Below are 55367 nucleotides of genomic sequence, written 5' to 3'. Positions count from 1 at the left end.
CAGCACCGCTTTCGGTTTGCGCCCTGCCCGCGAGCAGGCAGGATGTTCGCCATGGCCGACACGGACGAGACCGGGAACCCCCTCGGTGCCGCCGCGAGCTCAGCGGGCACCGTCGCACTGGAAGACCGGGACGGCACCGCCGTGCTCCGGGTCGAGGGAGCCCTCGACCTCGCGCTGGCCCCGAAGCTGCGGCAGCTGGCCGAACGCGCCGGCCGCCTGGAGCCCGCGGTCCTCGTCATCGACCTGACCGGCGTCACGTTCCTGGCCTCGGCCGGCATGGCCGAGCTCGTGCGGGCGCACCGCGGGCGGACGGTGTCCCCGCCGCTGCGGGTGGTGGCCACCGGCCGGATCACCTTGCGGCCACTCGAACTGACGCGGCTGACCGACGAGCTCGCCATCTACCCGTCGCTGGCCGAGGCGCTGGTCACCGGATGACCGCCCCGGGGTTCGACGAGCTGCTCGACGCCGTGCGCCGGGCGTTCGTCGACGGCTCCGGAACCCCCGCGGCCACCGAGGTCCGGCCCCTCGACCCGGCCGAGGCGCGCCGGGTGCTCGGCGACCACGTCGCGGTCGCCGTGACCGACCGCGCGGTGCTGGCGGACCTGGTGCCGGGCCGCGAGGTCACCGGCGCGATCGCCGTCACCGGCGACGTGCTGGTCTACACCACCGGCGAGGTCGGCGGGACGCCGTCGGTGGTCGCCGCCGCCGTCGAGGCCGCGACCGCGCACCTGGCGGGCACCGTGCGGCGGCTGCGGGGCGAAGCCGTCGTGCTCGACGCGCTGCACTCCACCGGCCGCGAGCTGACCGCGCAGCTCGACATCGACCGGATGGTGCAGGACGCGACCGACGCGGCCACCCAGGCGACCGGAGCCGAATTCGGCGCGTTCTTCTACAACCTGATCGACGAGCTCGGCGAGTCGTACACGCTGTACACGATCTCGGGGGTGCCGCGGGAGGCGTTCGCCCGGTTTCCCATGCCGCGCAACACCGAGGTGTTCGCGCCGACCTTCGACGGCACCGGCACCGTCCGCAGCCCCGACATCACCCGGGACCCGCGGTTCGGGAAGAACGCGCCCCACCACGGGATGCCGGCCGGGCACCTGCCGGTGTGCAGCTACCTGGCCGTGCCGGTGATCAGCCCGAACACGGCAGACGTGCTGGGCGGCTTCTTCTTCGGGCACTCGCGGCCGGACCGGTTCACCGCGCGGCACGAGTACCTCGCCGAAGGCATCGCCGCGTACTCGGCCATCGCGCTCGACAACGCCCGCCTGTACGAGCGCGAGCGCAACCTCGCTTCGGAGCTGTCGCGCAGCATGCTGCCGGTCGCGCCCTCGGCACCCGGCCTCGACGTGCTCACCCGCTACCTGCCCGCGGCGACCGGGAGCAAGGTGGGCGGCGACTGGTTCGACGTCATCCGGCTCCCGTCCGGCGCGACCGCGTTCGTCATCGGCGACGTCGTCGGCCACGGGGTCACCGCCGCGACCGTGATGGGCCAGGTCCGCACCGCCATCCGCTGCTACGCGCTGCTCGAACTGCCGCCGTCGGAGGTGCTGCGCCACGTCTCCGCGCTGACCGGCGGGCTGTTCGGCGAAAGCTTCGTCACCTGCTTCTACGCGGTCCACTCGCCCGGCGACGGTACGCTGACCTACGCCAACGCCGGCCACCTCCCGGGGATCCTGGTCCGCCCGGACACCGGGCTCGAAGAGATCGGCGAGGCCTTGGCGCAGCCGCTGGGCGTCGGCTCGGACTTCCCCCAGCGCCACACCGGGTTCCCGCCCGGGGCGGATCTGGTGCTCTACACGGACGGCTTGGTCGAAAGCCGCACCCGCGACCTCACCCAGGGTGTGGAATGGCTCCTGGCGGGCATCCCCGGGGTGCTGGCCTCGGCCGACCACGGTCCGGCGTGGGACAAGCTCGTCGACGAGCTCACCCACGGCCGGCACGACGACGACATCGCGCTGATCCACGTGCGTCACCGCGGAGAGGACGCGACATGACCGACCCCCTCCCCCCGGGCACCCCCGCGGCCCCGGCGACGTTCCACCGGCGCACGGCCGCCGACGCGGACCGGCTGCCGGAGCTGCGCGGGGCACTGGCGGACTGGCTGGGCACGCTCGGCCTGAGCGAAGAACGCCAGGAGGACGTCGTCCTCGCCGGCTACGAAGCGATGGCCAACTCCGCCGAGCACGCCTACCGCGACGGCGAAGCGGGCCAGGTCGACGTCCACGCCGAAGATCTGCACGGGCGCCTGACGGTGACGGTCACCGACTACGGCTCCTGGCGCGCGCCGGTCGCGACGAACGGGCTGCGCGGCCGCGGCCTGCTGCTGATCGACAGCCTCGCCGACCAGAGCGCGCAGGTGCACCGCGAAGACGGCACGACGGTCACGATGACCTGGCTCTCCCCCGGCTGAGCGCGCTCGCGTGCACGGCAGCGCCGAGCCCACCCGGGTAGGCTCGTCCGGGGTCGCTTCAACCAGGAGTGTGATGAGCGTCGGCGAGGATTCCGGCCAGCGCGCCGTCTTCCCCGGAGCCAGCCAAATGGCGGCCCGGATGCGGGAGTTCGACTGGGCGTCGTCGCCGCTGGGCGAGCCCGCGGACTGGCCGGCGAGCCTGACGACGGCCGTGCGGATCTGCCTCACCTCGCGCTTCCCGATGATCGTCTGGTGGGGACCGGATCTGCGGTTCCTCTACAACGACGCGTACCTGCCGCTGCTCGGCACCAAGCACCCGGCGCTCGACAAGCCGGGCGCGGACGTCTGGACCGAGATCTGGCACATCATCGGCCCGATGCTCGACAGCGTGCTGACCACCGGCGAGGCGACCTGGTCGGAGGACCTGCTGCTGCCGATGAACCGGCACGGCTACTGGGAAGAGACCTACTGGACCTACTCCTACAGCCCGGTCTACGACGACGAAGGCGCCGTGCGGGCCGTGTTCACCGCGGTCACCGAAACGACCGAGCGCGTGGTCGGCGAACGCCGGATGGCGGTCCTGCGCGAGCTCGGCGCCCAGGCCGGCAGCGCCCGCACCGTGGAAGAGGCCTGCGAGCTGGTCGCCGGCGTGCTCGGCCGCGCCGGTGCCGATGTCCCCTACGCGGCGATCCACGTCCGCGACGACGCCGGCGCGCTCGCTCTCGCGGCCGTCACTCCGGACGGTGCCGGGCACACCGCCGCCTGGCCGCTCGAAGAGGTGCTCGCCGGCGGCGTCCCGCGCACCGTGTCCGACCTGTCGCCCTTCGGCGCACTGCCGCCCGGCACCTGGTCCACCCCGCCCGCCGAGGCGATGGTGCTGCCGCTGCCCGGCCCCGCCGAGGCCGCCGGGGTGATCGTGCTCGCGGCGAGCGCCGGGCGCCCGCTCGACGAGTCCTACCGCACGTTCCTCGGGCTCGTCACCCAGCAGACCGCGGCGCTGGTCAACGGCGCGCTCGCCTACCGGGCCCAGCAGCGGCGCGCCGAGGAGCTGACCGCGCTGGACGCGGCCAAGACCACCTTCTTCGCCAACATCAGCCACGAGTTCCGGACCCCGCTCACGCTGATCCTGGGGCCGGTCGCCGAGCTGGAGCAGACGCTCGGCCGGGCGGACGAGCGCGTCCGCGAGGAGATCGCCGTCATCCACCGCAACGCGCTGCGGCTGGGCCGGCTGGTCAACAACCTGCTCGATTTCTCCCGGATCGAGGCGGGCCGGATGCAGGCCCGCTTCGAACCCGTGGACCTCGCCGCGTTCACCGCGGAGCTGGCGAGTGTGTTCCGCGCCGCCGTCGAACGGGCCGGGCTGCGGTTCGAGGTCGAGTGCCCGCCCCTGGGCCGGCCGGTGCACGTCGACCGCGGGATGTGGGAGAAGGTCGTCCTCAACCTGCTGTCCAACGCGGTCAAGTACACCTTCGACGGCGAGATCCGGGTGCACACCACTGTGGACGGTGCCGACGCCGTGATCACCGTGGCCGACACCGGGATCGGGATCGACGCCGGCGAGCTGCCGCGGCTGTTCGAGCGGTTCCACCGGATCCCGTCGGCGCGGGCGCGGTCGAACGAGGGCAGCGGGATCGGCCTGGCGCTGGTCCGCGAGCTGGTCGGCATGCACGGGGGCACGGTCGCCGCCGAGAGCACGCCCGGCGCCGGCACGACGTTCCGGATCCGGCTGCCACTGGGGACCGGCCACCTGCCGGCCGAACACGTCGTCACGGAGGCGTCGGCGGGCGGGATCGCCGCGGAGACCGCCGAGCCGTACCTGCAGGAGGCCCTGCGCTGGCTGCCGGACGACGCACCGGCGCCGGACAGCGCCCCCGGCCCGGTCACCGGGGCGCGCGTGCTGATCGCCGACGACAACGCCGACATGCGCGAGTACCTGGCCCGGCTGCTGCGCGAGGACTACGCGGTGACCGCGGTGCGCGACGGCGTCGAAGCGCTCGAGGCCGCGTCCGGCGAGCCGCCGGACCTGATCATCAGCGACGTGATGATGCCCCGGCTGGACGGTCTCGGCCTGCTCGCCGAGATGCGGCGCGACCCGCGCACCGCCGCCGTCCCCGTGCTGCTGCTGTCCGCCCGCGCCGGGCAGGAGGCCGCCGTCGACGGCCTGGCCGCCGGAGCCGACGAATACCTCGTGAAACCGTTCTCCGCGCTGGAACTGCTCGCCCGCGTGCGCACGATCATCCGGCTGGCGCGGCTGCGGACGCAGCACTCCCGCTGGCGCGCGGCGATGATCGACTCCCTGCAGGAGGGCTTCTTCGTCTGCGACGCCGACGGCCGGGTCGTGGAGATGAACGCCGCGTGCACCGAGCTGCTCGGCTTCGGCCCCGAGGAGCTCCCCTACGCACCGCCGTTCCCCTGGGTACCGGACCCGGACGACGACCCGATCGCCTTCCGCCAGGTCGCCGACGCGGTGGAACGGTCGCGGACCGAGCCGTCGGGCAGCTTCGTGCTGCCGCTGCGCCACCGCGCCGGGCACCGGGTGTGGGCCGCGGTCGCCTACAACGAGCTGCACGACGACGAGGGCAGCCGCCGGCTCGTCGGCACGATCCGCGACGTCACCGCGGAGCGCTACGCCGTCCAGCGGGAAAACGCGCTCGCCGCGATGAACCAGCGCCTCGCCGGGGTCAGCGGGGTGCCGGACGCGCTGCGCACCGCGCTCGACCTGCTGCGCGAGCTCTGGCAGGCCGAGCGGGTGCTCGCGGTGACCTGGCCGCAGGACGGCGAGCCGGAGCTCACCTCCACCGACCCCGGCGACCGGCTGTGGACGGGCCTCGCCGCGCCCTTGCGCGCGAAGCTCGCCGAGGTGCGTTCGCTCCCGGCGTTGCACGCGACCCCGGCGGGTGGCGGGGCCGGCGCGAACCTGGACCACCCCGGCGGGCAGCTGACGCTCTGGGTGGAGCCGGACCCGCGCCGCCCGCTCGGCACCGAGGACCGGACGCTGCTGGCGCTGCTCGCCGGGACGCTGGCCCACGCGCTGCGCCGCGCCCACCGGGACGACCGGCAGCGCGAGGTCGCCATCGCGCTGCAGCGCTCGATCCTCGGACCGGTCCTGCTGCCCGAGGGGTTCGCGGTGCGTTACGAGCCGGCGAACCCGCCCCTGGAGGTCGGCGGCGACTGGTACGACGTCGTCCCGCTGTCCGGCGACCGGTTCGGCATCGTCGTCGGCGACTGCGTCGGCCGGGGACTCGCCGCGGCCGCGGTGATGGGCCAGCTGCGCAGTGCCTGCCGCGCGCTGCTGCTGGAGGCCAACGGCCCGGCGCACACCTTGAGCACGCTCGACCGCTTCGCCGACCGGCTGCCGGGTGCCTTGTGCACCACCGTCTTCTGCGGTGTGCTCGACCCCGCCACCGGGTCCCTGACCTACAGCAGCGCCGGCCACCTGCCGGCCACGCTGGTGCACCGCGACGGCTCGTCGGAGTTCCTCGACGCGGGCGGCAGCGTGCCGCTCGCGGTCCGCGTCCCCGCCGCGCGCCCGGAGGCCACGGCGGTCGTCCCGGTCGGTTCGCTGCTGATGCTCTACACCGACGGACTCGTCGAGCGCCGCCGCGAGTCGCTGGACGACGGCATCGACCGGGCCACCTCGGCCGCCCACGACACGCGGGACGCCGACCTGGCCGACCTGGCGACGTCGCTGATGAGCGGGCTCCGGCCGGCGAGCGGGTACGAGGACGACGTCGCGCTGCTGCTCTACCGCCGGTCGGCGCCGCCGCTGGAGCTGGACTTCCCGGCGCACCCGGACAGCCTCGCCTCGACCCGTCACTGGCTGCGCGCGTGGCTGGGCACCGCTTCGCTCGGTGAAGAACGCTCGCAGGACATTCTCGTCGCCACCGGCGAGGCCTGCGCGAACGCCGTCGAGCACGCCTACCGCGAGGACGCGGGGAAGGCGCACCTGTCGGCCCGCTTCGCCGGACCGCGCCTGGTCGTCACGGTGACCGACCGCGGCCGCTGGAAGCAGCCGCCCCCGGACAACCACGTGCTGCGCGGTCGCGGGATGCCGATGATGGAAGCGCTGGCCGACGCGGTCACGGTCCGGCACGACACGGACGGCACCACCGTCACGCTGGAATGGAGAATCGGTTCGTGACGACGGCACTCACGCTGGTCGCCTCCGCGGGCGACGACGGAGACCGGATCTTGACCGTGACCGGCGAAGTCGACCTGAGCAACGTGGCCGAGTTCGGCGCGGCCCTGGACCGCGAGCTCGCGGCCGGGCCCGCACTGGTCGTCGACCTGACCGGGGTGACCTACATCGACAGCGCGGGCATCGCGGCGGTGTTCGACCGGGCCGTGTCCCACGACCTGAGCCTGACCGCGCCCCGCCTGCTCGACCGCGTCCTGCGCGTCTCGGGCCTCGCACAGGTCACGAAAGTGACGATTCGCTGAAGGGTTGACCCGCGCGTCACCGGGTAAGCACAGCGCAGCGACGGTTGTCGGGTGGGTTGTGCTGCCGGTCGTCGCCAGGTGGCCCCGGCGGCCAACCCACGACGTTCAGCAGCGAGCGCCGGGTCGGAGCCACCGCCCTCCTGGGTCACCGGGGCCGCGCCGGCCGCGGGTACTGTGCGCGCAGGAAACCGGGAGGGAGGCGAGCGCAGTGACCGGTGACCCGATCCCGTCCGAGCACCTCGACGAGCTGACCGCCGCGATGGCGGACCTCACGAGCGCGCTCGAGACCGAGCCCTCCGAAGAGCAGATCCTCGACGCCGTGTGCGCCGAAGCCGTCCGGGCCATCCCCGGGGCCGACCTGGCCAGCATCACCGCGATCCGCGACGGCGAGGCCGAAACCGCCGCGTCCACCGACGCACGCGCCGTCGAGATCGACCGCGTCCAGTACGCGGCGGGCGAAGGCCCGTGCCTGCGGGCGGCCGAGACCGGCGAGATCGTCCGGCTGCCGCTCGCCACGGCCGGGGCGCTGTGGCCCGAGTTCACCCAGCACGCCCGGAGCCTCGGCGTCGGCAGCTACCTGGCCGCGCCGCTGCGCGTGGACGGCACCCTCTCCGGCGCGCTCAACCTCTTCGGCTACGGCGACCACGGCTTCGCCGAGACCGACTCCCGGTTGCTGCAGCTGTACACCACGATCGTCTCGTTCGGGCTGCGCACCACGCGCCGCTACCACCGGGCCAGGCAGAGAGCCGCCGAGCTCGAGATGGCGATGAGCTCGCGAGCGGTGATCGAGCAGGCCAAGGGCATCCTCATGGCCGTGCACGGGATCACCGCCGACGAGGCCATGAAGCGCCTGATCACGGAGTCGCAGAACTCCAACGTGAAGCTGCGCGACGTCGCGACCCGGTTCGTCGAAAGCCTGACCGCGGGCTGACGCTCAGGCCGTCCGGCGGACCGGGAACGGCCAGGTCAGCGTGATCACCGTGCCGTCGTCGGTCGAGCGAAGGTCCAGGCCGTCGACCAGCGCCTGGATCAGCCGCAGGCCGCGGCCGCCGTCGGACCGGTCCGCGATCGTGGTCCAGCGCCCCTGGTCGGCGACGGTGACGATCAGGACGTCCTCGTCGATCCTGGCCCGGACGTCGATCAGCCCCGGCCGGCCGCGGTAGGCGTGGTCCAGCACGTTCGCCATCGCTTCCCAGCAGGCCAGGACGACGTCGTCGGCCTGCCTCCCGACCTCGTCACCGGCACGTCTGCGCAACCACGACACGAGGTGCCGCCGCAAGCTCGGCAGCGTCCGTGGCGAAATCGTGCCTCGGTACCGCCAGCCGTCCGTTCCGTGCTCTTCCACGTTCACCTCCTCGGGGGACTGTTCGTTTGCTACCCACCGGTCGGATTTCTCAATCACGGGTAACGGCTTTCCCTGCTGCGTTCGGCTCTGGTGCGCCGCGGATCGGCGTGATCGGATGTGCGGATGACTCGGTCGACGTCGTCCGTGGTGCTCTGCGCGGTGCTGGCCGCCGCCCTCCTTCCCGCACCGGCAGCTTGGGGTGTCACTGCCCCGGCGCCCGGGCCGGGTGCGCTCTCGCACTTCGGGCTGGCCCGCAAGGACTGCCTGGGCACCGCGCGGAACACGACCAGCAAGGCGTGGTTCACCGTGGCGGGCGGCGTGCTGTCCGACGTCTACGCGCCGGTGATCGACAACACGAACGTCGAGACGCTGCAGTTCGCCGTCACCGACGGCCGGACGTTCACCGACCTGCAGGCGCGGGACATGACCTACACGGTCCGCACCAGCGCGGGCGGGATGGCCTGCGAGGTGACGTCGACCCCGCGCAGCGGCCAGTACCGGCTGGTCACCGAGTACCTGGCCGACCCGGCCCGGACCGGCGTGCTGATCCGGACGCGCCTGGACCCGCTGCGGGGCTCGGGGAACGACCTCAAGGTCTACGTGCGGTTCGACGCGAGCATCAACGGCAACGGCGGTGGTGGCCCGGCGAACGGCGGCGGCGACACGGCTTCGGTGGACGCGGCGACGTCCGCGCTGGTCAGCGCCGACCCGAACACGGTGTCGAGCGCGCCGGCCCGCGACTACGCGACCCCGTTGGCCGCCGCACTGCGTGCCGACCGCCGCTTCCTCGGCACGTCCAGCGGCTTCGTCGGCACCGACGGCGACGGGCTGGCCCAGCTCGACCGCGACCACCGGCTCACCGACCGGACGCCGTCGGCGGCGAACGGCAACGTCGTGCAGACCGCGCAGCTGGACCTGCAGCCGCGCCGCCCGGCCACGCTGGCGCTGGGCTTCGGCGCGGACGCGCGGGCGGCGGTCCAGACCGCGGGCGCGAGCCTGCGCACGCCGTTCGACGAGAGCTACCGCGACTACGCGCGCGGCTGGCGTGACTACGACAACGGGCTGGTTCCGTTGCGCGGCAAGGATTCCGACGCCTACTACCAGTCGGCCAACGTGCTGAAGGCCAGCGAGGACAAGACGTTCCCCGGTGCGGTCGTCGCCTCGCTCGGCAGCCCGTGGGGCCAGGCCGTCTCCGCGGGGGACGCGCCCGGCGGCAAGCCCGTCTACTTCGGGTCCTACCGCGAGATCTTCGCCCGCGACCTCTACGAAAGCTTCTCCGGCCTGCTCGCCGCGGGTGACCGCGAAACCGCGCGGGCGAGCGTCCGGTGGTTGTTCAGCCGGCAGCAGCAACCCGACGGCCGGTTCCCGCGCAACTCCATGCTCAACGGCAAGAAGGCGCCCGACTCCGGCGGTGACCAGCTCGACGAGAGCGCGTACCCGATCCTGATGGCGCTGCAGGCCGGGCTCGACCGCGACCGCACGCTCTACACCGACCACATCCGCGCGGCCGCGGACTTCGTCGTCGCGCACGGGCCGTCGTTCGGCTCCGAGCGCTGGGAAGAGCAGGGCGGCTACTCCCCCTCGACGATCGCCGCCGAGATCGCCGGGCTCGTCGCCGCCGGCGTGATCGCCGACCGCAACGGCGACCCGGCGCGCGCCCGCGTCTACCGGGCCACCGCCGACCACTTCCAGCGCAGCATCAAGGGGTGGACGGTCACGTCCACCGGTCCGTACGGCGGCCGGTACTTCCTGCGGCTCACGAAGAACGGCGACCCGAACTCCGAGTGGATCTACAACCTCGGCAACGGCTCGGTGGACGCCGACCAGCGCGCGGTCGTCGACGCCGGGTTCCTCGAGCTGACGCGCCTCGGCGTGCTGCCGGCGAACGACCCGGACGTCACCGCGTCGCTCGCCGTCGTGGACCGGGTGATCAAGCGGGACACGCCGGCCGGTCCGGGCTGGTACCGCTACGGGACTTCCGCCACGGGCAGTGAAGACGGCTACGGCGACTGCTACGAACCGGACCCGACGAACTGCGCGCCGACCGGGGCGCCGTGGCCGGGGCCGAACACCGGGTCGGGCCACCTCTGGCCGGTGCTCGCGGGCGAACGCGGCGAGCAGGCGGTCCAGACCGGCGACCGGGCCGGCGCGGCGGCGCTGCTGCGCGCCATGCGGGCCCAGACCGGCGGCACCGGGCTGATTCCCGAGCAGACGTGGGAAAATCCGGCGGTGCCGGCGTCGCCGTACGGCTCCGACCCGCGCACGGCGTCGATCGGCTTCGCCCCGGGGCAGCCCGCCGGTTCGGTCGCGCCGCTGAGCTGGGCGCAGTCGCAGTCGGTGCGCCTGGCCCGGGCCCTGGACGACGGCCGGCTGACCGAACAGCCCGCCGACGTCCGCGCCCGGTACGTCACGCACGCGCCGCCGGCGGCGCTGGCGGTCACCCTCGACGCGCCGGCGTCGGTGTCCACCGCGACCGCTTCGGTGTCCGGGACCGCACCCGCCGGCAGCCGGGTCGACCTCGCCGTGTCCGCGACCGACGCGGGGACGACTTCGGTGCTGTCGACCCGGGCTTCGGCGGCGGGGACGTTCACCGCGACGGTGCCGACGCCGCTGGGCGCGAACGTCGTCACCGCGACCGCCACTTCCGGCACCGGGACCGGCTACGCGCAGAAGACGATCAGCTCGGACTTCGTCACCGGCACGGTCCTGCTCGACGCGGCCGACCCGGACGGCGACGACAACGGCCCGGGCACGTACACCTACCCGACGGCGGGCGACTTCCACGCGGGCGGGTTCGACCTGCAGCGCTTCCAGGTCATCGACTCGGGCCCCAACCTCGTGTTCCGCGCGCAGGTCCGCGACCTGTCCCCGACGTTCGGTTCGCCGCTGGGCGCGCAGCTGCTGACGATCTACGCGCACGACCCGGCCGCGACAGCGACGTCGACCGCGGCGCCGTTCCCGAGCCGGGCGTACTCGATCGCGGCGCAGGATGCCTGGAGCCGGCGTCTCGAGGTCCAGGGCTTCGCCGACCCGGCGCTCGTCGACGCTTCGGGCGCTTCGCTGGCGACGCCGTCTGTCCAGGCTTCGCAGGCGACGCGGTACATCACGGTCAGCGTGGCGAAGTCGGCGTTCGGGACTCCGGGCGCCGGGTGGACGTTCGCGGTGGTGCTGACCGGTCAGGACGGCAACTCCCCCGACCAGGCGCGGCCGTTCACGCCGACGGCGGGGCAGTACACGTTCGGCCTGTGCGCGGCGGGCGGCACGGCGCCGATCTGCGCGGCGGACCCGGCGACGGCCCCGAAGGCCCTGGATGTGCTGACGCCGTCCGGTGTGGACCAGGCGGTCGAGCTGGACCCGACGCGGGGGCCGGTCGCGGTGCGCGGCGTGCCGGTGGGCTGACTCTGGCACGCTGGGCAGCGTGATCGACGACTTCGCCAAACGGTACCTGCACGACGATCTGCGCGAGGCCCGCGAGGCGGTGCTCGCGAAGCTCGACGGACTGGACGAATACTCCGTGCGGCGCCCGTTGACCCCGACCGGCACCAACCTGCTCGGCCTGGTGAAGCACCTGGCGCTGGGGGAAACCCGGTACCTGGGCGAGGTGTTCGGCCGGCCGTTCCCCGAGCCGCTGCCCCGCTGGGACGACCTCGAGGCGCGCGGCCGGGACTTCTGGGCGACCCCGGAAGAGAGCCGCACGGAGATCGTGGACCGCTACCGCCGCGCCGCGAAGCACTCCGACGCGACGATCGACGCTCTCGCCGTCGACGCGCCCGGGCACGTGCCGTGGTGGCCGCGGCCGGATGTCCTGCTCTTCAACGTCATGGTGCACGTGCTGACCGAGACCAACCGGCACGCCGGGCACGCCGACATCCTGCGCGAACAGCTCGACGGGTCGACCAGCGCCCCGGCGAGGGACGCGGAGTTCTGGGCGGCCAGGCACGCGGAGATCGAGCGGGCGGCCGCTCGTTGGGGATGACGTTCAAGATCACCCGAGGTTGCTTTTGTGCGGGCAATCGCACTTCGGAGCTAACCGGATCGGATCATGAACATCTCTTCTTGTGTACGCGAAGTCACCGACACCGGAAGGGGTTCTCGCTCATGACCACTCGTCCGAGCGTCCGCCGCACCATGACCGCCCTCGTCGTGACCGGGGCCGCCGTCGTCGCCACGGCCGGGACCGCGTCCGCCATGCCGACCGACTTCCGGTGCACCGCCTCGCAGGTCGACACGACGCTGGTCGCCGGTTCGCCCGGCGCGGGCCAGCGGTACGCCTACGTGCAGTTCACCGCGAAGCCGGGCGAGACGTGCACGCTGCAGGGAGCGTTGCCGGTGACGCTGACCGGCGCCGACGGCGTGACGGTGACGCCGGACCCGGCCGCCGCCGACGCGCCGTCGGTCACGGTCGCCGACGGCGCGCCCGCGTCGATGCTGCTGCACTGGACCGGCATCGAGGCTCCGGAGAACCAGGTCCGGCCGGCGAGCGTCACGGTGACCGCACCGCAGACGACCACCCCGCGCGGCGACGTCAGCGACCCGGCGATCACGCTGCCGTGGAACCAGGGTCCGCTCGACGCGTCGGCCGAGGCACACGGGCTGACCGTCAGCGCCGTGACCGCGGGCCCGGCCCAGCCGTAGATCCCGCGGCCGGTCGACACGCCGACATCCGCCGTGTCGTCCATCCAGACACGCGTGTCGTCCGTCCAGGCACGCGTGTCGTCCATCCAAGCACGCGTGTCGTCCATCCAGGCACGCGTGTCGTCCACTGTGGACCGGTCAGCGACGGCCGCCGTGGTCGTCGCCTGGCTCGCCGCCGTGGTGGCCGTGGTCGTCGCCCAGCTCGTTCCCGTGGCCGCCGTGGTCGTCGCCGAGGTCGTGGGTTCGGCTCGGGTACGTGCTCGGCGCCGGGTAGCTCGCGCTCGGCGACACCGTGGTTTCGCTGCTGGGCGCGGTTTCGGTGGTGCTCGTCGTGGTCGTCGGCGCCTGCGTACCGTCGTCGGATCCGGACTCTGCGAGGGCCGCCGTCGTCCCGCCCACCGCGAGCGCCGCGCCGGCCGCCGCGATCACCAGAATCTTGCGCATGTCTGCTCCTTCTCGTTCTCCGCCAACGAAAGAAGCATCACGCGTCCGGCGATAGCGGCGCGCTGCGCGACGATTAAGGCATCCCTAAAGCCTTTCCGAGCTCCAGCACGATCCGCGCCCCCGGCCCCCGCGTCACGGTGAACGTCCCGCCGGACGCGCGGGCCGTCTGGCGGGCGATGTCCAGCCCGAGGCCGGTCGACCCGGCGCCGCTCGCGCCGCGCCCGGCCTCGTCGAAGCCCGGTCCCTCGTCCACGACCTCCAGCCGGGCGCCGTCCGGCGTGGCCGTGAGGCGGATCGCGTACCCCGTCCCCTCCGGGGTGTGCGCGAAGACGTTGCCCAGCAACGCGTCCAGGCACGCGGCCAGCTCCGGCTCGCCGACCGCGACCGGCAATGGACCGTCGTCGAGCGAGACCGTCGCCGCGCGGTCCTGGTCCTGCGCGAGCACCGACCAGAACTCCGCCCGTTCCCGGACGACGGACGCGGCGTCGCACGAGCCGGGCGCCGAGTCCCGTGCCCGCGCCTGGTCGATCAACGCGGTGACCTGCCGCTCCAGGCTCTCGGCGTGCCCGATGATCCGCTCGGCCTCGGCCGGGTCCCGCAAGGACTCGGCGTCCAGCCGCAGCACGGTCAACGGCGTCCGCAGGCGGTGCGAGATGTCGGCCACCGCCTCGCGTTCCTGCCGCACCAGGTCCCGGATCCGCGCGGCCAGGAGGTTGAGCGCGGCGGCGACCGACCGCACCTCCCCCGGCCCGCCCGGGACCGCCCGCGCGTCGAGGTCCCCCTCGGCGAGCCGGCGCGACACCGCGGCGAGCTCGTGGACCGGCCGCACGATCGACCGGGCCAGCCGGTCGGCGACGAACACCCCGAGCGCCAGCAGCACCACGCCGAGCCCGGCCAGCACCAGCCAGGCCGGGCCCAGCCCCCGGGTCAGCTCGGCGCGGTCGACGAACGCCCGCACCACGGCGGTCCCCCGGGGCAGGCCCTGGACCGCGACGAGGATTTCGCGGCCGCCGGCGTCCTCGACGGTCAGGCTGCTGCCCTGCGCCGCGGCCAGCGTCACCCCCGGCGTGCGCGGGGTGGGCGCGCCGAGCACGGTGCCGTCGGGCAGGAACACCGAGACCGGGTGGCCCGCGGTGGTGTTGAGCTGGTCAACGGCCGGCCGCAGCGCCGCCGCGTCGGTCGTCGCCACCAGGGACGTCAGCGACTGCGCCTTCGCCGTCGCGGCGGTGACCGCGCGGTCCGCGGTGACCGACCGCAGCAGGATCCCGAGCGGCACCAGAAAGGCGACGAGCACCAGGCTCATCGCGGCCGTGACCAGCACCGCGAGCCGCTTCCTCACGCCCCGGCCCCCGGCTCGGCCAGCCGGACGCCGACGCGCCGCACGGTGTGCAGGTACCGCGGCTCCTGCGCGGTCTCGCCGAGCTTGCGCCGCAGCCACGACAGGTGGACGTCGACGGTCTTGTCCGCGCCGGCGTAGGGCAGCTTCCAGACGTCGGCGAGCAGTTCGCGCTTGCTCACCACGGTCCCGGCGCGGCTCGCGAGGTAGTGCAGGAGGTCGAACTCGCGCGGGGTGAGGTCCAGCGCGGCGCCGTCGAGCGACGCCTGCCGCGTCCGCGCGTCGACCGACAGGCCGCCGACGACCACGGGCGCGGTCGTCTCCTCGGGTTCGGCCCGCCGCAGCACGGCGCGGATCCGCGCGTCGAGCTGGGCGCCGCCGAAGGGCTTGACCACGTAGTCGTCGGCACCGGCGTCGAGCAGCCGGACGATCTCGTCTTCCGCGCTCCGGGCGGTGACCACGATGATCGGCACCGCGCTGACCGCCCGTACCATCCGCAGCACCTCACGGCCGTCGAGGTCGGGCAGGCCCAGGTCCAGCAGGACGACGTCGGGCCGCTCGGTGACGGCGGCCTGCAGCCCGGCCATGGCGGTCGGCGCGGACGTCACGGTGTGCCCGCGCTCGCCCAGCGCGCGCAGCACGGCCGTGCGGATGGTCGGGTCGTCCTCGACGAGCAGCACGGTCGCCATTCTCGGGAGGCTACACACGCGAAGCAGCTTCGCCGGGCGCGTGGCGAACGCTAAGGACGGCTTAGCCGCGCTTTAACCGTCCCGGATGGGACAGTGGACGGGTGAGAAGGCGAGGACTGCTGATGGCAGCGGGTTGGCTGCTGGCCGCGGCGGCCACGGCGGGCGCGGGCACGGTGTCCCTCGACGTCGTCGGCGCGGGCATCCTCGGCCCCCAGAACCAGCCCCTGTCCCAGGACGACGTGGCTCGCGCACTGGAGACGGTGCCGCCGAGCACGGCTCCGGTGGTTCCGGCCTCGACGAGCACCCCGGCACCGCGCGGGTTGACCGTGCCCGGAGGCAGCCTCGTCGCGAAGTGCACCGGCGACCAGGTGGAGCTGATGTCCTGGAGCCCGGCGCCGGGCTACCGCAGTGACGATGTCTTGCGCGGCCCGGCGGCGACGGTGTCGGTGAAGTTCAAGAACGACGGGACCGAGAACGTGACGACGGTGACGTGCCGCAACGGTGAGCCCCAGGCGGAAACGGCGGCCGACGACAGCGGCGGCCATCGGGGCCGCGGTTAGCTCGCCGCCCCGGAACTCACGCGCGGCCCGCGCCACTAGGGCTGCGGCAACCCGGGCCATCCAGCCGCACCGACGCGCGATCCGCCACGGCCGCGGCAAGCACGCGACCCCAGCCATCCAACCCGGCTGAAGCTCGCGAGCCACCTCGCCCGCGCCACTGCGGCTGCGGCCGCCCCGGCAGCCTGCCGGCGCCACCGCGGCCGCACGCCACCCCCGGCAGCCGGCCGCCCCCTGCGTCACCGCAGCTAGCTCGGCAAGCCCGCATTGAGCCGCCCCAGGATGCTGTGCGGGAACGGCAGCTCCGGTGCACTAACAGCCGTCAGCCGGTCGAGCTGGGCGTCCGTCAAATCGAGCTCCAGCGCCCCCAGGGTCTCGGCGAGCTGCTCCGGTGACCGGGCTCCGACCAACGGCGCCGGCATCGACGGCCGGCGGGTCACCCAGTGCAGCGCCACCTGGGCCGGGGTCGCGCCCACCTCGGCCGCCACCTCGCGGACGGCGTCCAGCACCGCCCAGCGGCTCTCCGGCAGGGACCGGTAGGGCGCGCCGCCGGCGAGCCGTCCTTCCCCGGAGCCGTCGCGGGTGTACTTGCCGGACAGGAACCCGCCGCCGATCGCTCCCCACGGCTGGACCGCGATGCCGAACTCTCGTGCCAGCGGTACGTACTCGGCCTCGATCGCCCGCTCAACCAGGGAATACTCCAGCTGCAGCGCCGCCACCGGCGGGCCGGCGAGCATCGCCGCCTTCGTCGCGTACCAGGCCGGGACGTCGCTGAGCCCCACCGCGCGGATCTTCCCCGCGCGCACCAGGTCGCCGAACGCCGCCACGACCTCCTCGGCCGGGGTGAAGCCGTCCCAGATGTGCAGCCAGTACAGGTCGACGTGGTCCACGCCCAGCCGCCGCAGCGACGCCTCCAGCGAGGCGATCATGTTCTTGCGGCCGTTGCTGCGCCGGCGGGGGTCCGACCGCGGTTCGCCGCCGGCGAAGTCCGGGCCGGAGTACTTGGTGGCGAGGACGACGTCGTCGCGGGCGACGTCGCGCAGGAACTCGCCCACCAGCTCCTCGCTGCGGCCGGAGCTGTAGTTGTCCGCGGTGTCGACGAAGTTGCCGCCGGCCTCGACGTAGGCGCGGAAGATCTTGCGCGAGGTGTCGTCGTCGGCGCAGAAGGAGCCGGTGCCGAAGGTCATCGCGCCCAGCGCCAGCGGCGAGACCCGGAGCCCGGAGCGGCCCAGCGGCCGGTAGTCGTCCAGTCGTGTCATGCCCCGATCGTGCAACCCGGAGCGCGGTCCGGGTCAAACCCGATCGAGGGCATTCCGGGGCAACATCGGGGAGAAAACGAACCATCCTTCCGGTTAGCCCGAAATGAACTCCGGGGGTGCGCTAGCCTGGCCCGATCGTGGGGCCCGGAGTGGAGCCCCGTACCCCGGCGTGGCGAGGAGTCGAATTCGTGCAACCGAACCTGGGGCAAGGTGAAGACTTCGAGCTCCTGCTCGAACGGCAGGTGCGGGACATGCAGTCGAAGGCGGCGGCGCTGAGTGAAGCGCTTTCCGCCGCCGGCGCCACCGTCCGCTCCCGCGACGGGGCGGTCACCGTCACGCTCGCCCCGAACGGCGCGCTCACGAACCTCGAGCTCGGGCTCCGGGCGTGCGACCTGGGCCCGGCGCGGCTGACCGCGGCGATCATGGGCACAGTGCGCGAAGCCCAGCGCCAGACCGCCCGCACCGTCGCGGACTCGTTCGCCACGATCAACGGCGACAGCGAGTCGACCGACATGGTCCGCTCGTTCCTGCCGCCGGACCCGCCGCCCGCGGGCGACTTCGCGGCGCCGGAGGCCGCCGAGCCCGAGCGGACCCCGCCGCCGGCCGCTCCGCCGGGCCGACCGTCGGCCCCGCCGTCCGCCCCGCCCGCGGCGCGGCGCCGTCCCCCGGCCGACGACCACTCCGACGACGAATCGAACCCCTGGTGAGCGGCGGCGGCTTCAGGGTCGATTCGGAGCCCCTGGCCAACTTCGGCAAGCACCTCGACGAGCTCCAGAGCAACCTGCAGGGCACGGCCGACCTCGTCGGCGGCATGACCTGCGACCCCGGCATGTTCGGCATCAACCCGGCGTGCCAGCTGATGGCGGCGGGCGCGAGCACGTGGACCGACAAGGCGCACCACCAGTTCGGCGACTACGCCAAGACCATCGGCGAGTTCTCCGACAAGGTCGCCGAGGCCGCGAAGCGGTACCGGTCGGGCGAAGAGAACGCCGTCGACTCGATCGTGAGGTTCGAATAGTGGCCGACGACTACAAGAGCAAGGACGTCAGCCTCCACGGCTCCGAACTCTTCAACAGCGACAACGCCTCCGCCGGCGCCGGGTTCTTCGAGGCCGCGGTCGGCCTGGACAAGGCCCGCAAGGAGAACGACAAGGTCGCGATCGGCATCGGCTCGGCGGGCATGGCGCTGGAGACCATCGGTCTCGTGCTGGACCCCATCGGCAGCCTGCTGACCGCCGGGATCGGCTGGCTCATCGAGCACATCACGATCCTGCGGTGGCCGCTGGACATCCTGATGGGCGACCCCATCGGCATCAACGCGGCCGCCGAGGCGCTCTCGGCCGAGAAGAAGAAGCTGGAACAGTGGTCGACGGACCACCAGACGGCGATCGAAACGCTCATGAAGGACTGGTCCGGCAACGCCGCGGACCAGTTCAAGAAGGACATGGACGCGGTCACCGAGCAGCTGAACTCGCTCGGCGGGTACCTCGACCAGGCCGGCAAGAACATGAAGATCGCCGGCGGCATCGTCGGCGCGTTCCGCGGCATCTTCCGCGACCTGATCGCGATGCTGCTGGCGACGATCATCAAGGGCGCCCTGATCGCGGCGGCGCTGGCCCCGGTGACGTTCGGCGCGTCGATCGCGATCTTCATCGGCACGACGATCGGCACGGTGGCCACGGCGCTGGGCAAGATCGGCGCGAAGCTGGTCCAGCTGGGCCGCAAGCTGGGCGACCTGGTCCAGGCGCTGGCGAAGATGGGCAAGGCGGGCGACGACCTGGCGGCGGCGAAGCCCCCGACGAGCAGCCTGACCCCGACCCCGACCCCCAAGCCGGACGCGACGCCCCTGCCGAAGCCGGACGCGACGCCCGAGCCGAAGCCCTCCTCGGCGACGCCGGAGCCGAAGCCCGAGCCCAAGCCGGAACCGAAGCCGGACCCCAAGCCCGAGCCGAAGCCGGAACCCGCGCCGTCGTCCTCCTCGGCGACGCCGGAACCGAAGCCCGAGCCCAAGCCGGACACCACGCCGGAGCCGAAGCCCGACACCACACCGTCGTCGGCCACCCCGGAACCCAAGCCGGAGCCCAAGCCCGACACCACACCGGAGCCCAAGCCCGACACGACGCCCGAGCCCAAGCCGGAACCCGCGCCGTCGTCGTCTTCGGCCACCCCGGAACCGAAGCCCGAGCCCAAGCCGGACCCGAAACCGGAGCCGAAGCCCGAACCGGCACCGTCGTCGTCTTCGGCGACCCCGGAGCCCAAGCCGGAGCCCAAGCCCGACGCCACGCCCGAGCCGAAGCCGTCCTCGGCGACGCCCGAGCCGAAGCCGGAGCCCGCGCCGTCGTCATCCTCGACCACGCCGGAACCGAAGCCCGACACCACCCCGGAACCGAAGCCCGACACCACGCCGGAGCCCAAGCCGGACTCCACGCCGACGTCGGCCACTCCGGATCCCAAGCCGCACAAGCCTTTCACCGACCAGATGACCGCGGTCATCAAGGACAAGCTGTCCAAAGTGGATGGTGTCACGCCCGAGATCATGGCGAAGTTCGACAAGATCAACAACTTCTCGGTCGAGCAGCTCGGCAAGGTCTTCGGCAAGGAAGGCGCCGAGAAGTTCGAGTCGGCCATCAAGATCATGACCGACCCGTGGTTCGGGAAGTCGGGCCTGGCCGGCAAGACCGTCATCGACATGATCAAGGGCGTCCCCGCCAGCATCGGCAACGTCACCGGCGGCGGGGACGACGACTAGTCACTCGTCGGAAAGGATGACCGCCCGGGACGCGAGGTGCAGCGCCAGCCTCTCGTCCGGGCGGGACAGGTCCACTCCGAGCAGTTGCTCGATCCGCGCGATCCGGGCCGCCACGGTGTTGCGGTGCACGCCCAGCACCGTGGCGGTCTCGGCGATCGACGACTCCGCGTCCAGGTAGGCCGCGAGGGTCCGGACCAGGTCGCCCGGCACCGCACGCAACGGCGCGACCAGCGCCCGCGCCGCCGGTTCGAACGTGTCCGTGCGCGTCCACTCCAGCAGCAGCTGGGCCATGCCGAGCTGGTCGACGTGCAGGAAATGGCCCGTCTCGGGGCGGGTCGCGGCCAGCCGGGCCGCGTCGAGGGCCTCCGCGACGGTCGCCGCGAGCCCTTCCGGACGCGGGTGCGGCCGCCCCACCCCCATGTGCGCGCCCAGGCGCAGCGCGCGGTGCGCCGTCTGGAGCCGGGTCGCCAGGGAGCGCACGCGTTCCGCCGTGGGTTCGTGGTCGAAGGTGACCCAGCCGGTCCAGCCGTCGCCGTGCTCGACGACGACCGCCTCGACGTCCAGCGCCCGGATGACCTCCTGCGTGCGCGCGACCGTGTCGACCGCCGCCGGGACGCCGATGTGCAGCCCGACGTGCCAGCCCCCGAGCCGCCAGCCGGCGTCGGCGACGCGCCGGCGCAGGTCGGCGCCCGGTTCGGTGTCGAGGCGCAGCAGGTCACCGAGCAACGCCGTGCGCGAGCGCGCGTCCCGTTCGAGCTCCAGCCGGTTGGCGAGCAGCCACCGCTGCAGCGCCCCGGCGGCGACGGCGAGCGCGGGCGGGACGACGTCGGCCCGCGCGGCCTCCGTCCCGCGCAGCTCGGCGGCCAGCCACATCGCCGGACGCTGCAGCAGCACGGGGTGGGCCAGGAAGACGCCGCCGTCGGCGTCGGTCCGCTGCGGCACGGCCTCGTCCAGCCGGACGTGCCCGGTCACTTCGCCGGCCAGCGGCGCACCGCGGTCGTCGAGGACCGCGACGGGCGACCGCAGCAGCCGCCGCAGCACGGCGACGACCTCTTCGGGCGGGCGCAGCCGGTCACCGAGGGCACGGTGGGTGGCGAGCAGCAGGTCCGCCCGGTCGAGCTCGGGCGCGGCGAGCAGCAGCCGGGCCTCGACGAGCAGGTCCAGCGGCGCCGCCCCGGTGGTCAGCAGCGGAACGGCCAGCCGATCGGCGAGCAGGCGCGACGCGGTGATGGGGTCGGTCCCGGGCAGGAGCACCCCGGTGGCCCCGGCATCGGCACAGCGCCGCAGCAGGGCATCGATCTGCCAGTCGGTCCCGGCGACCGCCCGCGCGACGACGGTCAGTTCCCCGGGAGCGGGAAGGTGCGAAGCGTCCAAAGTGGCCTGAACCGTCGCGAGTGGACGATCGAGCCCGGCTTCGCCGGCGAGCACCCGGACGTGCTCCGCCCAGCCGGGAAGGGCGAGCACCCGCCGCAGGCTCACGGGAGGCTCCCAGGTTCCACCGGCGGCCGGCTCACCACAGCCCCGCCGCACGCCGCGCGAAGCCCCGCCGGCACCGGCCGCCGCTCACCAGAGCCCCCAACGACCCGCCGCCGCCGGCCCACAACCCCGCCGCACGCCGCCTCGCCCACACCGGCACCCGCCGCCGGCTCACAACAGCCCCGCCGCGCGAAGCCTCGCCCACACCAGCACCCGCCGCCGCTCACCGGACCCCCCATCGACCCGCCACCGCCGGCCCACAACCCCGCCGGCACGCCGCCTCGCCCACCCCGGCACCGCCGCCGCTCACCGGAGACCCCATCGACCCGGCGCCGGCCCACAACCCCGCCCCACGAAACCTCGCCCACACCGGCACCCGCCGCAGGATCACCACAACCCCACCGCGCCCTTCGCCGCGCCCCGCCGCGGACCACACCGGCACCCGCCGCCGGCTCACGGCAACCTCCCGGCCACGCCCCGCGGCAACCGTCGGCCCCCGGACCGGCCCCGGCCGCCACCCCGAGCTCCGCGGGCTCATCCGATCCCCACCGGGTCGCAGTCGATGCCGTACGCGCGCGGCCGGACCACCGGCAGCCACCGGGGGTCGGTCCAGAACGGGGCCGCCGCCAGGCGCACCACGTCCACCTCCACCCCCGCGCGGATCGCGTCGCACGACACCGGCACTCCCGTCCGGTGGTCCAGTACCGACAGCACGTCCGGGGTCGACGCCACCGGTTCCCCGTCGCGCAACGCCAGCAGGTACTCGTTCTCCATCTCCAGTCTCAGCAGCCCGCCGTCGCGGTGGTCGGCCAGGGTGACGCTCCCTCGGCCGAACCCCGGGCTGCCGTGCTGCCCCGGACCCAGGTGCCGCGCCACCTCCAGGACCCTCCCGCGTGCCAGCACCGAGCCCGCCAACGCCGCTTCGAGCGCCTCTCGCGGCGGGCTCTCCCCCGCCGCCAGCACCCGGCGGCCCAGCTCCAGCGCGCCGCTCGTCGTCCCGTCCACCGAACACGCGGCCAGCTCGCCCGCCGGGATCGGGGCCAGCGCGAACGCCGCCCACCCGCCGGCGGCGGCCAGGAACGCCCGGGTGCCGCGCTCGATCACCTCGTCGGAGCCGGCCGCCAGCACCACGACCTGGCCGCCGGGCTCCGCCAGCGCCGCCGGTGCGACCCCGCGGCCGGTCGCGGCGACCGAGAACTGGTCGAGCCGGGGCAGTCCGCGGCCGGAAAGGTCGGCGTCGACGTACCCCAGCCCGAGCTGCTCGGCCACGACCAGCGGCAGCAGCCCGTTGAGACCGCCGATTTCGATGGACATCAGCGCGTCCGCGCGTTCACCGGTCCAGCGTTCGACGGCGGCCACCGCGGCCGCGAACTCCCCGCCTCCGGGCAGCTTCTCCGTGAACGCCGCCGTCGCCCCGACGACGCCGATCGGTACTACCCGCGCGTCCGGTGGCAGCCGGCCGGCGGGACGCACGAAGAGCGCGCCGCCGTCGGCGAGCAACCGGCGCAGCAGCACGGCGGCGGTCACGGTGTCCCCGCCGCCGCCGGACCCGAGCAGGGCCACCCCGCGCTCCAGGGCGGCCACGTCACCAGCGGTGATGCGCATGACTGACCACAGTAGACGAGCTCACCGCAGGGCGTAGCCACCGTCGGGGTAGAGCGTCGACCCGGTCGTGTAGGTGCTGCCGAACAGGTACAGCACGGCATCGGCCACTTCGGACTCCTTCCCGACGCGGTGCAGCAGCGTGTCCCGCGAGTACTGGCCGAAGCTCGCCTCCCGCACGTCGGCCGGCCGCCCCGCCCACAGGTTGCCGTCGATCGTGCCCGGCGCGACGACGTTCACCCGGACCGGCGCCAGCTCGACGGCGAGCCCGCGGCCGAGGCCTTCGACGGCGGCGTTGCAGGCGACGTACGCGGGCGCCGCACCCGGCGGCCGGACGCTCGCCGCGCCGGACATCAGCACGATCGACGCGTCCGGCGCCAGCTTCGGCACCGCGTGCTTGACGGCGTGGTACTGGCCCCAGAACTTCGTCACGAACGGGCTGGCCGCGTCGTCGTCGCTCAGCTCCCGCAGCGGCCCGACCGTGTAGGACGCCGGGCGTGAACAGGTGGTCGACGCGGTCGAGGGCGCCGAAGAACGCGGCCAGGGAGTCCTGGTCGGTGCTGTCGACGACCTGCCACGTCGCCCCGAGCGGCTCGGCCGCCGCCGCCAGCTTCTCCGGCGTCCGCCCGCCGAGGTGAACCGACGCACCCGAAGCGGCGGCACGCCGGGCCACTTCCAGCCCGATGCCCGACCCGCCACCGATGATCACGACGTGTTTCCCAGCCAAGCTCACGCGATCTCCTCGACGGGGACGAAGGGGTGGGGCAGCCCGAACGCGCCCGGACCGAAGGTGTCCAGTGCCTCCGGCGTCCGCATCAGCGGCGGGGTCGAGATGCCGACGACGGTGACGCGCTGGCCGTAGCGCAGCGTCTCGGTGGTGATCGGCTCGGCCGTCGCGGACTCGAGCACGCAGATCAGGTCCGGCACCACGCACCGCACCCCACCGTCCACAGTGGCCAGCAGGTTCTCGTTCTGGAACAGGATCTCCAGCTTGCTCGCCCCGTCGAACGACACCGCCGCGGCGCGTCCGCGCGCGAAGCCCTCCTCGGTCCGGCGTTCCACATCGGACACCTTGCCGCGGAACAGCACCCGCAGGTGCTGGTACGGCGTCGAACGCAACGCCGAGGCCAGCCGCGCGACCGGATCTTCGTTGGCCGAACGCGCCTCCCGGATCGTCCGGCCCACGGTCAGCGCCAGCGAAAGCGTTTGCGGCACGGCGGTCCGCTTGACGTCGGCGCCGCTCATCGCGTACTCGGCGATGTGCGCGACGCCACCCAGCCGGATGGTGACGCCGCGGGCCAGCCACTCCATCCGCCGGTTGTCCGCGCCGGTATCGATCACGGTGGTCTCGCCGCGCTCGCCGCCGATCGCCATCGGCGAGCCGTGGACGCCGTAGACGCCGAACGTCTCCATCTGCAGCTCCGGGAACGCCCGGCCCATGCCGTCGGCGTCGACCACCGGCAGCCCGAGCCGGGCGCCGACGATCAGCGGGATCATCGAGTTGATGCCCCCGCACTCGATCGGCATGGTCGCGTCGGCGCGCTTCCCGAGGTGCTTCTCCAGCGTCCGCAGGGCCAGCACGGGCTCGGCGCCGTTGGGCAGCTTCTCGTGCACCACGGTCGGCGCGCCCATCTGCGCGGTCGGGATCACCAGGGCGTCGTCGTCCACTTCGGACGGATCGAGGATCGTGATCGGCCCGTGCTCCCGGATGGCTTCGCGCACGAGCAGCCGGCCGACGTACGGGTCACCGCCGCCGCCCGTGCCGAGCACCGCGGCGCCGCGGGCGAGGTCGGGCAGGTCGTCCTCGGTCAGGGTCCAGCTCACCCGGCGACTCCGATCGGGTCGATGTCGTAGCCGAAGTACCGCGGCCCGGCGAGCGCGATCCCCTCCGGCGTGTGCCAACGCGGGTCGGCGGGCGCGGCGATGACCGTGACGCGCTGGCCGAACCGCAGGCCCTCGGTCGTGACGGCTTCCCCGGTCTCGCGTTCCAGCGTGCAGATCAGGTCCGGCACCGACGCCTCGACGACGCCGTCGCGCTCGGCCACCAGGTGCTCGTTCTGGAACCGCAGCACCAGCTCGGCTCCTTCGTCACCGTCCATCCCGGACAGCCGGGCCTCGCCGCGGGCGAAGCCGGTGACCGTCCGGCGGGCGACGTCGACGACCTTGCCGCTGAACAACCGTCGTCCCTTCAACCGGGCGACGACGCGCCCGACCGGGTCCTCCAGCGAAGCACGAGCCTCCCGGACCAGCGCGCCCAGCTCAGCGCACAGGCTGAGCGTGCCGGGCACGAGCGACTCCCGGGCCTGGGCCCCGGACATCGCGTAGTTGCTGATCATCGCCGAGCAGCCCATGTCGATGGTCGCCGAGCGGGCCAGCCGCTCGGCCCACCGGTTGTCCACTGTGTCCAGCACTCCGCGGTTGCCTTTTTCGTCCGCAATGGACATCGGGGTCGCGCGGATGCCGTACAAAGTCGGCAAAACCATTTGCAGCTCGGGGAACGCCCGGCCCATGCCGTCGGCGTCCACCAGCGGAAGTCCCAGCTGAGCGGCCGCGACGACCGGGATGAGCGAGTTGACCCCGCCGGCCTCGGCGCACGCGATGTGCGTCAGCTCCTTGCCGAGGTACCCGGCGAGCGTGCGGGCCGCGAGCCCGACCTGCTCGGCCGAGGGCAGCTTCTCCACCATCACCGTCGGCGCGCCCATCATCGCCACGGGCAGCACGACGGCGTCGTCCGGCACCTCCTCGAGGGGAACCAGCGGCACCGAGCCGTACGAGCGCACCGCGGACAGCGCGAGCAGCCGGCCGATGTACGGGTCTCCCCCGCCGCCGGTGCCGAGGATCGCGGCGCCGCGGGCGATGTCGCCGAGGTCGTCCGAAGTGATTTCGCGCATCACGCCCCCAGCTGCAGGTCGCCGACGGCCTTGGCGCGGATGCGCGTGGCGTTGCCGGGCAGGTACGGGATGGGTACCTCGTCGAAGTCGACGATGCCGACCGACGCCGGCGACGCACCGGCGGCGACCGCGCGGTCGATGGCCTCCTGCTTCGCCTCCTCGACGACGGCTTCACGACGGCCGGGCTCGATCACGTAGACGCGGTCGACCTCGCCGCCGATCTGCGCGATGGCCGCGCCGATGGCGTTGGCCACGGCGTAGTTCTCCGGCCGGTGCACCTCACCGCAGCCGGCGAGCTCGTCCGGCAGCAGCACGGAACCACCGCCGACCGCCACCACCGGCAACGGCTCGGCCGACGTCCGCATCCGTTCGACCACATCGGACACATCCGCGGCGATCTTGTCCAGGGCGGCCCGGACCAGGCCCTTGTCCAAATGCGACACCAGCGACGCGTCCCCGATGTCGGCCCGGCCCGCCGCCACCGCGATGTCGGTCGCGGTGAGCGTGTCGCCGCCGAAGACCAGCGCCTTCGACGTCAGTTCGTAGCCAACCGAGTCCGGGCCCACGGTGACGTTCCCGCGCACCCGGCTGCCGCCGCCGATGCCGATCGACAGGACGTCCGGCATCCGGAAGTTCGTCCGGATCCCCGCGACGCTGACGTCCGTGGTCGCCTCACGCGGGAACCCCTGCCGCAGCACGCCGACGTCCGACGTCGTGCCGCCGACGTCGACCACCGCGCAGGTGTCCAACCCGGACAGCACGGCCGCGCCGCGCATCGAGTTCGTCGGCCCCGACGCGAACGTCGCCACCGGGTAGCGGCGGGCGAAGTCGACGTCCATCAGCGTGCCGTCGTTCTGGCTCAGGTACAGCGGGGCGGTGATGCCCGCGCCGGTGACCGACGCGGACAGCCCGTCGACGATGTGCGCGGCCAGCTCGCGCAGCGCCGCGTTGATCACCGTCGCGTTTTCCCGTTCCAGCAAGCCGATCCGGCCGATCTCGTGGGACAGCGAGATCGCGACGTCCGGCAGCTGCGCGCCGATGATCTCGGCCGCGCGGGCCTCGAACTCGGCGTTGACCGGGGAGAAGACCGAGGTGATGGCGACGCTGCGCACCCCGGCCGTCCCCATGTCGTCGGCGGCCTTGCGCAGCTCGCTCTCGTCGAGCTCCGCGATGTGGCGGCCGTCGAACTCGTGTCCACCGTGGACCAGGTAGCTGCGCCCCGACACCGCGTCGACGAGCCGCTGCGGCCAGTCGACCATCGGCGGCAGCGACGCCCCGGCCGGCAGGCTCAGCCGCACGGCCGCGGTCGGCGCGAGCCGGTGGGCCTCGACGAGCGCGTTGATGAAGTGCGTGGTGCCGATCATCACCGCCCGCACCGCCGCCGGGTCGAACGCGCGTTGCCGCTGCAGGCCGTCGATCGCGGCGACGATGCCCGAGGTGACGTCCGCGGTCGTGCTGGTCTTGACCGAGGCGAGCACCTGACGGCCGTCGAGCAGGACAGCGTCGGTGTTGGTGCCGCCGACGTCGATGCCGATGCGCACGAAGATTCTCCTTAAGCAGACTGGACGGCGGGAGCGGTCTCGGCGGTCCGGCTGCTGCCGAACCCCCGTACCAGGCCGAGCTTCCCGGCGACGACGTACAGGACGAAGGCCACGACGAGCGAGTTGATGCTCGGCAGGCCCCATTCGACGAACTCGCCGAAGAGCGCCGCGGCGATCCAGACGACGATGGTGGCGGGCACCCACAGCGGAGCGTCGTCGGGCACGGTTCCCCGCGCCCGGGCGGCTTCCAGGTCCCCGCGCCACTTCTTCACGACGAAGTACTCGGCGACCATGATCCCGGCGATCGGCGGGAACGCCACGCCCAGCACGGTGAGGAAGTCGGTGAACTTCGCCAGGATCCCGGCCGCGGCGAGCAGGCTGCCCGCGACGCCGAGCACGGCGGTGACCAGGCCGCGGTGGGCCTTGCGCCCGGACACCGTGCCGATGAAGTTCACGACGCCGAGCCCGGAGGAGTACAGGTTCCAGTCGTTGATCTTCATCGTGCCGGCGATGACGATCAGCAGCCCGATCCAGCCGACCGACGACGTCACGATCGTGGTGATCCCGGCGCTGCCGACGGCGTGCGCGAGCAGGACGCCGGACAGGCCGATGACGTACTCGCCGAGGGTGATCCCGACCAGCGTCTGCTTCACGACGTCCGAAGTGGACCGGTTGAAGCGGGTCATGTCCGGGGTGATGACAGCGCCGACGATGAAGCCGCCGGCGACCAGCGTGGTGCCCTGCAGCAGGCTCAGCGCCGGCCCGGGCGGGGCCGAGGAGACGAGCGTGCCGAGGTCGTGGCGGGTCAGCTCGGAGATGACCGACCAGCCGACGAGGACGAGGAACGCCGGGACGGTCAGGTACGCCGTCCAGGCCATGGAATGAAAGCCGCGCACGACGATCGCGGTGACGAGCAGGCCGAACAGCAGCGCCCAGCCCCATTCCGGCAGGCCGCCGATGAGCGCGACGAGACCTTGGGCCGAGACCGCGGACTGGATACCGAACCAGCCGATGAGGCTGATCCCGATGGCGAGCCCGATGAGCGCCGAGCCGCCGCGGCCGAAGCCGGTCCAGCGGGCGATCATGGACGTGGACAGACCTTCGCGGACGCCGATGACGCCGACGAGGATCGTGATGAGCTCCAGGATGACCGAGCCGAGCGTGAAGGCCAGAACCGCGTTCCAGAAGCTCATCCCGAAGCCGACTGTGGCTCCGAGCAGGAACTGGGACAGAGCGGAAACCTGGCCGAACCGCTGGACGGCGACCGACCACCACGAGTACCGGGCGTGGTCCGGCACTCTGGTGAGGGCATAGTCATCGACACCGACTGTTGAGGCCACGCCGACCTCCTAATCCGGGACGGGGGATGGGTTCCCCGAACCGTAAGCAGCGGTCCCGGCGGCGTCACCGTGCGATGTGCACAGTCCCACCGTCAGCGCTGTGCATTCAGCCCATCGGGTCCACTCCGGTCAGCGCGACGCTTTCCGCCCACAGCCGCCCGGCGGCGGCGTCGGTCAGGTTCTTCCAGCGCTCTTCGAGACGAGGGCGGCCACGCAGGCCGAACACGCGCGGGCCCCACAGCTGCCCGCCGGTGACGTCCGGGCCGAGCACCGCGCGGACGGCGGGCCGCGCGCCGGCGTCCTTGCCCTGCAGCAGCGCGCGGACGGGCAGGCCGCGCAGCCACTGGCCGGCCGTGCGGACGTGCACCGGCGGGCGTGACGGCGTCAGCGAGTCGAGCGCGCCGCCCGGGTGGGCCACCACGCTGAGCCGCTTCGAACCGGCCTCGCGCAGCCGCCGGTCGAGTTCGACGGCGAAGAGCATCTGGGCCAGCTTCGACCGTTCGTAGGCGCGTTTCGGCTGGTAGTCGCGCTCGCTCTGGAGGTCGGCGAAGTCGAGGCTCGACGACTTCGCCGCGAAGCTGCCGGTGGTGACGATGCGCGCGTCCGGCGCCAGCCGCGGCATCAGCCGGGCGACCAGCGCGAAGTGCCCGAGGTGGTTGGTACCGAACATCAGCTCGTGCCCGGCGGGGGTCTCCCGGCGCGGCGGCTCGTCGAGCATCACCCCGGCGTTGCAGACGACGGCGTCGAGCTCGCCGGGGTCGACCGCCCCGATCGAGGCCAGGTCGGCGAGGTCGAGCCGGACGTACTCGACCTTCGCCCCGGCGACCTGCGAGCGGATCGCGGCGGCCGCCGTCTCGGCCTTCGCCGGGTCGCGGCTGCCGATCACCACCTCCGCGCCCGCCGAAGCCAGCTGCTCGGCCGTGAAGTAGCCGATCCCGGCGTTGCCGCCGGTCACCAGCACCCGCATGGACGTCCCCTCCCCGTGTCAAGCTGTCCCGCATGGAGAACGCTACCGGCTACCGGCGGTCGGCCGGCTCGGCCCGCGGCGAAGCCCGGCGCCGGGAGCTGCTGGCGAAGATCACCGACGACGTCGCGGAGAACGGTCTCGTCGACTTCTCGCTGCGGCGGGCGGCACGGTCGGCCGGGACGACGCACAAGGTGCTGCTCTACCACTTCGAAGGCGCGGAAGACCTGCTCCGGCAGGTGGTTTTCGCGTTGCGGGAACGGCGGATCGGCAATGCGCTGACGGCGGTCGCCGCGGGGTCGTCGACGCTGACCGACCGCGTCCGGGCCGCCTGGGAGAGCCTCCGCGACGAGGAGTCGGAGCTGCGGCGCGTGCTCGACCAGGCGATGGGCCTGGCGATGTACGACCCGGGCCGGTACGCCGCGCTCGGCCGCGGCGCGTCCCAGCAGTACCTGCCGACGTTGCTCTCGTTCTGCCCGGCGCGGTGGCCGGAGCAGCGGAAGGTCGAAGTCGCCTCGATGATCCTCGCGACCCTGCGCGGCTTCCTCGTCGACCTGCTGACCAGCCCGGACGGCGACGGCGCGGCCGCCGGGTTCGAGGCGCTGCTGCGCGCGGTCGAGCGGGAGGAAGCCGCTCCCTGAGGTTCTCGACAGTTTGCGAACCACCTGGTTCACTTCGGGCATGCAGATCGAGCTGTCCGCGGGAACCGTCGAGTACTCCGACACAGGTGGGCCGGGTCCGGTCCTCGTCTTCGTCCACGGGCTGCTGATGGACGGCTCACTGTGGGACGGGCCGGTCGCCTCGCTCGGCGGTCACCGCCGCGTCGTCCCGACGTTGCCGTTGGGCGCCCACCGGCACCCGATGCGCGACGACGCGGACCTGTCGATGCCCGGGATCGCCGCCCTGCTGGCGGAGTTCCTCGAGCGCCTCGACCTGCGGGACGTCACGCTCGTCGGCGTCGACACCGGTGGTGCGCTGGTCCAGCTGCTCATGGCGGACGGCGCCCCACGGGTCAGCCGCGTCGTGCTGGCCTCGTGCGACGCGTTCGACAACTTCCCGCCCGGCCTGACCGGCAAGACGCTGTTCCTGACCGGGAAGCTGTCGCCGGGCCTGTTCGGGCTGTTCATGCAGCAGATGCGGCTGCGCGCGGTGCGCCGGCTGCCGATCGCGTTCGGGTGGCTGACCAAACGCGGCGACGCTGTCTCCGCCAAGCGGATCCGGCCGTTGCTGAGTCAGGCGGGTGTCCGGCGGGACACGGTCCGCGTCCTGCGCGCGGCGGCCGCGTCGCCGGGGATCCTGGTGGACGTCGCCGGACGGCTGCCGTCGTTCGACCGGCCGGTGCTGGTCGTGTGGGCCCGCGAAGACCGCGTGATGCCGCCGGAGCACGGTGAGCGGCTGGCGGCGTTGCTACCCCAGGGAAAGCTGGTCGAGGTGGCCGACAGCTACACGTTGATCCCGCTGGACCAGCCGGCGGAGTTCGCGCGGCTGGTCAGGGAGTTCACAGCCGGCTGAGGCCGTGGAGGATGCGTTCCATCAGCTCGAGGCTCGGCCGGTTGCCCGACCCCTTGCGAGCCGTGTGCACGGCGACGATCCCTCGGTCCGCCAGATCGGACAGCAGGACCCGCGCCACCCCGAGCGGGATCCGCCGCCGCGCCGCGACCTCGGCGACCGACTGCGACGTCCGCAGCAGCGCGCAGATCTCCGTCTCCTCCGTCGTGCTCCCCCGCACGACCGCCCGCCCCCGCTGCGTGATCGACACCAGCGTCTCGATCGGGAGATCGCGGGTCGGGCGTGTTCGGCCATGAGTGCGGAAGTACGGGCGGACCATCCCCGCCCCGCCTTCTTCGAGCACGGACCCCCAGTGCACAGCCAGCTCCTCACGGCGATTAATCCTTGTCGGCGATTATTTCACCTAATGATCGAGTAGGCCGCAATCGACCGAACAGAGCAACGCCGGAAGAACAGCAGGTCAGCGCCGCAATGTCGGCGCAGTACTGCCCCGAAGGACCAGTTGTGTCCCGAGAATCGACGGCGATGTCGCGATTTTTCCGCCGGACAATCTCGCCAGGAGCAGCCGGCCGGCCCGCTCCCCCAGCTCGGCCACGGGCTGGGCGACGGTGCTCAGCTCGAGCAGATCGGCGAGATCGTGATTGTCGAACCCGAGCACCGAGACGTCGTCCGGCACCCGCAGCCCGGCCCGGCGCAGCGCCCGCAGGGCCCCGAACGCCATCTCGTCCGACGCGGCGAACACCGCGGTGGGCCGGCGAGGCAGGCCGAGGAGGGCGCCCATCGCCCGCTCCCCGCCCGCGACCGTGAAGCCACCCCCGGTTTCGAACGCGGCTTCCGGTTCGCGGCCGTCCTCGCGGCACACCGCGTGGTAGACCTCGCGGTAGGCGGCCAGCCGCCGCACCGGCGTCGTGAACCCGAGCGGGATCGGGGCACTCTCGCCGATGAACGCGATCTCGCGGTGACCCAGCTGGACGAGGTGGCGCATCGCGGTCACCGCGGCACCGTGGTCGTCGATCCCGACGGAGTCCCCGCCGGGTTCCTCGGTGCCGATCGTGACGAACGGGACGCCGAGCCCCAGCAGCAGCTCGCGTTCGGTCTCCGTCAGAGGCAGGGAAAGCACGAGCACCGCGTCCACCCGGCGGCGCAGCGGGAGGCCGGCGAAGAACCGCGCGCGGCCCGGGGCGTCGCCGAGGTTGTAGAGCAACAGGCTGATCCCGGCGTCGCGCAGCACCCGCTCGACGCCGGAGATGAGACGCGCGAAGTACCAGCGGTCGACGTAGGGCACGATCACGCCGACGGTCCCGGTCCGGCCCGTGGCCAGGCTCGACGCGGCGGGCGAGATGGCGTACCCGAGCTCCGCGGCGGCCGCGACCACCCGCGTCCGCGTGCGCTCGGCGACGCCGGGCACCCCGCGCAGCGCTCGCGACACGGTGGCCGCCGAGACTCCGGCGAGCCGCGCCACGTCGTCGAGCTTCTCCGGCATCCCCTGCCCCATTCGTTGCAAGCGCTTGCAACCATCCGAGTCCGAGCCATTGACAGTGGCCTTGATCAAGGCTAATCATCGATGCAAGCGCTTGCAATGGCGTCGCCCGCCCGGCAAGGAGGCCGACATGCGCCAGCTCCTCCCCGTCACCGGCGCGGTCCTGCTGGCCGCCAGTGCGCTCACCGCGTGCTCGTCGGCCGCCGGCCTGACGATCAACCTGTACATCTCGCCCGAAGACCACCTCCAGACGGTGGTCGACCGGTGCACGCAGGAGGCCGCGGGCCGGTACAAGATCGTCTACAACAAGCTGCCGCGCGGCGCGGACGGCCAGCGCGAGCAGATGGTCCGCCGGCTCGCCGCGGGCGACACCTCGCTGGACGTGCTCGGCCTCGACGTCACGTGGGTGCCGGAGTTCGCCGAAGCGGGCTGGGCCGAGGAGTGGACGGGCGCGAACGCGGCGGCGGCCACCCAGGACGTGCTGCCCGGGCCGCTGGCCACCGCCAAGTGGAACGGGAAGCTTTACGGGGCAACGAAGAACACGAACGTCCAGCTGCTCTGGTACGACGACCGGATCACGCCGTCGCCGCCGAAGACGTTCGACGAGCTCATGACGCAGGCGCAGCAGCTGAAGGCCGCCGGGAAGCCGTACCAGGTCGTGTTCACCGGCGCCCAGTACGAAGGTCTGGTCGTCTTCTACAACACGCTGGTCGCCTCGGCGGGCGGGCACATCCTGTCCGACGACGGCAAGTCCGTGGTGATGGACGACGGCGCGGTGAAGGCGCTTTCGCTGTTGAAAACGCTCACGACGGCGGGGATCACGGACCCGTCACTGACGAACCAGAAGGAGGACGACATCCGCCAGGCGTTCCAGCGCGGCCAGGCGGCGACCGAGCTGAACTGGCCGTTCGTGTATGCCTCCTACGCCAAGGAAAAGCCGCAGGACCTGGCGCACTTCAAGTGGACGCGGTACCCGTCGGTGGTCGCCGGGCAGTCCAGCCGCGTGACGATCGGCGGGTTCAACCTGGCCGTGTCGACGTATTCGCAGCACAAGCCGGAGGCGTTCGAAGCGGCGTTGTGCCTGCGGAACGCGACTTCCCAGAAGTACCAGGCACTGGTGGACGGCATCCCCCCGAGCATCGCATCGATCTACCGCGACAACGCGCCCCTGGACGCATCGAAACCCGCGGACCCGAAGGAAAACCCGACGATGGCCGACCAGTACCCGATGAAGGGCGACATCCAGGCGGCCCTGACGGACGCGGCGGTCCGCCCGCTGACCCCGGCGTACCAGAACCTGTCGACGGTGATCTCGAAGGTGCTCTCCCCACCGGCGGAGATCGACGTCGCAGCGACGGCCCAGGAGCTGCGCGAACGCCTGACGGACGCGTTGAACTCCCGGGGAATCATCCCGTGACCGGCTAGCCGAACGTGGCTTTCAGAGGCGGATCGGTTTCTTGTTCATGAACTCCTCGATCCCCAGCGGACCCAGCTCCCGCCCGATGCCCGACCGCTTGATACCCCCGAACGGCAGGTCCGCCTCCGAACCACCGGACTTGTTCAAATACACCATCCCCGCCTCAATACGCCGAGCCACCCTGACCGCTCGCTCGCGGTCCGTGCCGAACACGCTCGCGCCCAGGCCGAACGGTGTGTCGTTGGCCAGGGCCACCGCCTCGTCCTCCGTCTCCGCGCGGAACACCAGCACCACCGGGCCGAAGATCTCCTCGTGGTACGCCGCCATCTCCGGGGTCACGTCCGTGAGCACCGTCGCCTCCAGGTACGCGCCCGGGCCCGGCACCCGGCGGCCGCCCGCGCGCAGGGTCGCTCCCTCGCGGATCGCCGTCTCGACCTGGGCTGCCACCTCGTCCGCCGCCGCCTTCGAGGCCAGGGGCGGCAACGTCGTCGCCGGGTCGGCCGGGTCGCCCGGTACGTAGTACTCCGCCACGCGCTTGGCCAGGCGGTCCACGAACTCGTCGTACAGCTCGCCCAGCACGATCATCCGCTTGGGCGCGTTGCACGACTGGCCGCAGTTGCGCATCCGGGCGGTCGCGGTGACCTTGACCGTTTCGTCCAGGTCGTCGGTGTCCAGCACGATCAGCGGGTCGGACCCGCCCAGCTCCAGGACGCACTTCTTGAGGTTCCGCCCGGCTTCGGCCGCGACCGAAATCCCCGCCTGCTCGCTGCCGGTCAGCGAGACCCCGACCAGGCGCGGGTCGGCGAGGATCCACGGGACCTGACGGCTCGACGCGAACACGTTCACGTACGCGTCGTCGGGCACGCCGGCGTCGCGCAGCACGCTCTCGATGGCCGCCGCCGAGCGCGGGCAGATCGACGCGTGCTTGAGCAGGATCGTGTTGCCCAGCACCAGGTTCGGCGCGACGAACCGGGCGACCTGGTAGGCCGGGAAGTTCCACGGCATGACGCCGAGCAGCGCCCCGATCGGCTCCTTCGTCAGCACGGCCTTGCCGCCGCGGATCGGGATCGGCTCGTCGGCGAGCAGGTCCGGGCCGCGGTCGCCGTAGTACCGGAAGATGTCGACGACGACGCCGACCTCGCCGCGGCCCTCGTTGATCCGCTTGCCCATCTCGAGGGTCATGATCGCGGCCAGCTCGTCGGCGCGTTCGGCGAACAGCTCCGCGGCGCGCAGCACGATCGCGGCCCGCTCGGCGACCGGCCTGGCACGCCAGGCCGCGAACCCGCCGTGCACGCGGTCGATCGCGGCGCGGACCTCCTCGTCGGTCGCGTTCGGGATCTCCTCCACGAGCTCACCGGTGGCGGGGTTGGTGACGGAATACATGGCGGTCTCCTCTGCCCACGCTAGCCTACTGCATACTGTATACACCATGGGATCACTGATCGACACCCGCGCGGCGGTACCCGTCAGCGCGTGATCGACTATCGTTCCCCCATGACGCTGGAGATCACCGGCGGATCCTCTTTTTCCGCCCTGACAAGGGAAACCGGCCAATGGACCCGCCGCTACGCCGGTGGCGAGGTCACGTTCGGCTGCCCCGGGCGCACGTACGAACGCGCACCGCGGGTGTGGGGCAGCCGCGGGCTCGGCCTGCCCGAAGATCAGCTGCCGGCCTTCGCCGCGCAGCTCAAGCGCGTGATGAAGCACGAGGCGTACTGGCTGGCGCGCGCCGACTGCCTGGACCGCCGGGCGGGCGACGCGAAACGCTGGTCACCCGGCCGTTACGACGACGAAGACGGTTTCGTGTACTTCGCCGGGCCGTGCACCCACGGCGATCCGTGGCCCGGCTACCGGCCGGCGCGCAGCTTCACGATCGCGCTGCCGCTGGTCCGCGGCCTGCGCATCCGCGTCGCCGCGTACCTGGCCGCCGGATGACATGAGCGACCTGCGCCGGCGGGCCGTCCGCGCCGGGGTCGCCGCCGCCGTCGTGAGCGGGATCCCGTCGACCGCCCACGCCCTGCTCACCGGCCGTGACCCGCTCACCGCGACCCGCGCCGCCGGCACGCTGCTGCCCGGCCGGCGCGACCGGCCCGGCGTCGCCGCCGGGCTGATCGCGCACGTCGTCGTCTCGGCCGTCTGGACCGGGGTCCTCGCCGCGACCGCCCGCCGCCGGCGCCTCGGACTGCTCCGGGGCGCGGCGGCCGGACTCGCGATCGCGGCGCTGGACCTGGGCGTAGCCGGCCGGGCCTACCCGGCCGTGCGGGCGCTTCCCCGCGCCCCGCAGGTCCTGGACCACCTGGTCTTCGGCGCCGTCACCGGCGCGCTCCTCGACCGTCCACAAGGGACGGGTCAGCGCACGACCTGGACGACGTCACCGGGGTGCAGCGAGTTGTAGAACGTCACCGCTGCCGCGTGCGAAAGGTGCACGCACCCGTGCGACTTCACCTTCAGGCTGCCCTGGTGGAACGCCACGCCGGTGTTCGTGAAGAACACCGAGTACGGCATCGGCCCGTTGAACTGCCTGCTGTAGTGGTCGATGTCCTTGTACTGCACGTGGAACGTCCCGACGGGCGTCGGGTACTTCGCGAGCCCAACCGTGATCGGAACGCCCCCGTAGGTGACGTGCCCGGCGCCGTCGGTCAGCCACGCGGTGTTCGAACTGCGCTGGACGCAGGCCTTCGCGGCGGCGCTGCACGGCGTCGACGACGCCGCTTCCGCCGTTCCCGCGAACACCACGGTCCCCGCCATCGCGGCGACCCCGCCCAGTAGTGCGATCATCCTCCGGTTCATGACGCGCCTCCCGTTGTCGTTCGGCTACAGGAGGTAGCATGCCCAGTTTTGCGATCTTCGAACCGAAGATCACTCCCTCGGCTGCGACAGCCGGAGGAACTCGTTCTGCTCACGGTCGTAGCGCTGGGTCAGGCCGTTGCCGTAGCGGTCCCACCAGTTCGCCGTGTGACCGCCCTGGCGGGTGGTCGTGTCCCCGTAGATCTGGCGGTCGTACTCGATGCGCGCGTCGTGGAACTCCTGCTGGAACTGCTCGGGCGTGAGGCCCTGCGCGTGCTGGACGGCCGCGTCGCTGATCGTGCCCGAGCTGCGGACGATGTCGTCGCCCGCCATGTGGTTGATGATCGCGCGCACGCCGCCGGCGCCGCGCATGTGCGCGCCGGACATGACCGCGGCCTGGGCGCCGGCGTCGGTGAAGTTGAGCGCGCCCGCGGAACGCGCGTTCGCCGTCATCAGGTCCGAGACGACGGCGCGTTCTTCCGCGCTGCCGATGCCGTACTGCTCGCGCGCGGCGATGATCCGGTCGTAGCCGTTGTGCATGTTCTGCCGGAAGCCGTACGCCTCCGGCACGCCGCCCTGCTCGCCCGTCGCGCCTTCGGAGCGCATGATCGAGTCGACGACCCGCGCGTCGAGCTGCGGCGGTGCCGCCGCGGCCGCCGCTCCCCCGCCGCCCTGCGCGGCGTTCTGGCCGCCGCCGTAGGCCTGCGCGACGTCGGAGTCGGCCGCGTTGTACCCGTTCGCGGCCGTCTGGACGTTCTGGTTGACGTTCGTGATCAGGCTCAGGAACTTCTGCAGCGCGCTGCCCAGCGAAGAGTGCAACGCCGAGTTCGCGGCGGCGACCCCGCTGCCGATGCCGGCGAACGACATCGCGTCCAGCACCAGGCCTTCCAGGTCGCGAGTGGTCGACAGGAAGGACGACCCGACTTCCTCGACCGCCTTGGCGACCGTCCCCATTTCGGTGGTTTCGGCGCGGTAGGCCCCGGCACTCATGGTCTGCTCCCTCCGGATTCCGGCTCTGCGCGTCGAGAATTCCGCACCGGACGATCCCGGCACACGGCCGAATTACCCACTGGGGTACCGGTGGGAGTGCCCACTCCGAGGCTAAAGTCGGGGCATGGACAAACCCGAGGACCCGAACGTCGTGGACGGCGAGATCGTCGACGACACGCCGACCGCCGCGCTCGCGATCCCCTCGCCGCCGCTGCCGGACCCGGACTACAGCGAGGGCGGCGTGCCCAGCTTCGACTTCGTCCGGGACAAGATCGAGAACCGCTACACGACGTCGCTGGGCGCCCAGGACGTCGCGGGGCTGGGCACGGAGAACACGACGGAGACCCTGGACAAGAAGATCGCCGACCGCGACCAGGCCGCCAAGGACCGGCTCGCCGAGATCCGCCGGTCGATGCGCGGCGAGTAGTCGCCTCAGCCGAAGATCGCGCCGGGATCGCCGGTGTACCAAGCGTTTTCGATCAGCACCCGGCGCATGACCCAGCGGTCGCCGTCGCGGACGAGCGTGACGTCGTAGCGGTTCTTCAGCAGCGCGTGCTTGCTGTGGTCGTCGCTCAGCAGGTGCTGGGCCTCGACCAGGGCCGTCAGCCGCGCGGTGTCGCCGTCGACCGTGACGCGCGGGTTGGTCACCTGGTGCGTCGTGTCGACGCGGCCCTCGAACAGCGCGAGGATCGTGTCGACGATCGCCTCCCGGCCCGTCATCAGCGGCGGCTCGGCGCCCCAGCGCGCGGCCGCCGGCCGGAAGTCCAGCTCCGCGTCGGCGGCGAACGACGACGCGAACAGCGCTCGGTCCTTGAGGTCCTGGCCGAGGCCGAACCGGTAGAGCGCGTCGACGATCTCGAGGTGGTCGTGGTGGTTCATGCCCCCAGCGTCGCCACGCCCGCGAAGCCGATCAACGCGCTTCTGTGCCACGATCGTGAAGCAGGAGTGAACGATGGAGGGGCGGGATGGCGGAGACGCGCGAGATCGAGTCGTTCCTCACGCTGGCCGAGGAGCTGCACTTCGGCCGCACCGCGGAGCGGCTGCGCGTGTCGACGGCCCAGGTCAGCCAGACGATCCGAAAGCTGGAACGGCGGATCGGCGCGCCCCTGTTCACCCGGACCAGCCGCCGCGTCGAGCTGACGCCGGTCGGGCGGCAGCTCCTCACCGAGCTCGGGCCGGCGTGGTCGGCGGTCGGCGCGGCCCTGGACCGGGCGGTCGAGGCCGGACGCGGGGTCACCGGCACGCTGCGCGTCGCGTTCGGTGACGCCGCGGGCGGGCAGCTGCTGGCCGGGGTGGCCGAGCTGTTCCGGCGGCGGGCGCCCGGCTGCGAGGTCGAGTTCCGCGAGGTGCGGCCGGCCGAGATCCTGCCGTGGCTGCGCGAGGGCGAGGTGGACGTCGTGCTCGCCGGGCTCCCGCTCGACGGCCCCGGCCTGGTCACCGGCCCGGTGCTGGTGCGGGAGGCGCGGTTCCTCGCCGTGGCGGCGGGCCACCCGTTCGCGCGACGGGAGGCCGTGGGGGTCGCGGACCTGGCGCGGGTCACGGTGCTGCGCTGCGCGCTGCCGGACCCGTGGCTGGACGGGGAGGTGCCCGGCGCGGTGACGCGGCCGCGCGCCGGGCTGCAGGAGCTGCTCACGCTGGCCGGCGCCGGCGAGGGCGTGCTGCCGGTCGGCGCCCACATCCGGCGCTACTACCCGCGGCCGGACCTCACGTACGTCCCCCTCGACGGCGCACCCCGGCTCGAGTGGGGCCTCGTCTGGCGCGACGGCTCCGCGACGGCCCGCGTCCGCGCGTTCGCCGAAGCCGCGGCCGACCTGGTCCGCGAACCAGCCTGACCCCGGCCCGCGGCCGGCACCCGCCCAGCCAACTCACGCACGCAGCCGGCCGACACGCGTACCTGACCGGACGACACACGTGCCCAGGCGGACGACACACGTACCTGACTGGACGACACGCGTACTTGGCCGGACGACACGCGTGCTTGGCCGGACGACACGGCGGAGCCTTCGCTCCGGGCCGTGTCGTCCGACTGGGCACGCGTGTTGGCCGCCTGCGTACGCGTGTCGTCCGGCTGCGCACGGGTGTCGGCCGGCTGCGTACGCGAGTCGTCCAGTGGGGTACGCGTGTCGTCCGTCTGGGTACGCGTGTTGGCCGTCTGGGTACGCGAGTCGTCCAGTGGGGTACGCGTGTTGGCCGGCTGGGGACGCGTGTTGGCCGGTGGGGGCAGGCCCTTCAGCCTCGTAGCCAGCGCATCTCCACCGGCTGGCTGGCGGCGATCGCCGTCAGCCGGTTCGGGAACACCCGGACCTGGCCGGCGAGGCCCGTCAGCCGCACCATCCGGTCGGCCACGCTTCCCGGCTTGACGATCAGGCAGCCCGCGATCCCGCGGTCCCGGCAGCTCCGCACCGCCTCGAGCAGCCCGTGGGTCCCGTGCGCCGACAGGAACTCCAGCGCCGTCAGGTCGAGCACCAGCAGGTGCGGCTCCGGCAGTTCGCAGATGGCGGCTTCGATCAGCGTCGTCCACCGCAGCACGGTGTCGATGTCCACCTCACCGCGGGCCTCGACGACCAGCACACCGCTGGTCCGCTCCGGGATCGCCGTTTCCTGATCGCGCATCGCGCGCCTCCCCGGGGCCGGATCGGGGCCGACCCTGGCCCATCGTCCCACTCCGGACCGGCCGCGGCCGCACCGAAAGCGCGGGTCCGAGCAGACGGCCCAACCGGCGCGGCCGTCCGGCTCAGTGTCCACTGTGGACGCTCAACCGCACCAGCCACTCCCGCAACAGCGTCACCTCGGCCGCCGTCAGGTCTCCCACCGACCCCGCCGACACCGCCGGCAGCCGGGCGGCGAGGGTGGTCGCCGTCACGGCGACGTCGTCGGACGCCGGCGCAGTCTGCGCGAGGACGCCGGCCAGCACGCTTTCCCGCACCCGGACGGAAAACCCGGGGTCCGGGTAGAGCTCCGGCCGGGTGATCATCGACAGCGCGACGCCGGCGTTGGCCGCCATGACCATCTGCGCGGCGAGCGACGGCGGCACCTTCAGCCGGCCGGCGGCGGCGCAGCGTTCCAGCACCTCGAGCAGCAGGCCGTGCGCCTCGGCGGCCGCTCCCGGCGGCGTCGACAGGCCCGAGTACATCAGGCGGTAGTGGTGGGGGTTGGCGAGCGCGAACGCGACGTGGTTGTCCCAGCCGTCGCGCAGGTCGCGCACCGGGTCGCCGGACGGCTTCGCGGCCCGCTTGCCGGCGAGGTACTTCTCGAACCCGCTGTCGACGACGGCGGCGAGCAGGCCGTCCTTGTCGCCGAACTGCCGGTACAGCGCCGGCGCGCCCACACCGGCGGCCTCACAGACCGCCCGCGTGGAGAAGTCGCCCGCGTGCGCCAGCAGGCCGGCCGCCGCCTCCAGAATCCGCGTTCTCACGTCCACGACAGCGACGCTACCAGCGGATATCATCGATATCAAGCAGAAGGTAGCGTCGGTCCGCTCACTGTGTTAGCGTCGATTACACACGCAGGACAACGACGATAACAAAGGATGCTCGCCATGCCGTTCGCCAACTTCAAGGTCCCCGCCGGCACCCTCACCCCGGAGCAGAAGGAGCAGCTCGTCACCCGCACCACCGACCTGTACGCCGAGATCTACGGCGACCGCGCCCGCGCGACCACGATGGTGCTGGTCGAGGAGGTCGCCGACGGCGGCTGGGGCATCGGCGGCGACGTGCTCACCCTCGCGAAGCTGCAGGCCGGGTGACGTCAGGCTTCCGTAATCCTCTCGTGGAATCATCGGTGTGCCGCCGAAGTTGTACAGGTGGCAGCACCAGACGAGGAGAAGGAGTGACGCCGTGAGCACGTCAACCGAAAGGGCCGTCCTGGCCGGCGGCTGCTTCTGGGGCATGCAGGAGCTGTTCCGCCGCCAGCCCGGGGTGATCTCGACCCGGGTCGGTTACAGCGGCGGCGACGTCCCGAACGCCACCTACCGCAACCACGGCACGCACGCCGAGGCGATCGAGGTCGTCTACGACCCCTCGCAGGCGACGTTCCGCGACCTGCTCGAGTTCTTCTTCCAGGTGCACGACCCGACGACGAAGAACCGTCAGGGCAACGACATCGGCCTGAGCTACCGCTCGGGGATCTACTTCGAAAACGACGAGCAGAAGCGCGTCGCCGAAGACACGATCGCCGACGTCGAGGCGTCCGGACTGTGGCCGGGCAAGGTCGTCACCGAAGTCAGCCCGGTGGGCGACTTCTGGGAAGCCGAGCCGGAGCACCAGGACTACCTGCAGCGCATTCCGAACGGGTACACGTGCCACTTCGTGCGCCCGGGCTGGAAGCTCCCGAAGCGCGAGAAGACCGCCTGACACAGTCGTATCACTTAAGGCCCCTTCGCCGATTCACGGCGAAGGGGCCTTCGTCGTTTCGGACGCGGGAAAGATCACCCGAACGGCGGTGATCCGCTTCCCGTCCTGAGTGGACGGTCACCCGATCGAATCCCAATAGTGGGAAATGTCCTTTTTGGGAGTTATTGCGTCCGGTAGATAAGACCGTACGTTAGTCGCTTGTTCACGAGGCTCCGGCACCGGATTCTGATTTCCGTTCCACAGCACCACCTCTCGTCCCCTTGATCCGGCCCGGCTCGAACCCCGGGTCTGGTTCACCCTGCCCGGAGGAGATCCCTCGATGGAACTGAGACGTCCAGTCGTCTTGGCAGCAACCGGCATACTCGTCGGCGCGCTCTGCATCACCGGTACCGCACAGGCGCAACCCACCCCGAACGCCACCCCGGACGCGGCTCCGAGCGCCCTGGCCCAGGCCACGACCGCGGCCGCCGGTCTGGTGGCGAGCAGGCCCGCCGCGCTGCACGCCAGTGCGGACGACGTTTTCCAGGCCCAGAAAGCGATTTCCTCGACCAACGGCCTCCAGTACATCCCCTACGAGCGCAGCTACAAGGGCCTGCCCGTGGTCGGCGGCGACTTCGTCGTCGCGACCAACTCGACGGGCCAGGTGCTCGGCACCTCCGTCGCGCAGGACCAGACCATCAACCTCGCCTCGACCACCGGCAAGGTGACGAAGGCCGCGGCCGAGGCGACCGCGCGGCAGCAGCTGTCCGCCGTGGACAGCGTCAGCCCCGCCCAGCAGGTCGTCTACGCGCTCGGCTCGCCGACGCTGGCCTGGAAGAGCACCGTCGTCGGCCGGGACGCCGAAGGCCCGAGCCGGCTCGACGTCATCGTCGACGCCGCCACCGGCAAGGTGCTCAAGACGCAGGAGCACGTCCTCAACGGGGACGGCACCAGCGCGTGGAACGGCCCCAACCCGGTGCACCTCGACACCACGCACTCGGGCAGCACGTACTCGCTGAAGGACCCGACGATCACCAACACGTCCTGCCAGGACGCGGCCAACAACACCACGTTCAGCGGGCCGGACGACCTCTGGGGCAACGGCACCGCCAGCAACCGTGAGACCGGCTGCGTGGACGCGCTGTTCGCCGCCCAGACCGAGAACAAGATGCTCTCGCAGTGGCTGGGCCGCAACAGCTTCGACGGCAGCGGCGGCGGCTGGCCGATCCGCGTCGGGCTGAACGACCAGAACGCCTACTACGACGGCACCCAGGTCCAGATCGGCAAGAACACCGCCGGCGGCTGGATCGGCTCGATCGACGTCGTCGCGCACGAGCACGGCCACGGCATCGACGACCACACCCCGGGTGGCATCTCCGGCGCGGGCACGCAGGAGTTCGTCGCGGACGTCTTCGGCGCCTCGACCGAGTGGTTCGCGAACGAGCCCGCTCCCTACGACCAGCCGGACTTCCTCGTCGGCGAGCAGGTCAACCTCGTCGGCTCCGGCCCGATCCGCAACATGTACAACCCGTCGGCGCTGGGCGACAAGAACTGCTACGACAGCTCCGTCCCCAACGGTGAGGTGCACGCGGCCGCCGGCCCCGGCAACCACTGGTTCTACCTGCTGGCCGAAGGCACCAACCCGACCAACGGGCAGCCGACCAGCTCGACCTGCAACAGCTCCACGGTCACCGGCCTCGGTGTCCAGACCGCGGTGAAGATCTTCTACAACGCGATGCTGCTCAAGACCACCAGCAGCTCGTACCTGAAGTACCGCACCTGGACGCTGACCGCGGCGAAGAACCTCTTCCCGGGCAGCTGCACCGAGTTCAACACCGTCAAGGCGGCGTGGGACGCGATCTCCGTCCCGGCGCAGTCGGCCGACCCGACCTGCTCGGCGACCGGCACCGTCACGGTTTCGAACCCGGGCAACCAGTCGACCGTCACCGGCACCGCGGTGAACCTGCCGCTGTCGGCTTCGGGCGGCACCTCGCCGTACTCCTGGACCGCCACCGGCCTGCCGGCCGGCCTGTCGATCAACGCCTCCACCGGCACGATCTCGGGCACCGCGACCACCGCGGGCACCTCGAGCGTCACGGTGACGGCGAAGGACGCGGCCAACAAGACCGGGACGGCGTCGTTCAGCTGGACCGTCGGCACCACCACCGGCTGCTCCGGCCAGAAGATCGTCAACGGCGGCTTCGAATCGGGCAGCGGCAGCTGGACCGGCACCACCGGTGCCATCGGCCAGTGGGCGTCCTCGGGTGAAGCCGCGCACGGCGGCACGTACAGCGCTTGGCTCGACGGCTACGGCTCCACGCACACGGAGTCGGTCGCGCAGTCGGTCAGCATCCCGGCGGGCTGCCACGCCAGCCTGACGTTCTACGTGCACATCGACACCGCGGAAACGACCACCACCACCGCCTACGACAAGCTGACCGTCACCAACGGCAGCGCGACGCTGGGCAGCTACTCCAACCTGAACAAGGCGTCCGGGTACGCGCTCAAGACGATCGACGTTTCGTCGGCCGCCGGCGGCACCCTGGCGCTGAAGTTCACCGGCACCGAGGACAGCTCGCTGCAGACGTCGTTCGTGATCGACGACGTCGCGGTGACGCTGAGCTGAAACCGCTGAATCCGCACTGAAAAGGCGGGGAATCCGGGAAATCCGGGTTCCCCGCCTTTTCGCTTTCCCGGGAAACGCGGGCACAATCGGACGCATGGACACCGAAGAGCTGCGCGCGACCCAGGCCCCGCTGAAGGACAAGTACCGCGAGGCGCCGGAAAGCGCGCTCGTCACGCTGCACGCCGACGCCGAGCTCGACGGCCTCGGCATCTCCTGCAAGGTCGAGACGGGCCGCGCGGTCGTCGAGGCGGGGCTGCACCCGGCGACCGGCGGCGACGGCACCCTCGCCTGCTCCGGCGACATGCTGCTCGAGGCGCTCGTCGCGTGCGCAGGGGTGACGCTGCGGGCGGTGGCGACGTCGCTGGGCCTCGAGGTGCGTGGCGGCCGCGTCCGCGCCGAAGGCGAGCTGGACTTCCGCGGCACCCTCGCCGTCGCGAAGGACGCGCCGGTGGGCTTCCGCGCGATCCGGCTGTCGTTCGAGCTGGACACCGACGCTTCCGAAGAGCAGCTCGCCACGCTCGAAAAGCTGACCGAGCGCTACTGCGTCGTGTTCCAGACCCTGCGGACGCCGCCGGAGCTCGCCGTCACGCTTTCGGCGAACTGACTCGGCTCAGGGAGAAACCCGGAGGACAAAGCGGACAGTGTGGCCTAGCTTGACGGGGTATCGAGAGGGGAACCGTCATGCCGGAACCGGACACCGCCGTCCAGGTGCGCGGGCTCGTCAAGACCTACGGCTCGACCCGCGCGCTCGACGGCGTCGACCTCGACATCCCGGCCGGGCGCGTGCTCGGCCTGCTCGGCCCGAACGGCGCCGGGAAGACCACCATGGTCCGCATCCTGACGACGCTGCTGCGGCCGGACTCGGGGTCGGCGCGCGTGGCCGGGTACGACGTGCTGGACCAGCCCGACGAGGTGCGGCAGCGGATCGGCCTGTCCGGCCAGTACGCGGCCGTCGACGAGAACCTCACCGGGTTCGAGAACCTGTACATGGTCGGGCGGCTCTACGGCAGGCGGAAGACCGCCGCCCGGTCGCGCGCCCGGGAGCTGCTGGCGAGGTTCGCGCTCGAAGCGGCCGCGGACCGGCCGGCGAAAGGCTACTCGGGCGGCATGCGACGGCGGCTCGACCTGGCCGGCGCGCTGGTCGCCGAGCCGACCGTCGTGGTCCTCGACGAGCCGACCACCGGCCTGGACCCGGGCGGGCGGCTCGACACGTGGGGCGTCATCAAGGAGCTGGTCGCGGACGGCACGACCGTCCTGCTGACCACCCAGTACCTCGAAGAGGCCGACCAGCTCGCCGACTCGATCGTGGTGATCGACCACGGCCGGGTGATCGCGCGCGGCACGGCCGACGAGCTCAAGGCGCAGATCGGCGGCGAACGGCTGGAGCTCGTCGTCGCCTCGGCCGCGGACCTGCCGCCCACCCTGGAGGTGCTGCGCGCGGTGGGCACCGGCGAGCCGTCCGGCGACGACCACACGCGGCGCGCGGAGATCTTCGTCGACACCGGGCCGAAGGCGCTCATCGAGGCGCTGCGGCAGCTCGACGCCCAGGGCATCGCCGTCCAGGACGTCGCCCTGCACCGGCCGACGCTCGACGACGTGTTCCTGTCCCTGACCGGCCACGGTGCCGAAGCCGAGGAGGCTGCGAAGTGAACGCGTTCGCGAAGGGCATCTCGGACGGCGGCATCATCACGTGGCGCAACCTGATGAACGTCCGCCGCAACCCCGACTGGCTGATGGCCGCGACGCTGCAGCCGATCATGTTCGTGCTGCTGTTCGCCTACGTCTTCGGCAACGCGATCGGCGGCGAGTCGGGCGGCGCGTCCTACCGGGAGTTCCTCATCGCGGGGATCTTCGCCCAGACGGTCGCGTTCAACTCGGCGTTCACCGTGATCGGCTTCGCCAACGACCTGCAGAAGGGCATCATCGACCGGTTCCGCTCGCTCCCGATGTCCCGCATCGCGGTGGTCCTCGGCCGGACGACGTCCGACCTGGTGGTCAGCGTGGTGGCGCTGGTCGTGATGTCGGCGTGCGGCCTGATCGTGGGCTGGCGGATCCGCGGCAGCTTCTGGGACGCGCTGCTGGGCTACCTGGTGATGCTGATGTTCGCGTGGGCCCTGTCCTGGGTCGGCGCGCTGATCGGCCTGGCGGCGCGCAGCGTCGAGGTGGCGCAGAGCCTCGGGCTGGTCTGGATGTTCCCGCTGAGCTTCATCTCGTCGGCGTTCGTCCCGACGCAGACGCTCCCGGCGTTCCTCAAGGCGATCGCGGACTGGAACCCGTTCACGGCGGTGATCAACGCCACGAGGGATCTGTTCGGCAACCGGTTCGGGCCGGCGCCGACGGGGTGGCCGGCGGAGAACGCGGCGCTGTACGCGATCCTGTGCTGCGTGGCGATCATCGCGGTGTTCGCCCCCCTGGCGACGGCGAAGTACCGGCGGGTGGCGAGCAAGTAGGCCGGTCAGTCCTCTTCGGACAGTTCCACGACCGGGATCACCCGCTTCGCCGCCCTGGCCTTCGCCTGGTGGTCGGCCAGGAACGGGTAGTGCCGCTCCAGGTCCGTCCACGTCCGCACGTAGTCGGCCCCCAGTAGCGGCAGCGCCTCGCCGGTGAACGTCGCGCCGTCGACCTCCACCTTCACCCGGGAGTCGGCGATCAGGTTCAGGTACCAGTCCGGGTGCCGCGGTGCCCCGATGTTCGACGCCACCACCAGCAGCCGGTCGCCGTCGCGGTGGACCATCATCGGGACCGTGCGCGGCTCGCCCGTGCGGCGGCCCGTCGTCGTCAGCAGCACCAGCCGCTCGCGGTGCATGCCCTCGACCTCGCCGCCCGCCCGGAACTGCTCGATCACGCGACGGTTCGTCTCCTGGACGTCGACGGTGTCCACGGTCACCGGTCGTAGTAGCGGGTCGGCGGGGGCTCCTGCCGGGTCGGCGCGGGACTCTGCTGGCTGCGCCGCCGGTGCAGCGTCCGGGCGCTCGCCGCCATGCTGTTGACCACCGCGGCGATCACCAGCCCGATGACGAGGTTGATCGCGGCGGTCGCGATCTTCGCGCTCGGCGCGACGGTCAGCGTCAGCGGCAGGACCACCGCGATCAGCGTCACCAGCACCATGATCCAGCCGAAGAACTGCGACGGCGCGGGCGTGGCGACGCTGAGCAGGTGCATCAGCCCGGTGGCGAGCAGGGCCACCAGGGCGGCGACCAGCGCGTACGTCGTGGTGCTCGCGTTGCCCCAGACGCCCTCTCCTTTTGGGGCCAGCACTTCGACCTCGAACACCCCGCGCGCGATCAGCAGCCCGACGACCGCGAGCAGGGCCGCGATCACCGCCGTCGCGACGCCGCCTGCCCACAACCTGCGAGCGTCGATCCCCGGGCGGACGTCCTGGGGCTGGTTCCCGTAGTAGTCGGCCATCAGAGCCTTCCTGGGTCGGGTGCGCCTCTCGGGGTCGATTGTCCCCTGTTTCGGCCCCGGCCGCGCGATTTGCGCTGGAGTGCGCTCCAGCTCGTACGGTCGGGGACATGAGCACCGCACAGCACAAGATCGGATCGGGCTTCGGCGCCACCACGACGGCCGCCGAAGCAGTCGCGGGTGTCGACCTCACCGGCAAGCTCGCCGTCGTCACCGGCGGGTACTCCGGGATCGGCCTCGAAACCACCCGCGCGCTCGCGGGCGCCGGCGCGCACGTCGTCGTCCCGGCCCGCCGCCGCGCGACGGCCGGGGAAGCCCTTTCCGGCGTGGAGAACGTCGAGGTCGACGAGCTGGACCTGGGCGACCTCGACAGCGTCCGCGCCTTCGCCGAGCGCTTCCTGGCGTCCGGGCGGCGGATCGACCTCCTCATCGCGAACGCGGGCATCATGGCCTGCCCGGAGACCCGCGTCGGCCCGGGTTGGGAAGCCCAGTTCGCCACCAACCACCTCGGGCACTTCGCGCTGGTCAACCGGCTGTGGCCGGCCGTCGCCGACGGCGCCCGCGTCGTCTCGCTGTCCTCGCGCGGCCACCACAACTCGCCCATTCGCTGGGACGACGTCCAGTTCACCCGCGGCTACGACAAGTGGGCGGCCTACGGGCAGGCCAAGACGGCCAACGTGCTCTTCGCCGTCCGGCTCGACGAGCTGGCCGCCGCGCGGGGCGTGCACGCGTTCGCGCTGCACCCCGGCGGCATCATGACGCCCCTGCAGCGGCACCTGCCGAAGGCGGAGATGATCGAGCGCGGCTGGATCGACGAAGCCGGCACCCTCCTGATGGAGTTCAAGACCCCGGAGCAGGGCGCGGCGACCACGGTCTGGGCCGCGACGTCACCGCAGCTGGCCGGGCTCGGCGGGCTGTACCTCGAGGACTGCGACGTCGCGGAGCTGTCCCCCGCGGACGCCGAAGGCATGACGGCGTCGGGGGTCCGGCGGTACGCCGTGGACCGCGAGGAGGCCCGTCGACTGTGGACGCTGTCGGCGGAGCTGACCGGTGTGGACGCTTTCGCGTGATCTTCTGACGTTTGCGAGTCACGCGATCGGGGTACATCGCGGCCGTGGCCGACGACGCCGGTGAACCGGGAAACGCGCACGAAGACACGTGCGCTCGTTTCGCTCTCGGCGAGTTCGCCGTCCACCCGCGCGCCTTCCACGACGACCCGCCGCAGCTCCTGGCCGGCCGGTACGAGGTCGGCCGCCTGATCGGCAGCGGCGGCACGGCCCGCGTGTACCGGGCCTACGACCAGCGGCTCGAGCGCGAGGTCGCGGTCAAGATCTACGACCGGGACGTGGTCGCGCTGGACCAGCGCCGCCGGCTGCGCGAGATGAGCATCCAGGGCAGCATCGCCCACCCGGGCGTGGTGGCGCTGCTCGACAGCGGCAGCGCGCACGGCCGGACGTTCCTGGTGATGCAGCTGGTCGAGGGCGAGAACCTGGCGGAGCGGCTGCTGAGCGGCCCGCTGCCGGCGGCGGAGGTGACGGCACTGGCCGACGGGCTCGCCGAGGCACTGGCCCACGTGCACGCGCGCCGGATCGTCCACCGGGATCTCAAGCCCGCCAACGTGTTCCTGTCCGCGGCGGGCCCGCTGATCGGCGACTTCGGCATCGCCCACGCCCTCGACACAACGCACATAACGGGCACGGGAGTGGTCCCGGGCACGGCGGCGTACCTGGCACCGGAGCAGGTGGGCGGCGAGCCGGCGGGCCCCCCGGCGGACGTGTACGCGCTGGGGCTGATCCTGCTGGAGTGCGTAACGGGCCACCGCGAGTACTCGGGCACGATGATCGAGGCGGCGATGGCCCGGTTGACGAGGCCACCGCGCATCCCGGAGGGGCTGCCGCCGTCGTTGGCCCACACGGTGCGACGGATGACCCGACGCGAGCCGGCCGACCGCCCGACGGCGGTGGAGGTCCGGCGGTTGTTGCACACGCCGCCGCCGACGGCGCCGTGGATGGCCGGCCGTTTCACCGCGGCGGGGGTGCTGCGGAAGTGGCATCGCGCGGCGCCGACGGGCCGAGGTGGGAATGGCCGGCTGGGGGGCCGCCGGGGCACGGAGGACGACGGCGTACGGAGCGGCGCGGGGTCCGGCCCGCTCGCCCCGACGGCAAGCAACCCCGGCCGGGGCGGCGCGGCGGCCGACGGCGGGCACATCGGCGCAGCCGCCAGAGAGTCCGGCCCGCCCGACCTCACGGCAAGCAACCCCAGCTGGCCCGGCGCGGCCGAACGCCACCAGGGCACGACCGACCGCGGCAGGCCGATCGGAGCAGCCACCGCCGAGTCCGGCCCGCCCGACCACGCGGCAAGCAACTCTGGCTGGGGCGGACCTGGGTGGGACAACCTCGACCGGGGTCGCTCCGGGTCGGGCAACCCCGGCCACCGCAGCCCGCTCGACCCGACCGTGCGCGACATCAGCCTCCCCCACCCGCCCACCCCCACCGGCCCACGCAAGATCCTCGCCGCCATCGGCCTCTCGCCGGCCAGCGCCCCAGCCCAGCGCCGCCGGTTCACCGCCGCTGCCGGGGTGACCGCTGCCGCCGTTGCCGCCATCTCCGCCATGCTGCTCTCCGCGCAAGAACCCGGGACCCAAACTCCGGCCGTACCCAGCTCCCCCGCGACCACCCAGGCTCCGCTCGCCGCATCCGGGACTCCGGACCCGGCACGCCCCGGCGTCACCGAGTCCGCCGAGCTCGAACCCGCCGCCGTCACCCACGAGCGTCCCGCCACGACCTCCAAGGCCGCGAACCCCGGCAAGCCGGCCAAGCCCGAGACCCACGGCAAGGGCAAAGGCAAGGGCCCGGGCCACGACTAGGACCACCGGCGGGCCCGATCCGGGCCCAACGGCCCTAGTGCCCGAAACCCATTCCGAATAGACCTGACCCCGGCTCGAATTGTTTCCGTGAATCCGGACTCGAAGCAATAACGACCGGTAACCGGAACCCGCTCGGTCCCGACTCACACCACGTGTCCACGGGCACCACCGCCGGGAATCCCCGTCCCGGCCGGTTCGGCGACTTTCCGGAGGTTTTGATGAGTGTCCACGCTGCCCTCGCGCGGCCGGTTTTCGGAACACCGCGCGGGCGGCACGCCAAGCCCCGCTCCGCGTGGCCGCGTGTTGCCGTCAGGACGCTCTTCCTCTTGTGCGCGGTGATCTCCGTCGTCGCCGTCGTCGGGGCCGGGTGGCCGCCGGTGCTGCTCGTCGTGCCCGCCGCCGCGCTCGTGCTGCTCGTCGCCGGCGCGGTGAAACTGCGGACCGCGTCCCGGAAGATCGATTCCATCTTCGCCGAAGAACTGACGCGGGAAATGCCTGCCGAAAACGGTGTCGGCGTCGAGATCTCCTGACAGAAGATCGGCCACAAAACTGCTCCTCGGCAAAGGGATGACTCCCCTGGTGACCTCGACCGGCCCGAGAGTACAACGGTCGGGCACGGTCACCGAAGCGCCGCATGAGGCGTCCGACATGGGGAGTCATCATGGCCGATCCCGGTACCCCCGCACCTCCGGTCGAGCTCGACCGGGTCCGCACCGAACTGGCCGCACAAGGCCATCCCTGGGTCATGGGCGAGAACTCCATGACCATTCTCGAAGAGGACCAGCGGCGGCACCGGCTGGGTGTGCCCCTCCCGCCGGAGAGCGACCGGCGCGACCTCGAATCGCGGGCGAAGTCCCTCGCCGCCGGTGAAGCCGCCCGCGCCACCGCCGTCTCCGGGGCCGGCGCCCCCGCGCAGTTCGACAGCCGCAACGCGGGTGGCGCCAACTACGTCACACCGGTCAAGGACCAGGGCGACTGCGGCTCGTGCGTCGCGTTCGGGACGGTGGCCGCGGTCGAGACGGTCGCCGCGTTCACGCGCGGGCAGCCGGGACTGAAGCTCGACCTCTCCGAAGCGCACTTGTTCTACACGCACGGCGCGAACGACAACGCGACCTGCGACACCGGCTGGATGCCCGACCGGGCGCTGAAGGCCTGCCACGACGTCGGCATCACCTACGAGGACTACTTCCCGTACAGCGCCCGCAACCGCTCCGGCGCGAAGCTGAACGCCGACTGGCCGAACCGGCTCGCGACCACGCCGTCCTACGCCGCACTGACCGGCGACCCCGCGGCGATGAAGGAGAAGCTCGCCGCCTGCGGCGCGCTGATCGCGTGCTTCCTGGTGTACCAGGACTTCTTCTCCTACAAGACGGGCGTGTACCGCCACGTCACCGGCGCGCTGGCCGGCGGCCACTGCGTCACGCTGGTGGGCTACGACGACGCCCAGGGCTGCTGGATCGCGAAGAACAGCTGGAACACCAGCTGGGGCGACGGCGGCTTCTTCCGGATCGCCTACGGCGAGTGCGGCATCGAGACCTGGCAGGTCGAGCAGGTAGCCGCGGTGAACCTGCGGTCGTGGACCGGCTCGACGTCGGTGCTGGGCCTGTGGAGCAACGACCAGGACCGCAACACCTGGGCGTACCTCAAGGACCTGGGCTGGCTCCACCTCGCCTCGGACGACGAAGTGATCAACAAGGCGATGCTCACCGAGCTCGTCGCCGCGAAGCAGGGTGGCCGTCCGGTCAACGCGTTCAACAACAACGGCACGATCATCGAGACCTACGTCTTCTAGGAGCCGTGAGATGGCCGCATCGAAGAGCCCGTCCAGCGCGCCCGTGGCGGTGGCGCCCACTGCCAGCCCGGACAACGCTCCCCAGCCCCTCAGCCTCGAGCAGCTGAACGCCGCGACGACGACCGTGACCGCCGAGCCGGGCGTCGCCCCGGTGCTCAGCCCGCCGGGCGCGCCGCAGGCCGTCGCCCAGGCCACGACCGCCGCGGCCTGGCAGTCGGCCAAGAAGGTGCTCGCGCTCTGGACCAACAACGCCGACCGCAACGGGTACGCCTACGTCGACGGCATCGGCTGGAAGCGTCTCGCGACGAACAGCGACAGCGTGCACGAGGCGCTGCTGGCCCTCGCCTCGTCGGGACGGCTGGCCGGGTCGATCACGTATCCGGAGGCCACCGACGGGCTGATCCACGAGATCTACCTCTGGTGAAGGTGCTCACGCTCGAAGCCGACGGCGCGGCGGCGGACGTCGCGCCCGGCGAGCGGCTGGAGCTGCGGTTGCCCGAGAACGCGGGCACCGGCTACCAGTGGGTGCTGGACGGTCCGGAGCCGCCGCTGCGGGTGGTCGAGGAGACCCTCCACCCGGCGACGGACCGGGCCGGCGGCACCGGCGAGCACCGGTTCGTCCTGCACGCGGACGCCCCGGGCGAGACGACGCTGGTGGCGCGCCACGCCCGGCCGTGGGAGCCGGACGCCGAACTGCGGCGGTTCCGGCTGACGGTCCGGGTGCGCTAGCCGGCGTCCTGCCAGGGTTCGAAGCTGCGTAACAGCAGCCTGACCTGCGCTGGGTCCCGGACCTCGGCCTCGACGCCGCGGGGCATCGCGATGATCAGGTGGGTGTCGCGGGCCGCGCAGCCGGACGCCGTCGCGGCCAGGACCGCCGCTCCGCCGCCGTCGACCGCCGTGGTCATCGTCAGGTCCACCACCAGCCGGCGGACTCCGGCGGCATACGCGTCTTCGACCGCTTGGTGGTACGCGGGGGCCAGACCGCCGTCGAAGACTCCGTCGACGGAAAGGATGATCTCGTCTTCCAGGAGAACGCTGCGAAGGGTCATCCTGACCTCCTGCCGAACGGATTACCTCAAGTACCCGGACGGGTGCAGGCTGAAACCACCACAGCCGGAGGTCGAGGAGGCCGCACCATGGATGAGCAGCGCTTTTCCCTGTTGATCAACGGAAAGGCCGTCGCCGCCCGCTCGGGCCGGACGTTCGAGTCCCAGAACCCGTACACCGGGCGGCCCTGGGCGGTCGTGCCCGACGGCGGTCCCGAGGACGTCGACGACGCGGTCGCGGCGGCCCGCGCGGCCCTCGACGGCGAGTGGGGCTCGACCACCGGCTTCGCGCGCGCCGCCCTGCTGCGGCGGCTCGGCGACCTCATCGGTGAGCACGCCGAGCGCCTCGCCCGGCTGGAGGTGAACGACTCCGGCAAGCTCTACCGCGAGATGATCGGCCAGCTCACCGGGCTCGGCGGGTGGTACCACTACTTCGCCGGCCTCGCCGACAAGATCGAGGGCCGCCAGATCCCGGCGCCGAACCCGGACTACCTCGTCTACACCCGCCGCGAGCCGGTCGGCGTCGTCGCGGCCATCACGCCGTGGAACTCGCCGCTGCTGCTGCTCACCTGGAAGCTCGCGCCCGCGCTGGCCGCCGGATGCACGGTCGTGGTCAAGCCGTCCGAACACTCCCCCGTCTCGACGCTCGGGCTGGCCGAGCTGATCACCGAAGCGGGGTTCCCGCCCGGCGTCGTCAACGTCGTCACCGGGCTCTCCCGCGAGACCGGCGCCGCGCTGGCCGGGCACCCGGGCGTCGACAAGGTCGCGTTCACCGGCTCGACCGCCACCGGACGCGCGGTCGCGGTGGCCGCCGCGGAGAACCTGAACAAGGTGACGCTGGAGCTGGGCGGCAAGTCGCCGCAGGTGGTGTTCCCCGACGCCGACCTCGCGGCGGCGGCCAACGGCGTCATCGCGGGCGTGTTCGCCGCGACCGGCCAGACGTGCATGGCCGGGTCCCGGCTGATCGTGCACGCCGACGTCCACGACGAGCTGGTCCGCCGGGTCGCCGAGCGCGCCGCCGCGATCCGGCTCGGCGACCCGAACGAGCCGGACACCGAGATGGGCCCGGTCGCGAACGCGCCGCAGTACGAGAAGGTGCTGCACTACCTGGAGACGGCGAAGGCCGAAGGCGCGACGGTCGTCTGCGGCGGCGAGGCGGAACCGGCGCTGGGCGGGCTGTTCGTGCGGCCCACGGTGCTGACCGGGGTGACGCCGGAGTCGACGGTCGTGCGCGAAGAGGTCTTCGGTCCGGTGCTGGCGGCGCTGACGTTCACCGACGAGGCCGAGGCGATCCGCCTGGCCAACGACACGCCGTACGGCCTGGCCGGTGCGGTGTGGACGAAGGACGTGCACCGCGCCCACCGCGTCGCGGCGAAGCTGAGGGCCGGGACGGTGTGGATCAACGCGTACCGGGTCGTGGCGCCGTCGGTGCCGTTCG

General features: G+C 72.4%; 57 protein-coding genes and 1 pseudogene (1 of these 58 cut by a window edge). 33 read left to right on the top strand and 25 right to left on the bottom strand.

The annotated features are described in order from the left end of the window. Nucleotides 1-51: 51 nt before the first annotated feature. From ACZ7OU_RS47275 to ACZ7OU_RS47250, 6 genes are all read left to right on the top strand, one after another. Nucleotides 52-435, top strand: coding sequence for an STAS domain-containing protein (locus ACZ7OU_RS47275; RefSeq protein WP_470260292.1), 384 nt, complete (start codon nucleotides 52-54; stop codon nucleotides 433-435). After that, nucleotides 432-1997 (top strand): PP2C family protein-serine/threonine phosphatase, encoded by a 1566-nt coding sequence (locus tag ACZ7OU_RS47270; protein ID WP_470260291.1) that lies wholly within the window; start codon nucleotides 432-434, stop codon nucleotides 1995-1997. Before ACZ7OU_RS47275 ends, ACZ7OU_RS47270 begins: the two co-directional genes overlap by 4 nt. Then, complete coding sequence (locus tag ACZ7OU_RS47265) at nucleotides 1994-2413, top strand: ATP-binding protein (RefSeq protein ID WP_470260290.1); 420 nt, start codon at nucleotides 1994-1996, stop codon at nucleotides 2411-2413. Before ACZ7OU_RS47270 ends, ACZ7OU_RS47265 begins: the two co-directional genes overlap by 4 nt. 73 nt (nucleotides 2414-2486) lie before the next feature. After that, a complete protein-coding gene (locus ACZ7OU_RS47260; protein ID WP_470260289.1) occupies nucleotides 2487-6554 on the top strand; it encodes a SpoIIE family protein phosphatase in 4068 nt (1355 codons plus the stop codon). Further along, nucleotides 6551-6853, top strand: a complete 303-nt coding sequence (locus ACZ7OU_RS47255; protein ID WP_470243499.1) for an STAS domain-containing protein — start codon at nucleotides 6551-6553, stop codon at nucleotides 6851-6853. Before ACZ7OU_RS47260 ends, ACZ7OU_RS47255 begins: the two co-directional genes overlap by 4 nt. A gap of 208 nt (nucleotides 6854-7061) precedes the next feature. Then, complete coding sequence (locus tag ACZ7OU_RS47250) at nucleotides 7062-7784, top strand: ANTAR domain-containing protein (protein WP_470260288.1); 723 nt, start codon at nucleotides 7062-7064, stop codon at nucleotides 7782-7784. Nucleotides 7785-7787: 3 nt separating this feature from the next. On the opposite strand, the gene ACZ7OU_RS47245 is transcribed toward ACZ7OU_RS47250, so the two are convergent. Beyond that, nucleotides 7788-8198 (bottom strand): ATP-binding protein, encoded by a 411-nt coding sequence (locus ACZ7OU_RS47245; RefSeq protein ID WP_470243501.1) that lies wholly within the window; start codon nucleotides 8196-8198, stop codon nucleotides 7788-7790. 123 nt (nucleotides 8199-8321) lie between these two features. On the opposite strand from ACZ7OU_RS47245, the gene ACZ7OU_RS47240 reads away from it, so the two are divergent. The 3 genes from ACZ7OU_RS47240 to ACZ7OU_RS47230 all read left to right on the top strand — a co-directional run bounded on the left by ACZ7OU_RS47240 (nucleotide 8322) and on the right by ACZ7OU_RS47230 (nucleotide 12833). Continuing rightward, complete coding sequence (locus tag ACZ7OU_RS47240; protein WP_470260287.1) at nucleotides 8322-11597, top strand: glucodextranase DOMON-like domain-containing protein; 3276 nt, start codon at nucleotides 8322-8324, stop codon at nucleotides 11595-11597. A 19-nt stretch (nucleotides 11598-11616) separates the two neighbouring features. Then, the gene (locus ACZ7OU_RS47235; protein WP_470243503.1) at nucleotides 11617-12174 is read left to right on the top strand and encodes a DinB family protein; all 558 of its coding nucleotides are present in this window, start codon (nucleotides 11617-11619) and stop codon (nucleotides 12172-12174) included. A gap of 122 nt (nucleotides 12175-12296) precedes the next feature. Beyond that, on the top strand, nucleotides 12297-12833 hold the full coding sequence (locus ACZ7OU_RS47230) for a DUF4232 domain-containing protein (protein WP_470243504.1): 537 nt from the start codon (nucleotides 12297-12299) through the stop codon (nucleotides 12831-12833). 138 nt (nucleotides 12834-12971) lie between these two features. Here ACZ7OU_RS47230 and ACZ7OU_RS47225 read toward each other — a convergent pair whose 3' ends face one another. The 3 genes from ACZ7OU_RS47225 to ACZ7OU_RS47215 form a co-directional block, all read right to left on the bottom strand. Further along, nucleotides 12972-13277 (bottom strand): hypothetical protein, encoded by a 306-nt coding sequence (locus ACZ7OU_RS47225; RefSeq protein WP_470260286.1) that lies wholly within the window; start codon nucleotides 13275-13277, stop codon nucleotides 12972-12974. Between the two features lie 73 nt (nucleotides 13278-13350). Then, nucleotides 13351-14616: a sensor histidine kinase gene (locus ACZ7OU_RS47220; RefSeq protein WP_470260285.1), complete on the bottom strand. Its 1266-nt coding sequence runs from the start codon at nucleotides 14614-14616 to the stop codon at nucleotides 13351-13353. Next, nucleotides 14613-15302, bottom strand: coding sequence for a response regulator transcription factor (locus tag ACZ7OU_RS47215; RefSeq protein ID WP_470260284.1), 690 nt, complete (start codon nucleotides 15300-15302; stop codon nucleotides 14613-14615). Before ACZ7OU_RS47215 ends, ACZ7OU_RS47220 begins: the two co-directional genes overlap by 4 nt. A 122-nt stretch (nucleotides 15303-15424) precedes the next feature. Between ACZ7OU_RS47215 and ACZ7OU_RS47210 the strand changes: the two genes are divergently transcribed. Beyond that, nucleotides 15425-15862 carry a hypothetical protein gene (locus ACZ7OU_RS47210; protein ID WP_470260283.1) on the top strand — a complete coding sequence of 146 codons (438 nt, stop codon included), beginning with the start codon at nucleotides 15425-15427 and terminating at the stop codon, nucleotides 15860-15862. Between the two features lie 245 nt (nucleotides 15863-16107). Here ACZ7OU_RS47210 and ACZ7OU_RS47205 read toward each other — a convergent pair whose 3' ends face one another. Beyond that, the gene (locus ACZ7OU_RS47205; RefSeq protein WP_470243509.1) at nucleotides 16108-17118 is read right to left on the bottom strand and encodes an aldo/keto reductase; all 1011 of its coding nucleotides are present in this window, start codon (nucleotides 17116-17118) and stop codon (nucleotides 16108-16110) included. A 188-nt stretch (nucleotides 17119-17306) separates the two neighbouring features. Between ACZ7OU_RS47205 and ACZ7OU_RS47200 the strand changes: the two genes are divergently transcribed. Genes ACZ7OU_RS47200 through ACZ7OU_RS47190 form a run of 3 tightly spaced genes read left to right on the top strand, consistent with a single transcriptional unit; the run spans nucleotide 17307 to nucleotide 19866 of the window. Then, a complete protein-coding gene (locus tag ACZ7OU_RS47200) occupies nucleotides 17307-17825 on the top strand; it encodes a YbaB/EbfC family nucleoid-associated protein (RefSeq protein WP_470243510.1) in 519 nt (172 codons plus the stop codon). Further along, the gene (locus ACZ7OU_RS47195) at nucleotides 17822-18136 is read left to right on the top strand and encodes a hypothetical protein (protein WP_470243511.1); all 315 of its coding nucleotides are present in this window, start codon (nucleotides 17822-17824) and stop codon (nucleotides 18134-18136) included. Before ACZ7OU_RS47200 ends, ACZ7OU_RS47195 begins: the two co-directional genes overlap by 4 nt. Continuing rightward, nucleotides 18136-19866, top strand: coding sequence for a hypothetical protein (locus ACZ7OU_RS47190; RefSeq protein WP_470260282.1), 1731 nt, complete (start codon nucleotides 18136-18138; stop codon nucleotides 19864-19866). The genes ACZ7OU_RS47195 and ACZ7OU_RS47190 overlap by 1 nt, the downstream gene beginning before the upstream one ends. Here ACZ7OU_RS47190 and ACZ7OU_RS47185 read toward each other — a convergent pair whose 3' ends face one another. From ACZ7OU_RS47185 to ACZ7OU_RS47145, 9 genes and pseudogenes are all read right to left on the bottom strand, one after another. Then, the gene (locus ACZ7OU_RS47185) at nucleotides 19867-21345 is read right to left on the bottom strand and encodes a helix-turn-helix domain-containing protein (protein WP_470260281.1); all 1479 of its coding nucleotides are present in this window, start codon (nucleotides 21343-21345) and stop codon (nucleotides 19867-19869) included. A 531-nt stretch (nucleotides 21346-21876) separates the two neighbouring features. Continuing rightward, complete coding sequence (locus ACZ7OU_RS47180; protein ID WP_470260280.1) at nucleotides 21877-22947, bottom strand: DUF917 domain-containing protein; 1071 nt, start codon at nucleotides 22945-22947, stop codon at nucleotides 21877-21879. Between the two features lie 21 nt (nucleotides 22948-22968). Continuing rightward, entirely contained in the window at nucleotides 22969-23376 is a 408-nt protein-coding gene (locus tag ACZ7OU_RS47175) for an SDR family oxidoreductase (protein WP_470260279.1), read from the bottom strand. 148 nt (nucleotides 23377-23524) lie between these two features. After that, nucleotides 23525-23617, bottom strand: a pseudogene (locus tag ACZ7OU_RS47170) (SDR family oxidoreductase); the annotation flags it as partial. 56 nt (nucleotides 23618-23673) lie between these two features. Then, nucleotides 23674-24768, bottom strand: coding sequence for a DUF917 domain-containing protein (locus ACZ7OU_RS47165; RefSeq protein ID WP_470260278.1), 1095 nt, complete (start codon nucleotides 24766-24768; stop codon nucleotides 23674-23676). After that, a complete protein-coding gene (locus ACZ7OU_RS47160) occupies nucleotides 24765-25835 on the bottom strand; it encodes a DUF917 domain-containing protein (protein ID WP_470260277.1) in 1071 nt (356 codons plus the stop codon). The genes ACZ7OU_RS47165 and ACZ7OU_RS47160 overlap by 4 nt, the downstream gene beginning before the upstream one ends. Further along, nucleotides 25835-27376 carry a hydantoinase/oxoprolinase N-terminal domain-containing protein gene (locus ACZ7OU_RS47155; protein WP_470260276.1) on the bottom strand — a complete coding sequence of 514 codons (1542 nt, stop codon included), beginning with the start codon at nucleotides 27374-27376 and terminating at the stop codon, nucleotides 25835-25837. Before ACZ7OU_RS47155 ends, ACZ7OU_RS47160 begins: the two co-directional genes overlap by 1 nt. Nucleotides 27377-27387: 11 nt before the next feature. After that, a complete protein-coding gene (locus ACZ7OU_RS47150) occupies nucleotides 27388-28716 on the bottom strand; it encodes a purine-cytosine permease family protein (protein ID WP_470260275.1) in 1329 nt (442 codons plus the stop codon). Nucleotides 28717-28822: 106 nt separating this feature from the next. Continuing rightward, complete coding sequence (locus tag ACZ7OU_RS47145) at nucleotides 28823-29683, bottom strand: SDR family NAD(P)-dependent oxidoreductase (RefSeq protein WP_470260274.1); 861 nt, start codon at nucleotides 29681-29683, stop codon at nucleotides 28823-28825. A gap of 32 nt (nucleotides 29684-29715) precedes the next feature. On the opposite strand from ACZ7OU_RS47145, the gene ACZ7OU_RS47140 reads away from it, so the two are divergent. Continuing rightward, on the top strand, nucleotides 29716-30321 hold the full coding sequence (locus ACZ7OU_RS47140) for a TetR/AcrR family transcriptional regulator (protein ID WP_470243521.1): 606 nt from the start codon (nucleotides 29716-29718) through the stop codon (nucleotides 30319-30321). Between the two features lie 40 nt (nucleotides 30322-30361). After that, complete coding sequence (locus ACZ7OU_RS47135) at nucleotides 30362-31192, top strand: alpha/beta fold hydrolase (RefSeq protein WP_470260273.1); 831 nt, start codon at nucleotides 30362-30364, stop codon at nucleotides 31190-31192. On the opposite strand, the gene ACZ7OU_RS47130 is transcribed toward ACZ7OU_RS47135, so the two are convergent. Together ACZ7OU_RS47130 and ACZ7OU_RS47125 are read right to left on the bottom strand one after the other, a co-directional pair. Next, complete coding sequence (locus tag ACZ7OU_RS47130) at nucleotides 31179-31547, bottom strand: DUF742 domain-containing protein (protein ID WP_465313577.1); 369 nt, start codon at nucleotides 31545-31547, stop codon at nucleotides 31179-31181. The two genes, ACZ7OU_RS47135 and ACZ7OU_RS47130, sit on opposite strands and share 14 nt — an antisense overlap. A 102-nt stretch (nucleotides 31548-31649) precedes the next feature. After that, on the bottom strand, nucleotides 31650-32672 hold the full coding sequence (locus tag ACZ7OU_RS47125; protein ID WP_470260272.1) for a LacI family DNA-binding transcriptional regulator: 1023 nt from the start codon (nucleotides 32670-32672) through the stop codon (nucleotides 31650-31652). A 127-nt stretch (nucleotides 32673-32799) separates the two neighbouring features. Here ACZ7OU_RS47125 and ACZ7OU_RS47120 point away from each other — a divergent pair, with 127 nt between their 5' ends. Beyond that, nucleotides 32800-34086 carry an ABC transporter substrate-binding protein gene (locus ACZ7OU_RS47120; RefSeq protein WP_470260271.1) on the top strand — a complete coding sequence of 429 codons (1287 nt, stop codon included), beginning with the start codon at nucleotides 32800-32802 and terminating at the stop codon, nucleotides 34084-34086. 21 nt (nucleotides 34087-34107) lie between these two features. Here the strand turns inward: ACZ7OU_RS47120 and ACZ7OU_RS47115 are convergent, their stop codons facing one another. Then, nucleotides 34108-35469, bottom strand: coding sequence for an NAD-dependent succinate-semialdehyde dehydrogenase (locus ACZ7OU_RS47115; RefSeq protein WP_470260270.1), 1362 nt, complete (start codon nucleotides 35467-35469; stop codon nucleotides 34108-34110). 111 nt (nucleotides 35470-35580) lie between these two features. Between ACZ7OU_RS47115 and ACZ7OU_RS47110 the strand changes: the two genes are divergently transcribed. Together ACZ7OU_RS47110 and ACZ7OU_RS47105 are read left to right on the top strand one after the other, a co-directional pair. Continuing rightward, entirely contained in the window at nucleotides 35581-36021 is a 441-nt protein-coding gene (locus ACZ7OU_RS47110; RefSeq protein WP_470260269.1) for a hypothetical protein, read from the top strand. A gap of 1 nt (nucleotide 36022) precedes the next feature. Then, nucleotides 36023-36481: a hypothetical protein gene (locus tag ACZ7OU_RS47105; RefSeq protein ID WP_470260268.1), complete on the top strand. Its 459-nt coding sequence runs from the start codon at nucleotides 36023-36025 to the stop codon at nucleotides 36479-36481. On the opposite strand, the gene ACZ7OU_RS47100 is transcribed toward ACZ7OU_RS47105, so the two are convergent. Next, the gene (locus ACZ7OU_RS47100) at nucleotides 36436-36876 is read right to left on the bottom strand and encodes a L,D-transpeptidase (RefSeq protein WP_470243529.1); all 441 of its coding nucleotides are present in this window, start codon (nucleotides 36874-36876) and stop codon (nucleotides 36436-36438) included. The genes ACZ7OU_RS47105 and ACZ7OU_RS47100 overlap by 46 nt on opposite strands. A 69-nt stretch (nucleotides 36877-36945) precedes the next feature. Continuing rightward, nucleotides 36946-37863: a hypothetical protein gene (locus ACZ7OU_RS47095; protein WP_470260267.1), complete on the bottom strand. Its 918-nt coding sequence runs from the start codon at nucleotides 37861-37863 to the stop codon at nucleotides 36946-36948. Between the two features lie 124 nt (nucleotides 37864-37987). On the opposite strand from ACZ7OU_RS47095, the gene ACZ7OU_RS47090 reads away from it, so the two are divergent. Further along, nucleotides 37988-38290 (top strand): hypothetical protein, encoded by a 303-nt coding sequence (locus ACZ7OU_RS47090; RefSeq protein ID WP_470243531.1) that lies wholly within the window; start codon nucleotides 37988-37990, stop codon nucleotides 38288-38290. Between the two features lie 5 nt (nucleotides 38291-38295). Here ACZ7OU_RS47090 and ACZ7OU_RS47085 read toward each other — a convergent pair whose 3' ends face one another. Beyond that, nucleotides 38296-38742: a nuclear transport factor 2 family protein gene (locus ACZ7OU_RS47085; RefSeq protein ID WP_470260266.1), complete on the bottom strand. Its 447-nt coding sequence runs from the start codon at nucleotides 38740-38742 to the stop codon at nucleotides 38296-38298. An 86-nt stretch (nucleotides 38743-38828) separates the two neighbouring features. Here ACZ7OU_RS47085 and ACZ7OU_RS47080 point away from each other — a divergent pair, with 86 nt between their 5' ends. After that, nucleotides 38829-39695: a LysR family transcriptional regulator gene (locus ACZ7OU_RS47080; protein WP_470260265.1), complete on the top strand. Its 867-nt coding sequence runs from the start codon at nucleotides 38829-38831 to the stop codon at nucleotides 39693-39695. Nucleotides 39696-40092: 397 nt separating this feature from the next. On the opposite strand, the gene ACZ7OU_RS47075 is transcribed toward ACZ7OU_RS47080, so the two are convergent. Together ACZ7OU_RS47075 and ACZ7OU_RS47070 are read right to left on the bottom strand one after the other, a co-directional pair. Next, a complete protein-coding gene (locus ACZ7OU_RS47075) occupies nucleotides 40093-40476 on the bottom strand; it encodes an STAS domain-containing protein (RefSeq protein ID WP_470260264.1) in 384 nt (127 codons plus the stop codon). 121 nt (nucleotides 40477-40597) lie between these two features. Further along, a complete protein-coding gene (locus ACZ7OU_RS47070; RefSeq protein ID WP_470260263.1) occupies nucleotides 40598-41284 on the bottom strand; it encodes a TetR/AcrR family transcriptional regulator in 687 nt (228 codons plus the stop codon). 117 nt (nucleotides 41285-41401) lie between these two features. Between ACZ7OU_RS47070 and ACZ7OU_RS47065 the strand changes: the two genes are divergently transcribed. The 6 genes from ACZ7OU_RS47065 (at nucleotide 41402) to ACZ7OU_RS47040 (ending at nucleotide 47270) form a co-directional block, all read left to right on the top strand. Further along, nucleotides 41402-41608: a 4-oxalocrotonate tautomerase family protein gene (locus ACZ7OU_RS47065; RefSeq protein WP_285479786.1), complete on the top strand. Its 207-nt coding sequence runs from the start codon at nucleotides 41402-41404 to the stop codon at nucleotides 41606-41608. A 91-nt stretch (nucleotides 41609-41699) separates the two neighbouring features. Beyond that, a complete protein-coding gene (gene msrA, locus ACZ7OU_RS47060; protein ID WP_470260262.1) occupies nucleotides 41700-42215 on the top strand; it encodes a peptide-methionine (S)-S-oxide reductase MsrA in 516 nt (171 codons plus the stop codon). A 319-nt stretch (nucleotides 42216-42534) separates the two neighbouring features. Further along, nucleotides 42535-44820, top strand: a complete 2286-nt coding sequence (locus ACZ7OU_RS47055; RefSeq protein ID WP_470260261.1) for a M4 family metallopeptidase — start codon at nucleotides 42535-42537, stop codon at nucleotides 44818-44820. Nucleotides 44821-44914: 94 nt separating this feature from the next. Further along, nucleotides 44915-45424 carry an OsmC family protein gene (locus tag ACZ7OU_RS47050; protein ID WP_470260260.1) on the top strand — a complete coding sequence of 170 codons (510 nt, stop codon included), beginning with the start codon at nucleotides 44915-44917 and terminating at the stop codon, nucleotides 45422-45424. Between the two features lie 77 nt (nucleotides 45425-45501). After that, on the top strand, nucleotides 45502-46470 hold the full coding sequence (locus ACZ7OU_RS47045) for an ATP-binding cassette domain-containing protein (RefSeq protein WP_470260259.1): 969 nt from the start codon (nucleotides 45502-45504) through the stop codon (nucleotides 46468-46470). Further along, nucleotides 46467-47270 (top strand): ABC transporter permease, encoded by an 804-nt coding sequence (locus tag ACZ7OU_RS47040; RefSeq protein ID WP_470260258.1) that lies wholly within the window; start codon nucleotides 46467-46469, stop codon nucleotides 47268-47270. Before ACZ7OU_RS47045 ends, ACZ7OU_RS47040 begins: the two co-directional genes overlap by 4 nt. Before the next feature lie 5 nt (nucleotides 47271-47275). Here the strand turns inward: ACZ7OU_RS47040 and ACZ7OU_RS47035 are convergent, their stop codons facing one another. Together ACZ7OU_RS47035 and ACZ7OU_RS47030 are read right to left on the bottom strand one after the other, a co-directional pair. After that, the gene (locus ACZ7OU_RS47035; RefSeq protein ID WP_470243542.1) at nucleotides 47276-47707 is read right to left on the bottom strand and encodes a nitroreductase/quinone reductase family protein; all 432 of its coding nucleotides are present in this window, start codon (nucleotides 47705-47707) and stop codon (nucleotides 47276-47278) included. Continuing rightward, nucleotides 47704-48228: a DUF6069 family protein gene (locus ACZ7OU_RS47030; RefSeq protein ID WP_470243543.1), complete on the bottom strand. Its 525-nt coding sequence runs from the start codon at nucleotides 48226-48228 to the stop codon at nucleotides 47704-47706. The genes ACZ7OU_RS47035 and ACZ7OU_RS47030 overlap by 4 nt, the downstream gene beginning before the upstream one ends. Nucleotides 48229-48335: 107 nt before the next feature. On the opposite strand from ACZ7OU_RS47030, the gene ACZ7OU_RS47025 reads away from it, so the two are divergent. The 6 genes from ACZ7OU_RS47025 to ACZ7OU_RS47000 all read left to right on the top strand — a co-directional run bounded on the left by ACZ7OU_RS47025 (nucleotide 48336) and on the right by ACZ7OU_RS47000 (nucleotide 53612). Next, nucleotides 48336-49295, top strand: coding sequence for an SDR family NAD(P)-dependent oxidoreductase (locus ACZ7OU_RS47025; RefSeq protein ID WP_470260257.1), 960 nt, complete (start codon nucleotides 48336-48338; stop codon nucleotides 49293-49295). 11 nt (nucleotides 49296-49306) lie between these two features. Further along, nucleotides 49307-51091 (top strand): serine/threonine-protein kinase, encoded by a 1785-nt coding sequence (locus ACZ7OU_RS47020; RefSeq protein ID WP_470260256.1) that lies wholly within the window; start codon nucleotides 49307-49309, stop codon nucleotides 51089-51091. 335 nt (nucleotides 51092-51426) lie between these two features. After that, nucleotides 51427-51621 (top strand): hypothetical protein, encoded by a 195-nt coding sequence (locus ACZ7OU_RS47015; protein ID WP_470243546.1) that lies wholly within the window; start codon nucleotides 51427-51429, stop codon nucleotides 51619-51621. A 131-nt stretch (nucleotides 51622-51752) separates the two neighbouring features. Further along, nucleotides 51753-52883 (top strand): C1 family peptidase, encoded by a 1131-nt coding sequence (locus ACZ7OU_RS47010; RefSeq protein ID WP_470260255.1) that lies wholly within the window; start codon nucleotides 51753-51755, stop codon nucleotides 52881-52883. A 10-nt stretch (nucleotides 52884-52893) separates the two neighbouring features. After that, the gene (locus ACZ7OU_RS47005; protein ID WP_470260254.1) at nucleotides 52894-53307 is read left to right on the top strand and encodes a hypothetical protein; all 414 of its coding nucleotides are present in this window, start codon (nucleotides 52894-52896) and stop codon (nucleotides 53305-53307) included. Then, a complete protein-coding gene (locus ACZ7OU_RS47000) occupies nucleotides 53304-53612 on the top strand; it encodes a protease inhibitor I42 family protein (protein ID WP_470243549.1) in 309 nt (102 codons plus the stop codon). The genes ACZ7OU_RS47005 and ACZ7OU_RS47000 overlap by 4 nt, the downstream gene beginning before the upstream one ends. Here ACZ7OU_RS47000 and ACZ7OU_RS46995 read toward each other — a convergent pair. Further along, nucleotides 53609-53932: an STAS domain-containing protein gene (locus ACZ7OU_RS46995; RefSeq protein ID WP_470260253.1), complete on the bottom strand. Its 324-nt coding sequence runs from the start codon at nucleotides 53930-53932 to the stop codon at nucleotides 53609-53611. The genes ACZ7OU_RS47000 and ACZ7OU_RS46995 overlap by 4 nt on opposite strands. 87 nt (nucleotides 53933-54019) lie before the next feature. Here ACZ7OU_RS46995 and ACZ7OU_RS46990 point away from each other — a divergent pair, with 87 nt between their 5' ends. Then, a protein-coding gene (locus tag ACZ7OU_RS46990) for an aldehyde dehydrogenase (protein ID WP_470260252.1) crosses the window boundary here: on the top strand, nucleotides 54020-55367 show its 5' portion. It continues 125 nt past the right edge of the window; 1348 of the gene's 1473 nt are visible here — the first part of the coding sequence; it begins with the start codon at nucleotides 54020-54022; its stop codon lies beyond the right edge, outside the window.

Source organism: Amycolatopsis sp. NPDC114505 (assembly GCF_055633615.1).
The sequence above is the reverse complement of the archived record's forward strand: the minus strand, read 5'-3'. Positions and strand labels throughout refer to the sequence as shown.

Coding starts and splice junctions, on each gene's coding strand:
- ACZ7OU_RS47275 (WP_470260292.1), top strand. CDS start 52: ATGGCCGACACGGACGAGACCGGGAACCCCCTCGGTGCCGCCGCGAGC.
- ACZ7OU_RS47270 (WP_470260291.1), top strand. CDS start 432: ATGACCGCCCCGGGGTTCGACGAGCTGCTCGACGCCGTGCGCCGGGCG.
- ACZ7OU_RS47265 (WP_470260290.1), top strand. CDS start 1,994: ATGACCGACCCCCTCCCCCCGGGCACCCCCGCGGCCCCGGCGACGTTC.
- ACZ7OU_RS47260 (WP_470260289.1), top strand. CDS start 2,487: ATGAGCGTCGGCGAGGATTCCGGCCAGCGCGCCGTCTTCCCCGGAGCC.
- ACZ7OU_RS47240 (WP_470260287.1), top strand. CDS start 8,322: ATGACTCGGTCGACGTCGTCCGTGGTGCTCTGCGCGGTGCTGGCCGCC.
- ACZ7OU_RS47230 (WP_470243504.1), top strand. CDS start 12,297: ATGACCACTCGTCCGAGCGTCCGCCGCACCATGACCGCCCTCGTCGTG.
- ACZ7OU_RS47225 (WP_470260286.1), bottom strand. CDS start 13,277: ATGCGCAAGATTCTGGTGATCGCGGCGGCCGGCGCGGCGCTCGCGGTG.
- ACZ7OU_RS47215 (WP_470260284.1), bottom strand. CDS start 15,302: ATGGCGACCGTGCTGCTCGTCGAGGACGACCCGACCATCCGCACGGCC.
- ACZ7OU_RS47210 (WP_470260283.1), top strand. CDS start 15,425: ATGGCAGCGGGTTGGCTGCTGGCCGCGGCGGCCACGGCGGGCGCGGGC.
- ACZ7OU_RS47205 (WP_470243509.1), bottom strand. CDS start 17,118: ATGACACGACTGGACGACTACCGGCCGCTGGGCCGCTCCGGGCTCCGG.
- ACZ7OU_RS47180 (WP_470260280.1), bottom strand. CDS start 22,947: ATGCGCATCACCGCTGGTGACGTGGCCGCCCTGGAGCGCGGGGTGGCC.
- ACZ7OU_RS47160 (WP_470260277.1), bottom strand. CDS start 25,835: ATGCGCGAAATCACTTCGGACGACCTCGGCGACATCGCCCGCGGCGCC.
- ACZ7OU_RS47145 (WP_470260274.1), bottom strand. CDS start 29,683: ATGCGGGTGCTGGTGACCGGCGGCAACGCCGGGATCGGCTACTTCACG.
- ACZ7OU_RS47140 (WP_470243521.1), top strand. CDS start 29,716: ATGGAGAACGCTACCGGCTACCGGCGGTCGGCCGGCTCGGCCCGCGGC.
- ACZ7OU_RS47135 (WP_470260273.1), top strand. CDS start 30,362: ATGCAGATCGAGCTGTCCGCGGGAACCGTCGAGTACTCCGACACAGGT.
- ACZ7OU_RS47125 (WP_470260272.1), bottom strand. CDS start 32,672: ATGCCGGAGAAGCTCGACGACGTGGCGCGGCTCGCCGGAGTCTCGGCG.
- ACZ7OU_RS47120 (WP_470260271.1), top strand. CDS start 32,800: ATGCGCCAGCTCCTCCCCGTCACCGGCGCGGTCCTGCTGGCCGCCAGT.
- ACZ7OU_RS47115 (WP_470260270.1), bottom strand. CDS start 35,469: ATGTATTCCGTCACCAACCCCGCCACCGGTGAGCTCGTGGAGGAGATC.
- ACZ7OU_RS47110 (WP_470260269.1), top strand. CDS start 35,581: ATGACGCTGGAGATCACCGGCGGATCCTCTTTTTCCGCCCTGACAAGG.
- ACZ7OU_RS47105 (WP_470260268.1), top strand. CDS start 36,023: ATGAGCGACCTGCGCCGGCGGGCCGTCCGCGCCGGGGTCGCCGCCGCC.
- ACZ7OU_RS47100 (WP_470243529.1), bottom strand. CDS start 36,876: ATGAACCGGAGGATGATCGCACTACTGGGCGGGGTCGCCGCGATGGCG.
- ACZ7OU_RS47095 (WP_470260267.1), bottom strand. CDS start 37,863: ATGAGTGCCGGGGCCTACCGCGCCGAAACCACCGAAATGGGGACGGTC.
- ACZ7OU_RS47090 (WP_470243531.1), top strand. CDS start 37,988: ATGGACAAACCCGAGGACCCGAACGTCGTGGACGGCGAGATCGTCGAC.
- ACZ7OU_RS47085 (WP_470260266.1), bottom strand. CDS start 38,742: ATGAACCACCACGACCACCTCGAGATCGTCGACGCGCTCTACCGGTTC.
- ACZ7OU_RS47080 (WP_470260265.1), top strand. CDS start 38,829: ATGGCGGAGACGCGCGAGATCGAGTCGTTCCTCACGCTGGCCGAGGAG.
- ACZ7OU_RS47075 (WP_470260264.1), bottom strand. CDS start 40,476: ATGCGCGATCAGGAAACGGCGATCCCGGAGCGGACCAGCGGTGTGCTG.
- ACZ7OU_RS47065 (WP_285479786.1), top strand. CDS start 41,402: ATGCCGTTCGCCAACTTCAAGGTCCCCGCCGGCACCCTCACCCCGGAG.
- ACZ7OU_RS47055 (WP_470260261.1), top strand. CDS start 42,535: ATGGAACTGAGACGTCCAGTCGTCTTGGCAGCAACCGGCATACTCGTC.
- ACZ7OU_RS47050 (WP_470260260.1), top strand. CDS start 44,915: ATGGACACCGAAGAGCTGCGCGCGACCCAGGCCCCGCTGAAGGACAAG.
- ACZ7OU_RS47045 (WP_470260259.1), top strand. CDS start 45,502: ATGCCGGAACCGGACACCGCCGTCCAGGTGCGCGGGCTCGTCAAGACC.
- ACZ7OU_RS47030 (WP_470243543.1), bottom strand. CDS start 48,228: ATGGCCGACTACTACGGGAACCAGCCCCAGGACGTCCGCCCGGGGATC.
- ACZ7OU_RS47025 (WP_470260257.1), top strand. CDS start 48,336: ATGAGCACCGCACAGCACAAGATCGGATCGGGCTTCGGCGCCACCACG.
- ACZ7OU_RS47010 (WP_470260255.1), top strand. CDS start 51,753: ATGGCCGATCCCGGTACCCCCGCACCTCCGGTCGAGCTCGACCGGGTC.
- ACZ7OU_RS47005 (WP_470260254.1), top strand. CDS start 52,894: ATGGCCGCATCGAAGAGCCCGTCCAGCGCGCCCGTGGCGGTGGCGCCC.
- ACZ7OU_RS46995 (WP_470260253.1), bottom strand. CDS start 53,932: ATGACCCTTCGCAGCGTTCTCCTGGAAGACGAGATCATCCTTTCCGTC.